This window comes from Streptomyces sp. NPDC021749 (assembly GCF_040640655.1).
Taxonomy (GTDB): Bacteria; Actinomycetota; Actinomycetes; order Streptomycetales; family Streptomycetaceae; genus Streptomyces.
Window position 1 is genome coordinate 1 of sequence record NZ_JBFACE010000036.1, and the last position, 55187, is coordinate 55187.

The window sequence follows — 55187 nt, forward strand, 5'->3', positions numbered from 1 at the left end:
AGCACGACGTCGCCGGGTGCAGGCGGCCGGGACCGCGGTGGTGGTCCTGTGCTACCTCGTCTCCCTCGCCGTCTTCGCCCTGATCACCCATTGACCTGCGCTGCCTGCCCGTTACCCACCGGCCGCGCGGCAAGGAGGCAACCATGTCCCCACGCACACCGGGACCGGCACTCGCGGCGGAGATCGAGGGCACGCTGATCCGGCCGGGCGACGCCGACTACGAGGCAGCCCGGACCGCCGCGGTGTGGAACGCGCGCAGACCCCGGCGATTCCCCGAGGTCATCGTGCGGGCCGCCGTGGAGGAGGACGTGGTGCGCGCCGTCGGCCACGCCCGGGCTCAGGGACTGCGCGTCTCGACGTACTCCGGCGGCCACAACTGGTCCGGCTCACCGCTTCGCGACGGCAGCCTGCTGCTCGGCCTCTCCGCGCTACGGCAGTGCACCGTCACCCCGGGAAGCGACGCCGTTCCGGCGACGGCCCTGGCGGGTCCGGGGGTCACCGGCCAGACCCTCGTCGCCGCCCTCACCCCGCAGCGACTGGCCTTCCCGGTCGGCCACTGCCCCTCCGTCGCGATAGGCGGATTCCTGCTCAGCGGCGGCCTCGGCTGGAACTCCCGGGCTTGGGGAGCCTCCTGCGCGAGCGTCCAGGAGATCCGGGCCGTCACCGCCGAGGGAAGGCCGGTCGTCTGCAGCGAGACGCAGCACCCCGACCTCTTCTGGGCAGCGCGGGGCGCCGGACCGGGGTTCTGCGCCGTCGTCACCGGCTTCCGCCTCGGCCTGCAGCCCCACCCGGGCTCGATCATGACGACGAGTCTGACGTTCCCGCTGGCGGACGTCGACCGGGTGACGGGCTGGGCGGAGGAGACCGCTCGCCGGCTCCCTCCGTACGTGGAAACCGCCTTCGTCCTGGCGCCCGCCGGCCCCGGGACGGACCCGGCGCCGCCCGGGCCCCGGATCACCGTCGCCGCCACTGCGTTCGCCACGACGCAGGAGGAGGCCCGGCAGGCGCTCCGGCCGTTCGCCGACTGCCCGTTCGGCGCCCTCGCCGTCGCCCGGCAGCCGGCCGCGCCGACGTCCTTCGCCGCGCTGCACGAGGGCGCCGCGGCCGTCTGGCCCCCGGCGCACCGTTACGCGGCCGACACCCTGTGGTCCCCGGACGGCTACCGGACCCAGCTGACGCGGATGGCCGATGCCATGGCCCACGCCCCCTCCGACAAGTCCCTGGTGCTCGCGCCCGTCGAACCGGTGTCGCGGGCCCCGGCACTGCTACGGAACATGGCCTTCGCCCCGCTCGGGGAGTCCTACCTCGTCTGCTACGCGATCTGGGACGACCCGGCCCACGACGAGGCCAACGCGCGCTGGCTACGGGAGGCGATGGCGGCCGTGACCCCGCCGGGCGACGCTCGGCACTACATCGCCGAGACGGACCTGGAGGCCGACGCCGCACGGGCCCGGCGCTCGTACGCCCCCGCCGCCTGGGACCGCCTGCAGGAGGTCAAGGCACTGTGGGACCCGGACGGCCTCTTCCCTTCCTACCTCGCGCCCTGACGCACGGAGCGGGCCGGGCCGGGTCAGAAGGCCGTGTGGGCGAACCAGCGGTCGAGTGCCGCGGTCTCGCCCGACACCTCGAAGACGGGGTCCTGGTACGACCGCCGCCTGTAGAGCAGCAGCAGGAGGTCCGCCGCCTGCCCCCGTACCGTCGCCTGCGCGCCGGATGACGCGGTGTCAGCCGTGCCGGCGTCGGCTCCGGCCCGCGGCAGCAGACGGAACCCGTCCGGCTCCAGCCGCACCCGCCAATCCTCGCCGGTGCCGTCGCCCGGATCCGCGCACCGGAAGGCGATGACCTCGCCGTCGCCCCGCAGCTTGTTCACCTCCGGGGCGAAGAGACCCGCGTAGGGCAGGTTGACGAGGAACTCGTCCACCCCGTCCGCCGCCAGCGCGGGGTCGATGTCCGGCTCGTGGCCGACGGCACGCTCGGCGTCCACCCGGTGCACCAGCGTTTCGCACAGCATCCGGCGGGCCCAGAACCGCGCGTGCTGGTCCTCTCCCCAGGCCCACATGGCCGCCTGGGGGTCCGTGCCCCGCAGCACGGCGGCCACGGTGGGCACGCCCCCGGCCACCCAGCCGGCGTACTCCTCCGCGCGTTCCGGCAGGCCCAGCTCCACGTCACGGCTGCGCGGAGGCTCCTGCACCAGCCGGCTCAGCAGCGCACAGAACCAGCGCTGCAGCGATCCCACGTGCCGGGTGAGCTCGGCCAGCGTCCAGTCGGGGCAGGAGGGCACGGGGGCGGCCGGGTCCGCGCCGTGGACCAGCTCGGCGAAGCGCAGGGTCTCCCGCTCGATCGCCTGCCGGTAGGTGTCGTAGGGCAGCGGGTGCCCCGTCCGGTTCGTCTCCATCAGCTGCCGCCTTTCGGTCCACGGCATGGGTGCCGTCGCGATCAGTGTGGATGCTGGAGTCCACTCCACGGCAAATCCCGGTCCCGGGGCGACGCATCCGGTCTGCACGGCCGGGAGGCGGCCGGGACGCTCAGCGGTGCGGCGGTACGGACGCTCCGGGTCCGGTGGGGCCGGTCCGTGCGCCCAGGGCACGCAGCAGGAACGGGAGGAGCTCGCCGATCGCCGCCTCACCGGAGGACGGGCCGTCCGTGGTGGCCCGGTGTGCCGCATCCTTCCGGTGGGGACCGGCCACCACGGGAGACCGCTACCGCATCACAGCACCCGGTCCGCGCGGGGCAGGCGGCGGACGGCGTGGGCGACGGCCCAGCACAGCGGCAGGGCCAGGACGGCGACGAGGGCGAACTTGACCGCCGCCAGGGTGTGCAGCCAGCGGAAGGCGTACCCGAGGCCGACGAGCACGGCCGCATGGGTGAGGTAGACCGCGAAGGCATGGCGGGAGAGGAAGGCGCCGAAGGGGCCCTGCCGGTTGAACCGTTCCCGGAACAGGACGGTCAGCCCGAGGACGACGCCGACGGCGAAGGCCGACTCCCACGCGGCCCCGGCCAGCGACTGCCAGCTGCCGTGCCCGTCGAGCGCACCGTCCTCGGCGGTGACGACCACCGGCAGGTACGCGAGCGTCGCGACGGTGGCGACGGCGAAACCCACCCGCCCCGCGCGCCGGGAGAGGGCCTGCGGCCAGCCGTGGCGGTGGGCCAGCACGCCGATGACGAAGAAGCTCGCGTACTGCGGCAGGAAGCTCGGGCTGGGCAGTCCCAGGAAGGGCAGGTAGCTGCCGCTCGGTACGACGAACCGCCACAGGTACGTGGCGAGAGCCAGGCCGAGGGTGAAGCCGACGATGGCGATCGGCCGCAGGGGGCGAGGAGCCCGCTCGGGCGCGCGGCCGGCCGGGGAGACCGCCCCGCCCGAGCCCGCCGGGCGGGCCGCCCGGCGGTGCCGGACGAGGGCGTAGAGCAGGGAGAACACCAGGAGCACCTCGACGAACCACATCGGCCCGGCGTCCCAACTCAGCACGTAGTAAAGCCAGTAGGGAAGCTCCTTGCCCTGCTCGGCGAAGTCCGCCCGCAGGGAGGCGTAGCCGCTGAAGCCCACCAGCGGACGTATCAGCAGGATGAAGGCGAGGAGGGGGATGCCCAGCCGCTTGAGACGGTCCCGGAGGAAGGGCCGGGTGCCCTTGCGTCCGTAGGAGGGCGGTGTGAAGTAACCGGCGATCATGAAGAAGAACCCCATGAAGAACGCCTGGTTGAACATCACGAACGCATCCAGGAGCAGCCCGGAGCCGTCCTTGGCGGGCTCGGTGTAGTACCAGGCGGGGATGTTGCCGTAGGTGACGGCGGTGTGGTGCAGCACCACCAGCGCCGTCAGCACGATGCGCAGATTGTCGACGTACAGCAGTCGAGCGGCGGGGTTCGGCCGCCGCCCGGTATCCGGCTCGGGCCCCACCCTCGCGGCAGGGTGGCGCAGATCTTCCGTCATGAGAATTCTCCCCGTGGAAAGCGCGGTTCAGCGCGGTTCAGTGCGGTTCATTGCCGTCGGTGCCGTCGGTGTCGGTGCTGTTCGCCTGTCGGTCCGGTTTGCGCGCCGGGTCCGCGCGGGTGGCGTGCTCGAAGAGGCCGGCGAGCTCGCGGGCGTGGGCCGCCAGGTCATGCTCGGGATGGGCGCTCCAGTACGCGAACATGTGGTCGATCGCGGCCTGGAGGCTGACGGCCATGACGCGCACGTCGAAGGCGCGGAACTCGCCGCTGCGCTGCCCCTCCAGAAAGACCCCCTCCAGCGCGACGTACAGCGGCTCGCTCGATGCGACGCCGTAGCGCGGGGCGCCGTCCGCGGTGCGGAAGTTGCTGAAGATCTCACCGAGCGCGGCGAGTTGGGACCGGTGGTCCTGCATGTACGCCGCCACCGACTCCACATAGACCCGCAGCCAGGCCGTCGCCCCGGCCTCCTTCTCCAGCCGGGCCTCGACGAAGGCGCCGATCCCCTCATAGATCTGCTCGACGAGCCGCTCGATCAACTCGCCCTTGCCGGCGAAGTGGTACGAGATCACGCCCTTGCTGACCCCCGCCCGCTCGGCGATCTGCGCCAGCGAGGCCTTCGCGAACCCCCGTACCGCGATGGTCTCGACGGCGGCCTCCATGATCTGGGCGCGACGCGCCTTCTCGATGAAGGACCGTTCGGGCTCCTGCGCCTTCGGGTCGCCCACCGAGCCTGCCGAGGCGAAGCCTCTCTGACCGTCCGGTTGATTTTCTGACCGCATGGCCAAAATCCTAGACGCCCGGCCAACCGCCGTCCAGTCGGGGCACGTTGAGCCCGGCGCCCACGGCCGTGCCGCCGCACCTCCTGCTGGGCCGGCTGCCGGACGAGCAGGGCAACCGCATCCGGCCCTCCACCCCGCACCCGCCCGTGACCGTGCGTCAGCGGACCGCGGACGGGGCCTGGGCCGCGGACATCAGGCGGTGCGGGTGGCCGGCGCCGTCGGCCGGGACGGACCAGGCGTCGGTCTCGAAGTCCCCGGGCAGGGCGTAGGCGACGGTGCGGTCGTCCAGCCAGACGGCCTGGTCGTCGGCGCTGCGGCGCTCGGCGAGCGGGTGCTCGCGCATGCTGCGCAGGTCCAGCACGTACAGGCGCCAGGGCGCGTCCGCCGGAAGGCCCGGCACCCGCTTCTTGAACGCCAGCCGGGTCCCGTCCGGGGAGAGGGAGGGGCATTCGACATTGCCGCGGACGACGGTCACGGTGCGCTCGGCGAGGTCGCCGCGCACCAGGTACGCGGTCCCGTGCGTGGCGAGCGTGGCGTAGAAGTGGCCGTCGTCGGCGAACGTCACGCCCCAGAAGTTGAGGTCGGGGCTGCGGTACGGGTGCCCGTCCTTGATGACGCGGTAGTTCTCCAGGTTGGGCTGGAGTTTTCCGGTGCGGGTGTCGAGGATCGAGGTGCGGGTGGAGAAGTTGAGCCCGGTGTACGACTCCCCGCTGACGAACACGGTCCACGCCACCATCCGCCCGCTGGGCGAGACCCGGGTCCGGGTGGGGCTTCCGGCCAGGGGGACGTGCCGGCGTGCCCGCAGCCGGGAGTCCAGCACGACCGCTTCGTAGTGGCCGGCCGTCGCGCCGGGCACCGCGCGCAGACAACTGCCGGTGCCGGCGGCGGTGGAGAAGCGCAGGCAGCGGAGACCGGACGCGGTGCGCGGGCCGGAGGGGTCCGAGGCCGGTACGGACACCAGCTCGTCGCGGTGCGGACCCCACAGCGTGCTGCGGAAGACCAGCCGGGGCTGCCGCACCGGTGCCGCTCCGGCCAGTGCCACGCGCCCCGCGGTCACCTGCGGGCCGGTGGTCTGCTGCTGGTCCATGCGGCCGGCCTGGTCGGCGGCCCGCAGCACGGAGCCCACGGCGACGCCGCCGAGGACGAGCACGGCGACGAGCAGGACGACGAAGCGGGTACGGGTGTTCATCCGGCGGCCTCCGTGGTGGGCGCAGAGTCGGCAGAGTCGGGGGTGGGTGCGGGGCCGGTGGGGTCAGCCGTCGGCGCGGAGTCCACGGAGTCGGGCGCGGGCGGCGCCGCCGCGGTGGAGGGGGCTGCGGGGCCTTCCCCGGCCGCGGCCCGCTCCGTCGTCGTACGCAACGGCCGCAGCAGCGCGCACACCCCCGCGCTCGCCGCCAGCGCCACCGCGGCGGCGGACAGCGCGGTCCGGTCCCCCCACGCCGTCCAGACCGCGCCGAAGAGGACCGAGCAGGCGAAGCGGGCGCCGGCCTGTCCGGTCTGGACGAGGGCCAGGCCGCTGGAGCGCAGCTCGGGCGGCGTCACGCCGGCGGCCGCCGCCATCAGCACCCCGTCCGTCGCGGCGTAGAACGCGCCGTGCAGGACGAGCACCACGGCCGCCACCGGCACCACCGGCGCGTGGAGCGGCGCCAGTACCAGCCCGTACGCGACCAGGAGGCCCAGATGTCCGGCCAGGAAGGTGCGCCACCGGCCCCAGCGGTCGGCGGCCTTGCCCAACGGGACGGCCAGCAGCAGGAAGGAGCCCGCCGTGACGGTCGGCAGCAGCGGGAACCACTCCTGAGCCAGGTCCAGGCGCCGCTGCAGCAGCAGGTAGAGGAAGGAGTCGGAGACCGTGGCCAGCCCCAGCAGCAGCGCGCACAGGGTCAGCCGTCGGAGCTCGGCCCGGCGCAGCAGGCCGGCCGCCGCGGACAGGGAGACCCGCACGGGGGAAGCCGGTGTCCCGACGGCGGTCGGGACCGGGCTTTGGCCCGGCACGAAGAGCAGCAGGACCAGCACACCCGTCACGGCGACGCAGAAGCTCACGGTGAACACCGCGTCGTAGCCCCCGGCCGCCACCCGCAGGAGGGCGAAGGCGGTGACCGGGCCCAGCAGCGCTCCGGCGGTGTCCATCGCCCGGTGCACGCCGAACGAACGCCCCTGTGTCCGCGGTGGGGAGGCCAACGAGATCATCGCGTCGCGCGGCGCCGTACGCAGCCCTTTGCCCGTGCGGTCGACGGCGAGCACCAGGCTGATCAGCGGCACGCTGTGGACCAGCAGCAGCAACGGTTTGCACAGCGCGGAGAGCCCGTAGCCCGCGGCGGCAGCGGCCTTGTGGCGCCCGCCGCGGTCGGCGAGGTGGCCGCCGGCCAGCCGTACCAGGGCGCTGACGCCGTTGTAGACGCCGTCCAACAGACCGAAGCCGAGCGGGGACAGGCCCAGTGCGGTGACCAGGTACAGCGGCAGGACGGCGGTGACCATCTCGGAGGAGATGTCGGTGATGAGGCTGACCGTGCCGAGCACGAGCACGGTCCGGGGCACGGCCCGCAGGGCGGTCGCGGCCTTGGCGTGCGGCAGGGCCCTGCCCCGGCCGCCCGGGTGGGTACCCGGGTCGGCCGGAGCAGGGGTGGTGCGGCTGTCCGCTACGTACACGGCGGTCAGTTCCAGATGCCGGTGATGTCGGAGGCGGAGGCGGCGTTGCCGGCGTGCGTGGTCAGGCCGGCCAGGTCCTCGACGGTCCGCAGGACGTTGTAGTGGTTGTACGTCGTGGAGGACGAGCTGCCCGGGGTGACGTGTGCTCCGTACAGCACCGTGGCGATGTGGTTGTTGTGGGCCCGGTCGTCCTCGTCGAAGGTGACGAGGAGCAGGCTGTTGTTGTTCTTGGCCCACTGGGCGTAGGCGTCGAGGTTGTTCTTCAGCCAGTTGTCACCGGTGGTGATCGAGCAGTCGTGCATGTCGTTGCACAGGTTCGGCACGACGTACGAGACCTTCGGCAGCGAGCTGAAGTTGCCGGGGAACTGGGAGAAGGTGTGCGCGGTGTTCGCCGGGACGTTGCTGAAGGCGAACCACGGGTTGTGCTTGCGCGCGTAGTTGGTGGCGCTGTTGGTGCAGACGGTGGAGCCCTCGGAGGGCAGGCCCTCGTTGTAGCTGCCCCAGGTCTTGCCGGCGGCGATCAGCTCGGAGCCGAGGTTGGCCGCGCTGCTGAATCCCGGGCTGTAGCAGCTGTCGTCGGTGACGCCCTGGGTGGCGCCCGAGAAGAGCTGCAGGTAGTTGGGCTGGCTGGGGTGGGTCAGGGCGAAGGAGTTGGTGAGGTTGGCGCCCCCTGCCTTGAGCGTGTTGTTCAGATACGGGGCGCTCGAACTGCCGATGACCTGCTCGTAGGCGTGGTTCTCGAACACCACGACCACGACGTGGTCGGGCGTCGGCAGCGCCGCGGCCTGGGCGACGCCGGGGGCGCTGCCCCACAGCCCGAGCGAGGCGGCCACGAGGCTGGTGGCACCGAAGATCGAGACGGACCGGCGCGGTCGTCGTATACGGGAGAGCATGGACACAGCGGACCTCCGAGAAAGAGCCGTGGACGGGGCGGGGAGTGGCGTTTCTCGTTGAAGCGAGGCAACCGTAGGAGGGCCGTCGTGAAGTTGTCAGAACTTCAAAAGTGAAGCGAAACCGAACAGTTGAGGGCCGGATTCCGCTGCCGGCGCGTACCCGGGGTCCCGCGAGGGGCTGCGGGGTGCGCGGGGGCGGACCGGGGGGCGCGCGGCCGCGCACCGGGCGGGGCGGGGCGGGTCAGCGGCGGGTGAGTGCGGCGTTGGCCTTCATCAGCAAGGGGATGAGTACGTAGGCGGCCAGAGGGACGACGATCGCGGTGAGTATCAGGGTCCGCAGCATCAGCGGCAGGTGGGCGGTGGCCGGGCCGAGCAGGCCGAGGACGACCGTGATCGTGGGATAGACGGCGAGCCAGGTGATCAGCGCCCGGCGGTGGACGGACGGGACGACGGCGGGCGTGCTCGGGGACATGGACTTCTCCTGGTGAGCGGGAAACCGGTCTCCAACCGTTGGGTTGGAATTGCAGCCGGAGTCTGGCACAGACCCGGCGACAAAGTCCAACCCTGTGGTTGGAGATGGGTTAGGGTGGCGGCATGGCCTGGGACACAGCACGCACGAAACAGCTCCTGCTCGATGCGGCGGTGGAGGAGTTCGCCGAGTTCGGCCCCGAAGGGGCCCGGGTGGCGCGGGTGGCGACCCGGGCGGGCGTCAACAAGGAGCGGATCTACCAGTACTTCGGCAGCAAGGAGAAGCTGTTCGTGGCGGTGCTGGAATCCGAACTCCAGAAGATCGCGGCTGCGGTGCCGCTCACCGCCGAACAGGCCCAGGACCTCGGCGACTATGCGGGCCGGGTCTTCGACTACCACCGCGAGCACCCGCATTTCGTGCGGCTGCTCGCCTGGGAAGGCCTGCAGTACCAGGACCGGGTGGTCGCCGAGTCCGAGCGCACCGACCACTACGACGAGAAGATCGCCGCGGTCGCCCGGGCCCAGGAGGCCGGGGCCCTCAGCGACGCGGTCACCGCCGGCCAGTTGATGCACGCGGTGATCGCACTGGCCGCGTCCTGGTTCACGCTGCCGCAGTTGGCCTGCATGCTCATGCCCGGCGTCGTGGCGGCCGGGCCGGAAGCACAGCGCGAGAGCCTGGTCAGCCTGGTGCGGCGGCTGACCGCCTGACCGGCGGCCGGCCGCCGACGCCTTGCTACGGGCCGGGAGGCGAGCACCACGCGGCCCTCACCGCTCGGGCCTCACCGCTCGGGCCGGCGCAGGACCGAGCGCACCGATTCCGGTGAGCGGGCCACCACCGCCGTACCGTCGTCGGCGGTGATGATCGGCCGTTGGATCAGGGTGGGACGGGTGGCCAGCGCCTCGATCCACCGGGCGCGGGCGGCGGGTTCCCGCGGCCAGGTGGCGAGATCCAGCTCGGCCGCGGCGGTTTCGCCGAGGCGGGCGACGTCCCACGGCTCCAGGCCCAGGCGCCGCAGGACGGCGTCGAGTTCGTCCGCGGTCGGCGGGTCTTCCAGGTAGTACCGCACCGTGTACTGCGCTTCTTCCGCATCGAGCAGTGACAGCGCGGACCGGCACTTGGAGCAGGCGGGATTGATCCAGATTTCCATGCGTGGGTCTTTCGGTTCTCTCCGTGACGAGGTGGGACGGGGCGAAGCGGGAGGTGAAGCGCGGTCCCCCGGAGCCTGCCGGGTGCGGCCTACCGCGCGGACAGGCCGCTCAGGGCGAGGAATTCGGCGCGGGAGCGGGCGTCGTTGCGCAGGGTGCCCAGAAGGGTGGAGGTGAGGGTGCTGGAGCCGGTGGCCTGGACGCCGCGGAGGGTCATGCAGGTGTGTTCGGCTTCGATGACGACGCCCACGCCCTTGGGCTCCAGATGCGTCTGCAGCCAGTCGGCGACCTGTTTGGTGAGGCGTTCTTGGACCTGCGGGCGACAGGCGAAGTGCTCGACGACCCGGGCCAGTTTGGACAGGCCCAGGATCCGCCGGCCGGGCAGATAGCCGACGTGGGCGGTGCCGACGAACGGCAGCAGATGGTGCTCGCACACCGAGCGCACCGGGATGCTGCGGGCCAGCACGAGTTCGTCGTAGCCCTCGTCGTTGGGGAAGGTCGTGAGGTCGAAGGGGCGGGGGCTGAACAGCTCCGCGTACGCTCGGGCCATGCGGCCGGGGGTCCCGCGCAGGCTCTCGTTCTCGGTGGAGATGCCGAGAGCCTGCAGGAACAGCCCCGCCGCGCGTTCGGCGGCGGCCAGGTCGATGCCGTCCGTTTCATGGACGACGCGCAACGCGGCCGGGGCGGGCATCGGTATCTCCGGATCCGCCTTGGGGGCGAGGTCCATGGCAGCCTGGGTGCGGTGGGTCATCTCAGCTGCCACCGATACCCAGTGCGGTGAGCAGGACCAGGACGACCGTGAGCACGGCGAAGAGGCCGTGGCCGGCGACCACCGGCACGGGGAAGTGCCGCTCGGCGGGCTCGGCCTGCGTCCCCGTGGGAGCGTCGGCGGCGGCGCGGGCCCGGTGGACGGGAATCCAGCGGGCCAGCATCGCGAAGCCGAGCAGGGCCACGGGCACGAGCAGGCCGAAGGCGGTCCAGGCCAGCGCGTCCTTGTCGGTGACGAGGTAGACGATCCAGACGACCAGACCGGCCGCGGCCAGCGCGAAGTGGCCGAAGACGACCGGGACGGGCAGCCGGCTGGTACCGCCGGACGCCCCTCCGCGGGCGAGCCAGGTACCGAGCATGAAGAAGCCGCCCAGAGCGGTGATCACCCAAGCGATCAGTGCGGCGATGTCCATCGGGACTCCTCTTGCTTCTCTGTGGTGGGAAGCTTCTGCGGGGGAAAGCTTCTCTGTTTGCTTCTCTGTGGGGGGAAGGGTCAGCCGGCGCTACCGCCCGTTCGGTGGGGGCCGGCGACGAAGCCCTCGGCCTGGGTGGTTTCGTCGGCGACGCGCACCCCGTAGCGGTAGGCGAGCTTCCCGCCCAGGTAGCCCGCGACGCCCAGGACCAGCAGGCTCACGGCGTTCAGCGCGAGCATCCCGGTCCCGACGCCGCCCGCGGGGCCGTGGCCGGCGTGCCGCCACAGGAAGTTCCCTGCGTAAGCGGCGGTGACCAGCAGGTTCAGCGTCATGTGCAGCAGACCGACGCGGAACGCCCGGGTCCCGGGCGGAATCGCGAACAGGTCCAGGAAGCCCACCGTCGCGGCGAGCAGCGCGCCGATCACACCCAGCGCGATCAGCCACATCGCGCCCTGGGCCAGGAAGGCCGGATCGTGCACGAGGCGCGAAGCGATGTCGAAGACCAGGCTGCCCACCCACGCACCGATGGGGACCGTGACCAGGATCGGATGGAACGGGTGCCCGTACGGACCGGCCAGTGCGGCACTCACCGGCCGCTTGGCACGCCCGGGCAGGGGCAACGGATCAGCCATGCCGACCACCTCCTATTTCACCAACAAATCTTGGTCTTATTCCGGAGGGGCGTCAAGACGGGCAGGTGAGCTCCGCACATGGTGGCGATTTACTGGTTGGACCTATCGATATGCGCGTTATCGTGGAGGGGTGGACCCCGACGCAACACCGCAGACGCGCCCGGACGACGCCGCGATCGAGTCCGTGAGCGTCCTCAGTGAGGACTCCCGGCGGCAGATGTTCGCGTTCATCCGGCGCCAGCGCCGCCCGGTCACCCGGGACGAGGCGGCCGCCAGCGTGGGCATCTCCCGTAAGCTCGCCGCCTTCCACCTCGACAAGCTGGTGGACGCCGGTCTGCTGCGCGCCCGGTACGCCTCGCCCGGCGGCATCCGGAAGGTCGGCCGTCAGCCCAAGGTCTACGAACCCACCGACAGCGAGATCCGCGTCAGCATCCCGGACCGCCGCCACGAGCTCCTGGCCGATCTCCTGCTGGAGGCCGTCCTGACCGAGGACGACGGTGAAACCGCCATCCACGCCGCGGTCCGCACGGCCGGCCGGCGCGGCCGCGAACTGGGCGAGGCCGAACGGGAGCAGACGCGTCCCGGACGGCTCGGCGCGGAACGCGGACTCAACGTCTGCGAGCGGATGCTCGACCGGCACGGCTTCGAGCCGTTCCGCGAAGCCCCCAGCCAACTCCGGCTGCGCAACTGCCCCTTCCACCCGCTGGCGGCCAAAGCCCCCGACCTGGTGTGCGGTATGAACCACGCGTTCATCGCCGGCTACCTGCAGGGCCTGAAGGTCAGCGGCGTCGAGGCCGTCCTGGCCCCCCGCCCGGGAGAGTGCTGCGTCCAACTCGGCCCCGCCCCGGAGTGACCGCTCCACCGCTGGACGCCCTCGACGGCTCCCGGTGGGCACACCACCCCAGCAGCCGTGGACTCATGGCCACGTAACCGCTGACCCGCGCGCTGCCCTTGGCGGCCCACCCTGGCTGCACGGACGCCCACGATGCTCGCTCGTGTGCGGCCGCCGGCGCCTACGCGGACGTCCGCACCCGCACGGCTCGGCTGGAAGGCGGCGTGCGGTCCGCCGGGATGCGCAGCCGTCCGGTCAGGGCGAGGAAGGCGACGAACGCGGCCATGACGATCCAGCCGGGCCAGCCGAAGAGTCCCATGTGCAGGGGGTCCGGTGTGAGGTTGCGGTCGGCGCATTCCTTGACCATGCTCACGCTGACCGTGCTGACGCAGGCATGGCCGAGGACCGCGGGGATCACCGACCCGGACCGCAGCCGCAGCCAGGTGAAGACCGGCAGCCCGAGGGTGCAACTCACCAGCATCGCGGGCACGGACACGTACCAGGGATGCCCCGGATACTGCCCGCCCACCAGCAGGGTGGGCAGATGCCACAGGGCGAACGCGATGCCGGTGACCACGTACGCCCACACCAGGCGCATGCCCCGCCCGTCCCCGGCCAGGCGGGGAAACAGGTACCCCTGCCAGCCCAGTTCCTCACCGAAGAACAGCGGCAGCGAGATCACCAGCTCCGGCAGCATCCGTGCTGCCCACGTACCGAGTTCGCCCCAGCGCAGCTCGCCCCAGGAGTAGACGCCGACCGCGCTGCCGATGCAGAGGGCACCGACGGTGAGGACGGCGGGGACGGCAACGGCCAGCAGGCAGGACCGCACCGCATGTCCCCGGGGTGCGGGCCACCGCAGGGCAAGGGCGTCACGCACCCGTCCCTTACCGGCCGGCTCGACGAACCGGATGACGAGGACCGCGGCGAGCGCGGGTGCCAGCATCGCCACCGAGATGCACACCTGCTCCAGCTCTCCGGTCTCCGCCCGGCCGTCGCTCCGGCGGAATCCGCTCGCCAACAGCGGCGACATGGCCAACCACATGCCCAGATATGCGAGGCCCAGGAAGACCGGCAGTCCCCGGCGAGGACGCGGTAACGGTGCCGGCACACGTACGGAAGGTGTCATGCGGCCGACGCTACGAGCCACCACCGGCGGGGAGAATGCGGCTGGCACCACCCCTGCTCCTGCGGATTTCCCCACCACCGGCCGACCGGCCCACCGGGCGTCGGCAGAGCTGCCCAGGCTCGCCGAGCGCGTCACCGCACCCGTTACAGCACCTCTGCCGCCGAGTCCGCCAGCCGGCGGTGTGCCGTGCGGGTGGCCGGGAGCGTGGCGGCCGCCGCGGAGATCGTCACGGCGAGGGCGACGACCAGGGCGAGGGTTCCGGCGTGCGGCAGTTGGGCGATGCCCGTTCCCCAGCCGCTCGTTTCGCCCTGGAGGTCGATGAGCCACTGGGAGGCGAGCAGGCCGCACGCGGTGCCGGTGAGCGCGGCGGCCAGGGTGATGAAGGCGGTGGCCGAGACGATGACCGCGGTGATCTGGCGGGGGGTGAGGCCGACGGCCCGCAGGGCGAGCAGGTCGCGGCTGCGGTCGCGTACGGCGGCGCCGACCGTGGTCGCCAGTTCCGCGAGTCCGATCAGCGTGAGGACCGCGATCAGGCCGGCGGCGACGCCGCGGATCGCGGAGAGCTGGTCGGCCGGGTTGGGGATCTGCCGTACTTCGAGGCGGCCCGCGGAGGCCTTGGTGAGGGCGTCGCGTACGGCGGCGGGGTCGGTGCCGTGCGGCAGGACCAGGTCGTAGAAGTCGGGGCGGGCCACCGGGGCGCCCGGGCCGTCGTCGCGCAGGGTGTCGAGGGTGGTGGAGACGACCCGGCCGGCGTCGGCGGTTTCGATGCTGCGGCCGACGAGGTGCAGGACGTGCGGGCGGCCGGCGACGGTCATCCGGACCCAGTCACCGACGTGTGCGTCGAGGAGTTCCAGCAGGCCGGCGCCGGCGACCGCCTCGTCCGGGCCGTGGGCGGCCCGGCCCTCCGCGAGGGCGAAGGGGTAGGGGTGGTCGTCGGTGCCGAGGCCGCGCAGGGTGATCGTGCCGGTCTGACCGGGGACCAGTGCCTGGACCTCGGCACCGGGGTAGGCCGTCAACCGGCCCTGTTCGCCGAGGAGTTGGCGTACCTGTTGGTCGCTGAGCGAGTCCGAGCGGACGGTGAGGGAAGCGGCCAGGCCGACGCTTTCCGGGCGGGAGGTGAAGCGGTCCAGGGTGGTCCAGGCGCCCAGGGCGATGGTGATGAGCAGCAGGGGCACGGCCAGGCGTGCCACGGCCGCCCAGGACCGCAGCGGGCGGTGGAAGGCGCCGCGCCAGCCGAGGACCAGGGCCGGGGGGATCTTGAGGCCGAGGGCGCGCCGGGTCAGGCCGGATCCGCCGCCGGCGGTGGGGGTGGCGGCCCGGGCGACCGGGACCGGCGGCACCCTGCCCGCCCGCCAGGCGGTCAGGCAGGTGGCCGCGCCGATGAAGGCCACCACCCCGCCGCACACGGCGAAGGGCAGCCAGGTGTGTTCGGGGAGTTGCGCCCACAGGGCCGTCGCCTCGCCGATCCGGCCGGGGATGAGGGGGCCGAGCAGCTGGGTGACCAGGGCTCCGAGGGTGACGCCCAGCAGCGCGAAGCCGAGGTGCAGGACGAGGAACATCCGGACCACCTGGCCCGGGGTGAAGCCGATGGCCTTGAGGACGGAGATGTCGCGGAGGTGGCCGCGGATCCTGGTGCTGATCGCGCCGCCCACGGCGAGCGCGGCGGCGAGCAGCGCACCGAGGCCGAAGAGGGCGAGCAGCCGCGCGAGCAGACCGTTGTCGCCGGCGGCTTCAGCCTTGGCCTGGCGCCAGGTGGAGACGTCGGTGATCTGGTCGGCGCCGAGCTGGGTGACCGCCCGCTGGACGACGTACTCGGTGTCCTCGGGGTGGGTGAGCCGGAGGCCGATGGTGCGGCCGCGCTGGTCGGCGCCCGCGTCGGAGGCGGCGAGGGTCTGCGGGAGGACCCAGGCCACGCCCGGGCTCTCGCCGGCCCGGAAGGGCGCTTCGGCGGTGTCGGCGATGCCCACCACGTGCAGCGGTGCCGGGAAGCCGCCCAACGCCAGGGAATCGCCCGGTTTGGCCCAGATCGCCCGGGCTACCGAGCTGTCCAGCACGATGCCCCGGGTGGCCCCCGCGTCGGTGCGCGGGTCGAGCCAGCGGCCGGCGACGGTCTGCGGGGCGGCGGTCGCGGGACGTCCGCGGACGCCGCGCAGTTCGAGTGCCGCCCTGGCGCCGCCGGGCTGGAGGCTCGCCGTCGTACGCACCGTGGGGTACGGGCCGGCGGCGGTCCGCACCTCGTCCAGTGCGGCGAGTGAGCCGGCCCGGGCCCCGGCCTGGGTATGGATCCAGACGTGGGCGCCGGAGGACTGGGTGAAGATCCGCTGCCAGGGGTCGGTGGCGTAGGAGAAGAGGGCGGTGGCCAGCAGCAGGGAGACGGTGATCCCGGCGGTGGCCAGCACGATGAGCACGGCCGCGGGGCGGTGTGCTCGCAGATGCGCCTGGGTCCAGCGTGCTGCCGCTCGCACGGATCAGCCCCGGAGCTTCAGTACGTCGGAGACGCCGGTCGCCGGACGGCCGGGCCCGCTGCCGAGATGTGCGTCGTCGACGACCTGGCCGTCGAAGAAACTGATCACCCGGTCCGCGGCGCTGGCGATCCTGGCGTCGTGGGTGACCAGCAGGATGGTCTGGCCGCGCCGGTGGAAGCGGGCGAGCAGCCGCAGCACCTCCCGGGTGCCCTTGCTGTCCAGGCTGCCGGCGGGTTCGTCGGCGAGCAGCAGGCTGGGGGCGTTGACCAGCGCGCGGGCGAGGGCGACCCGCTGCTGTTCGCCGCCGGAGAGCTCGCCGGGCGTGCAGTTCTCCTTGCCGGCCAGGCCGAGCTCGTCGAGCAGCTCGGTGCGGGCGGTGCGGGCCTGCCGGGGCGAGCGGCCGGCCAGCAGCGCGGGGAGCTCGACGTTGTCGGCGACGGAGAGGTTGGAGACCAGGTTGAAGAACTGGAAGACGATGCCGATGTGGTTGCGGCGCAGCTCCGCCCAGCGGGCCTCGCGGTAGCCGTCGACCTGGCGGCCGTCGAGCCACAGGGAGCCGCTGTCGGGGCGGTCGAGGCCGCCGAGAAGGTGCAGAAGGGTGGATTTGCCCGCCCCCGAGGGGCCGGTGACGGCGACGAATTCGCCGCGCTCGACGGTCAGGTCGACGCCCCGTACGGCGTGGACGGGGGCACCGCCTTCCGGCCGGTGGGTCTTGACCAGGCCGGCTGCCCTCACTATCGGGCCGGACGGCTCGTCCCGGTTCATTCCAACTCCTCTTGACAGCGCTCCAGCCAGTCCAGATCCGCCTGGAGATGCAGCATCGCGCCCTCGATCAGCAGCTGGGCGATCGGGTTGCCCCGGTCCTCCACCGCCGCGAGTTTCGACAGGTCCCGCATGGTGTTGAGGTACTGGCGGCGCTGCTTGTTGATCAGGGCGATCCGGTCCGCGGTCCCCGTTTGTGCGGCGACGGCGAGCTTCATGAAGAACTCGTCCCGTACCCGCGGTTCGGCGGTGGCCTCGTCGAACCATGCGTCCACCGTTTCCCGCCCCGCGGCGGTGATCCGGTAGATGCGCTTGTTGGGCCGGTCCGACTGCTCGACGTCCTCTCCCTCGATCAGGCCCGACTTCTCCAGCCTGCTCAGGGTGACGTAGATCTGGCCGACGTTCGGCTGAGGGTATGCCGCGCCGAGGAGGTTCTCAAGAGCCTGCTTGAGTTCGTAGCCGTGTGCGGGTCCGCTGACCAACAATGCCAGGAGTGGCAGCCGCACGCTCTTCCTCTCCCTCCCCGCCCTACATGCCGGTTATGTGAACTCATCCGGGTGTGAGCCGGTCGGTCGTCGTATCTCCCTGCGACATCTAGTATCCCGCATGGCTAACAGGTATACATGGGGCGGGCTGTCGGTCCAGTGTCCCGTCGACGCCTGGTTCAAGGAGGAGCCCATGCGGTGGAAGCGTGCCGCCACCAGGGCTCTGCTGGTCCTTTCACTGCTGCTGGCGGGGAGTGCGGGTGCCCGGGCCGGTGAGCCGCTCGGCGACCCGGACGGCCGCGGGCCGATCACGCTCGTGACGGGCGGCGACCTCACGGGCTATCTGCGCGGTGTGCTCGCCGGCTGGAACAAAAGGCACCCGCGCGAGAAGGTGACGCTGGTCGAGCTGCCGGACGCGGCCGACGAGGTCCGGGCCCAGATGGTGACCGAGCTGCGCTCGCACAGCGCCCGCTTCGACGTGCTGAACATCGATGTGGCCTGGACGTCGGAGTTCGCCGCCGCGGGCTGGATCAGGCCGGTGGACGGCGGACGGTTCCCGCTGAAGCGCTTCCTGCCCCCCGTGGTGGACACCGCCACCTTCCGGGGCCGGCTCTACGCGGTTCCGTACGTGACCAACGCGGGGCTGCTCTACTACCGCAAGGACGTGCTCGACCGGGAGGGCGCGCGACCGCCGCGCACCTGGGCCGAGTTGGCGCATCTGGCGAAGACGGTCGCGCCCAAGTACGGACTGGACGGCTATGCGGGCCAGTTCCTGCCGTACGAGGGGCTGACCGCGAACGTGGTCGAGGCGGTGCAGTCGGCGGGCGGTTCGGTGCTCGCCGGCGAGGGCACGCGGGTGACCGTGGACTCCCCCGCGGCCCGCCGCGGTCTGTCGTTCCTCCTCGACGGGGTACGCGAGGGGTGGATCCCCCGGCAGGCCCTGACGTACAAGGAGGAGGAGTCCCGCAGGTCCTTCCAGGACGGCCGTCTGCTGTTCCTGCGGAACTGGCCGTATGCGTACGCGCTGGCCGGCGACCGGGCCTCGAAGGTGGCGGGGAAGTTCGGCGCGGTGCCGCTGCCGGGCCCCGACGGGCCGGGTGCCAGCGCGCTGGGCGGCTCCAATCTGGCCGTCAACGCGCATTCGCGGCACCCGGAGACGGCCGCCGAGCTGATCTCCTATCTGACCTCCGAACCGGTGCAGCGCCGCGTGCTGACCGAGGGTGCGCTGCCGCCGGTGTGGGCGGATCTGTATGCGGATCCGCAGTTGGTACGGCGGTTCCCGTACCTGCCGACGCTCAAGCGGGCCGTGCTGACCGCCCGTCCGCGGCTGAAGAGCCCGCGCTACGACCAGGTGAGCCTGGCGGTGCAGGCCGTCATGCACGACGCACTGGTGCACCGGCTGAGCACGGACGCCACCGTCGCGCGCCTGGAGCGCGAACTGCGCGCCATCGTCGGCCGCGGCTGACCCTCGCCTGACCTCTCCCCCCTCTTTCCTAGTTACTTGTTAGGTAACGGACGCGCTTCGAAGCGCGCTAAAAGCCGGACAAATCGGGGCACGCGACAAGCAGTTCGTGCCTTTTCGTTGACACCGAAAAGACATGCCTACTTAACATGCATGCATAACAGCGACCCCGGCAGGCCGCACGGCATGCTCATGCAAGAACGGGATCACGGCAGATGCTCATCGCCACCGCAGACAACGGCTCCCCGGCCGACGACGCGCCCTCCCTCTCCCTCACCGGCCCGGCCGCCCCCGCGGTGCGGCCGGCCACCGGGACCACGTCCCCGGACACGGCTCAGCGCTGGTGGCGCGATGCGGTGATCTACCAGGTCTACGTCCGCAGCTTCCTCGACAGCACCGGTGACGGCATCGGCGATCTGGCCGGTGTCCGCACGGGGTTGCCGTACCTGAAGAAGCTCGGGGTGGACGGCATCTGGCTCAGCCCCTTCTACCCCTCCCCGCAGCACGACCACGGCTACGACGTCGCCGACTACCGCGACGTCGACCCGGTCTACGGCGACCTCGCCGAGTTCGACCTGCTGGTGGCCGACGCGCACCGGCTGGGGCTGAAGGTCCTGCTGGACATCGTCCCCAACCACTGCTCCAGCGAGCACCCGTGGTTCCGCGCCGCCCTGGAGGACGGGCCCGGCAGCGAGGCCCGGGCCCTGTTCCACTTCGCCGACGGACGCGGGGCGGACGGTGAACTGCCGCCCAACAACTGGCGGGCGATGTTCGGCGGCCCCGCCTGGTCCCGGATCACCGAGGAGGACGGGACGGCGGGCCAGTGGTACCTGCACATGTTCACGCCCGAGCAGCCCGATCTGAACTGGCGCAACCCGGCGGTGCCCGCCGACTTCGACAAGGTGCTGCGCTTCTGGCTGGACCGCGGCGTCGACGGCTTCCGGATCGACGTGGCCGCGGGGCTCTTCAAGCACCCGGAGCTCCCCGACTCCCCCGACCCGTCGGCCGACGAGCGGACCCGCGACTCGGTCAACCCGCTGGCCTGGAACCAGCCCGAGGTGCACCAGGTGTGGCGCGACTGGCGCGCACTGTGCGAGGAGTACACCGCCCGCGACGGCCGCGACCGGCTGCTGGTCGGCGAGGTCTCGGTGCGCACCCCGAGCGAGCAGGCCGCCTACGTCCGGCCCGACGAGCTGCACCAGGCGTTCTTCTTCCACCTGCTGACCGCGCGCTGGGACGTCGACACCTTCCGCACGGTGATATCCGAGGCGCTGACCGACATCGCGGGCACCGGCTCCACCGTCACCTGGGTCCTCAACAACCACGACCAGGTGCGGACCGTCACCCGGTACGCGACCGAACCCGGCGACCTGCCCGGGGACACCACCCTGGGGCCCGCCCGGGCCCGCGCCGCCGCGCTGCTGATGCTGGCGCTGCCCGGCGCGGCGTACATCTACCAGGGCGAGGAGCTGGGCCTGCCGGAGGTCGTCGACCTGCCGGACGAGGTCCTGACCGACCCGATCTTCCACCGTACGGGCAGCCGGCAGCACATCCGTGACGGCTGCCGGGTGCCGCTCCCCTGGTCCGGGCACGCCTCCCCGTTCGGCTTCACCTCCGGTACCGACGCGGCGCAGCCCTGGCTGCCGCAGCCGGAGTGGTTCGCCGAACACGCCACGGACCGGGCCCTGGCCGACACCCGCTCGTTCTGGCACCTGTACCGCGAGGGTCTCCAACTGCGCCGCAGCCTCCCCCAGCTCGGCGAGGGAACGCTGCGCTGGCTCCCCTCCCCGCCCCAGGTCCTGGCGTTCGAACGCGGCGACGGCCTGGTCTGTGCCGTCAACTTCGGCACCGAACCGGTGGCCGCCCCCGCCCCCGGCGTTCCGCTGCTGGCCAGCGGCGACTGCCCCGCGGGAACGCTGCCCGGCTCCACGGCCGCCTGGTGGATGCACCCCGCCGGGTCCGCGTCCGTACCCGCCCCCCGATAGCCCCACACCCCTCCCCCCGACGCCCCGCCAGTCCTCCCGAAGGGAAAACCACCATGAGACGACCCTCCGTACGACACACCCGAGCCGCCCTCTCCGGCGCCGCCGTGCTCGGCCTGGCGCTGTCCGCCACCGCCTGCGGCGGCGGAGCCTCGGCCGGGGGCGGCAAGCAGGAACTCAGCGGTCAGACGATCACCGTGGCCGGTGTCTGGACCGGCGTGGAACAGACGAACTTCAAGAAGGTGCTGGACGGGTTCTCCGAGAAGACCGGTGCCAAGGTGGTCTTCTCCTCCACCGGCGACAACGTCTCGACCGTCGTCGGCAGCCAGATCGAGGGCGGCAACGCGCCCGACGTCGTGATGGTCCCGCAGGTCGGCGTGCTCCAGCAGTTCGCCAAGAAGGGCTGGCTGGCGCCGCTCTCCCCGGAGATCGCCGCCGAGGCCAAGCAGAACTTCGCACAGGTCTGGAAGGACTACGGCACGGTCGACGACAAGTACTACGGCCTGTACTTCAAGGCCAGCCACAAGTCGACGGTCTGGTACAGCCCGGAGGCGTTCTCGCAGGCCGGGGTGAAGCCGGCGAAGACGTACCAGGAGATGCTGAAGTCGGGCCGGACCCTCTCCGACTCGGGTGTGCCGGCCTTCTCGGTCGCCGGTGAGGCCGGCTGGCCGCTCACCGACTGGTTCGAGAACATCTACCTCTCCCAGGCCGGACAGGAGAAGTACGACCAGCTGGCCGCCCACAAGATCCCGTGGACGGACGCCTCCGTGGTCAAGGCGCTCACCACGCTCGGCAAGCTCTTCGGCGACAAGAACCTGGTGGCCGGCGGCGGTTCGGGCGCGCTGCGCACCGACTTCCCCGAGTCCGTCCAGCAGGTCTTCGGCCCCGAGCAGAAGGCCGCCATGGTCTACGAGGGCGACTTCGTCAGCGCCCTGGTCACCGACGAGCTGCACAAGAAGGTCGGCGAGGACGCCAAGTTCTTCCCGTTCCCGTCGGTCGACGGCGGCAAGGCGCCGGTGGTCAGCGGTGGTGACGCCGCGGTGGTGCTCAAGGCCGGGAAGAACAAGAAGGCCGCGATGGACCTGGTCAAGTACCTGGCCACGCCCGAGGCCTCGGCGATCTGGGCCAAGGCGGGCGGCTACATCTCGCCCAACAAGAAGGTACCGGCGTCCGCCTACCACGACGAGGTCACCCGCAATGCGGCCAAGTCGCTGACCGGTGCCGGGAATTCCGTCCGCTTCGACATGTCCGACCAGGCGCCAGCGGCCTTCGGCGGCACCCAGGGTGCCGGCGAGTGGAAGCTGCTGCAGGACTTCCTGCGCGACCCGTCCGACCCCAAGGGCACGGCGCAGAAGCTCGAAGCGGCCGCGGCCAAGGCGTACGGAAAGTAAGGACCGAGGGCTCCAGCCATGCCTGCCACCACTTCTGCGGTGCCGCCCGCCACCACGCGCGGCGGCCCGCCCCTCCCCCCGGGCGGCACCGACCGCCGGACGGCCGCCGCCCCCGCGCGGCGCGCCGTCCGGCGCCGCCGCCGGATCGCCGCGGTGTTCCTCTTCCCCGCGCTGTTGCTGCTGGGGGCGCTCGTCGCGTACCCCATCGTGTTCTCCGTCATCCGCAGCCTGTACGACGCCTCGGGTGACACCTTCGTCGGGGTCGGCAACTACACCCAGATGTTCCAGGACCCGGCCACGCTGCGGGCCATCCGCAACAGCGCGATCTGGGTCGTCTTCGCCCCCGCACTGCTGACCGGACTCGGGCTGGTCCTGGCCGTGCTGACCGAGAAGATCCGCTGGAAGACGGCGTTCAAGCTGCTGATGTTCATGCCGATGGCGATCTCCTTCCTCGCCGCCGGCATCATCTTCCGGCTCGCGTACGAGCAGGACCCGCAGCGCGGTGTCCTCAACGCGGTCACCGTCGGCATCCACAACACCTTCCAGGGCGAGTCCACCTCGTTCCCGACGGCCAAGGCCCGGATCGGCGACAAGGAGCTGACCAAGCGCCCGGACGGGGGTTACCGCACGGCGCGGCGCACCGACCCCGGTCACGTCGTCAACCTCGGCCTGGTCGGTGTGGCGCCGAAGGACATGCCGCACGCGGCGCGCCCGGCGGCCGGGGCCGCCACGTCCCCGGCCGGACACGGTGAACTGCGCGGTGTGGTCTACCTCGACTTCACCCCCGGCGGTGGCGGCAAGCCCGGCACCGTGGACCGCACCGAACGCGGGCTGCCGAAGCTCACCGTCGAGGCCGTCGACTCCCGGGGGAAGGTGGCGGGCACGGCGACCACCGCGGCCGACGGCTCCTACCGGCTGACCGGGCTGGCCCCGGGGTCCTACGCCCTGCAACTGCCGGCGAAGGACTTCGCCCCGCCGTACGAGGGCATCGCCTGGCTCGGCCCGACCCTCATCACCCCCGCCATCATCGGCGCCTACATGTGGATCTGGACCGGCTTCGCCCTGGTCCTCATCGGCGCCGGGCTCTCCTCGATGCCGCGGGACGTGCTGGAGGCCGCGCGGATGGACGGCGCGAACGAGTGGCAGGTCTTCCGCCGGATCACCGTGCCGCTGCTCGGCCCCGTCCTGGGCGTGGTGTTCGTGACGATGGTGATCAACGTGATGAAGGTCTTCGACCTCGTCTACATCATCGCGCCCGGACCCGTACAGCAGGACGCCAACGTCCTGGCCCTGCAGATGTGGCTGGTCTCCTTCGGCGGCGGCAACAACCAGGGACTGGGCAGCGCCCTCGGCGTCCTGCTGCTGCTCCTGGTGGTGCCGGCCATGGCCCTCAACATCCGTCGTTTCCGCAGGAGCCAGTCATGACCACCGTCCAGCAAACCGTCACGCCGCGCAGGCGGCGGGCCCGCCCGGCGAAGCGGATCAGCCGTGTCGTGATCCAGCTGTTCCTGCTCGTCATCGGCCTGGTCTGGCTCACCCCGGCCGCCGGTCTGTTCGTCTCCTCGCTGCGTACGGAGGAGGCGAACGCCAGCAGCGGGTGGTGGACCGCGCTGACCGCGCCCGGGCGGCTGTCCCTCGACAACTACGCGGCGCTGCTGAAGGATTCGGGCATCGTCCAGGCCTTCTGGAACACCGTGCTGATCTCGGTGCCCACCACGATCGCGGTCGTGGTGATCGCCGCACTGGCCGGCTACGCCTTCGCCTGGATGGACTTCCCCGGCCGGGACTGGATCTTCCTGGTCGTGGTCGCCATGCTGGTGGTGCCGGTGCAGATCGGGCTGCTGCCGGTGGCCAAACTGTTCGGCGCGCTCGGCCTGTTCGGCTCCATCCCCGGCGTCATCCTCTTCCACACCGCGTACGGTCTGCCGTTCGCCATCTTCCTGCTGCGCAACTACTTCGCGGAGATCCCCAAGGAGATGCTGGAGGCCGCCCGGATGGACGGTGGCGGGGAGTGGCGGATCTTCTCCCAGCTGGTCCTGCCGCTGGGCCGCCCGGCCATCGCCAGTCTGGCGATCTTCCAGTTCCTGTGGGTCTGGAACGACATGCTGGTCGCCCTGCTCTTCGCGGACAACGAGTCGCAGCCGCTGACGGTCGCCCTGCAGTCGCAGATGCGCCAGTTCGGCAGCAACATCGGCGTGCTGGCGCCCGGCGCCTTCCTGTCCCTGATCGTGCCGCTGATCGTGTTCTTCGTGTTCCAACGGCACTTCGTCCAGGGGATCATGGCCGGTTCGGTCAAGTAGCTCCGGGGCGCCTCCCCGCCCGCGCGCCAGGGCCCGCTGTCCACCACAGCGGGCCCTGGCGCGTGTCCGTGCTGTTGAGAGGCATGCCCCGGGCGGGAGGGCGTGCGTCACGCCTGCGCGTGGTGGGGTTCCGCCGGCGCGCAGTGGGTCAGCAGTGCCGCGGTCGCGTCGTCGACCACGCGGTAGCGCACCACCCGGCCGTCCTTGTCGCCCTCGACCACTCCGGCGGCGCGTAGCAGGCGCAGTGCCTGGGAGACCGCGGTGTCCTTCATGCCGGTGGCGACCGCCAGGTCGGAGACGGCGACGGGGCCGGCCCGGTGGAGGGCGAGCAGCAGGGCCAGGCGCCCGGGATCGGCGAGCAGCGCGAAGCGGTCGGCCCAGGCCCGTACCTCGCCCGGCTCACCGATGGCGGCGATGGCGTCGCAGACGCGGTGGCCGTCGATGGTGCGGTGGTCGGCGCGCTCGGCCGGGACGAGATGCATGGGGACATCTTCGCAGGTCGCAGAGTGTGATCTTGGATACCTGCACAGTTGTGCAGGCTTGAAGGGATCGCCGGACGCCCCGTAGGGTTGGCGGGCCGTGGTGCTCGGGAAGACCGGTGACGGACCTCGTGGTCCCAGTCCGGAGCGGCCCTCGCCACTGTGATCGGGGAGTTTCCGGCCCTTTCCGTACGCGCACGGCGCGGGTACGGCGCCACTGACCGCAGCCTGCGGCCGGGAAGGCGGGGACGGACGCGTGCACCCTTCCCCAAGCTCCGAAGGAGCAGGGTGGTACCCCAAAGCCAGGAGACCGGCCACGGCATCTCACGAAGTGATCCACGAGGTGCTGGAGCGTGACCGCCGGATGGCCCTGTCCACCGATACCCCGACCACCCCTGCCCCCGTCGCCGCGTTCCGCTGGCGCCGGCAGGACACCGTCCGCACCGCGGGCCTGATGGCCGTCATAGCGGGGCTGCACGTCGTCGCCTTCGGCGTGCTGTTCCTGCTCGTGGTCCCCTACCACTACGCCGTCGGCAGCCAGGTCTTCGGCGTCGGACTCGGCATCACCGCCTACACCCTGGGCATGCGGCACGCCTTCGACGCCGACCACATCGCCGCGATCGACAACACCACCCGCAAGCTGATGGCCGACGGCAAGCGTCCGGTGTCGGTGGGCTTCTGGTTCGCCCTCGGGCACTCCAGCGTCGTCGTCGTGATGGCCGCCCTCGTCGCCGGCGGCGCCCAGCTCGCCGGCATCCTCCTCAACGACGAATCCCGCACCCACCAGATCCTGGGCACCATCGGCACCACGGTCTCGGGCACGTTCCTCTACCTCATCGCCGCCCTCAACCTGATCGCGCTGACCGGGATCTGGCGGGTGTTCCGCGGTATGCGCGAAGGCCGTTTCAACGAGACCGAGTTGGAGCAGCAGCTGGACTCCCGGGGCTTCATGAACCGCTTCCTGGGCCGGTTCACCCGCTCCATCTCCCGCCCCGGCCAGATGTTCCCGCTCGGTTTCGTCTTCGGCCTGGGCTTCGACACCGCGACCGAGGTGACGCTGATGGTGATGGCGGGCAGCGGCGCCGCGGCCGGCGTGCCCTGGTACGCGATCCTGTGCCTGCCGCTGCTCTTCGCCGCCGGGATGAGCCTGTTCGACACCCTCGACGGCACCTTCATGAACTTCGCCTACCAGTGGGCGTTCTCCAACCCGGTCCGGAAGGTCTACTACAACCTCACCATCACCGGCCTGTCCATCGCCGTCGCCCTCTTCATCGGCACCATCGAGCTGGTCACCGTGCTCCACGACAAGCTGGGCCTCAACGACCCGGTGACCGGCTGGATCTCCGGACTCGACCTCGACAACGTCGGCTTCATCATCGTCGGGCTGTTCGTGGTGGTGTGGGCCGCGGCGCTGGCGTACTGGCGGCTGGCCGGCGTCGAGAAGCGCTGGGCGGCGCGCTCGGCCGGCAACGGCTGAGGCGTCGTTCCGCCGCCGCACCGGAAGGGGGCACGCACCATAGGGGTCGGGAGCCCGTCGAGTTCCCCGGGGACGCAAAACCTTGGGGAGTTCACCGCTCGTCGCCGGTCGTCCCCTGGTGGGCGGTTCGCGCAGCAGACGGATCAGGTCGTCCGCCCCGCCCGGTAGAAGTGCCCGCCGGGCAGGGTGAGCGTGCGGACGGGGGGGTGGGTGTCGCGGCTCTGGGGGCCGGGCGGTAGCGGGCGGAGGGGACGAGCCGCCGGAGTACCGGGGCCCGCCCCCTCCTCGTGGGCGCGGCCGCGAGGGCCGGACGGCTCAGCGCACCTCCTGGATGCGGATCAGGTTGCCCGCCGGATCGCGGAAGGCGCAGTCGCGGACGCCGTACGGCTGCTCGGTCGGCTCCTGGACGACCTCGGCGTCGCCTGCCTGCAGCCGCTCGAAGGTGCCGTCGAGGTCCTTGGTGGCCAGCAGGATCCAGCCGTAGGTGCCCTTGGCCATCATCTCGACGATGGTGCGGCGCTCGTCGTCGGTGATCCCGGGGTCGGCGGCCGGCGGGGCCAGGAGGATCGACGTGTCGGGCTGGCCGGCGGGGCCGACCGTGATCCAGCGCATCGTGCCCTGCCCGACGTCGTTGCGGACCTCGAAGCCGAGGGTGTCGCGGTAGAAGGCCAGGGAGGCGTCCGGATCGACGTGCGGGAGGAAGCTCGTGTGAATCGTGATGTCCATGGCTCTCACGCTAGAGGCGCTCGGTGACCTGCGCTTCTCGATTCCTGATCGGTCTGGTCACCTGTTTCGCCACGCACGGCGGCAGCTCCGCCGGCGCGAGCGCCGCCTGGCGCCGGTAGACACTGGGCGCCATCCCCACCAGCTCGGTGAAGCGCGTGCTGAAGGTGCCCAGCGACGAGCAGCCGACCGTGAAGCAGACCTCGGTGACGCTGAGGTCGCCCCGGCGGAGCAGCGCCATCGCGCGCTCGATGCGCCGCGTCATCAGATAGGCGTACGGCGACTCGCCGTACGCCAGCCGGAACTGCCGGCTGAGATGCCCGGCCGACATGTTCACGCCACGCGCGAGCGCCTCGACGTTCAGCGGCTGCGCGTACTCCCGGTCGATCCGGTCGCGGACGCGGCGTAGCAGCGCGAGATCGCGCAGGGACTGCGCCGTGGTGGGTCTGCTGGTCACCTGCGCGATCGTGCCACGTTCCGGCGGCGTTGCCCAGCGCCGCCCGCGCCCCGCAGCCCTCGGGGCGCGCCGGTCACTTCCGCCAGCCGCGCAGCGTGGCCTGGATCGTCGACCGGAACGTGGACTCGGCGGTGGCCGTGTCGAGCGCCCCGGCCAGTTCGAGGGTCACGAGCCCGTGCAGGGTCACCCAGAGCGAGAGCGCGATCGGGGTCGCCTCACCGGCGAGGACGGATGCCGCCAGGGCCCGGTCGATCGCCGCGAGGAGCGGCCGGACGGGGTCGCTGGTCCCGACGGCGCCCGACGGATCGAAGGACTGCACTCCGCCGAACAACACCGTGTACAGATGGCTGTGTTCGCGCCCCCATCGCCGGTACGCGACGGCCAGCGCGTAGAGGTCGGCGAGCGGGTCCTCGGAGGTCGGTGCCGCGGACAGGTCCTGGAACAGGCCGGCGACCGCCCTGTCACGCACTTCCCCGATCAGCCCGTCCTTGCCGTCGAACAGCGAGTACACCGCCGTCGTCGACGTCCCGGCGGCCGTGGCCAGGGCGCGGACCGTCACCAGCTCCGGCGGCCGGGTGGCGAACATCTCGGTCGCGCACGCCACGAGCCGCTCTTTGACGGTCTCGTCGTTCGTTCTCGGCCTGCCCACGGAGACCAGCCTAGCCATCTCTGATAACGTCGTTTTAAAACATCGTTCTGAAACACCGTTCGGAAACGCTGCCCGGAAACGCTGCTCGGAAACGACGCCGGGAAACTCCTCTCTTCCACCGGATCCAGAAAGGGACGTCGCCATGCCGCCCTCCGCCCTACGTCTCGTCCGCTTCTCAGGTCGCCTGCTACGGGCCCTGGTCGCCGTCGCGGGGCTGGTCCTCGTCTTTCTCGCGCTCCTCGTCCTCACGGACGGCGCCGGCTCGGGGCTCGCCGCATGGCTGACGACCCTGGGGCTCGCACTGGTCCTCGCGCTGTGGCGGGGCCGGCGCCGTACCGGGCCGGCGCGGCTGGTGCCCTTCCTGCCGGTGGTCGTCGCGGCGGCACTGACGGCGTCGGTCTGCCTCCCGACCGTCCCCTCGCCGCGGCGCTACCCGCCCGCCCTGCCCTTCGTGGCCACCCAGCACTGGCGCCTGGCCACGGGCAGCCGGGTCGCGGTGTACCACTATCCGCCCGCGCACGCCGCCACCCGGCACCCCATACCGTTCGTCTACCTCAACGGCGGACCGGTCCGCGGCATCTCGGTGCTCGACCACCGGTTCCTTCAACTGCTGGCGCGCCGGGGCTACGACGTCTACACCTACGAGCAGGCCGGCGGCGGACGGAGCGACCTGCTCCCCATGGAGCAGTACACGATCTCCAGGTCGGTCCGCGATCTCTCCGCCTTCCTCGACCGCCTGGGTCACGGAAGGGCCGACGTCCTCGGATTCTCCTCGGGCGGCGCCGTGCTCACCCGCGCCCTGGCCGACCCGCGCGTCGCCGCCCGCGTCCACCGCGCGATCATCGCCGAACCCGGCCCGATGGACGGACCCACCGCGCGGATCACCGGCCACAAGGGCCGGAAGTCCGCCCGCGGCCTCGCACCGGCCATGACCGGCCCGCGCTCGACACGCCTCCCCCGTTACGCCGTCGCCTTCGGGCTCATGCGACTCGGGCTCCTCACCCCGGACACCGGGCTGCTCGCACAGGCCGAGGGCGCCAACGCGTTCACCGCCGCCGACCTCGGCGACGACACCGCATCCGCCTACTGCGCACGGGACGCGCACCGGATCCCGGTCGAGGACACACCACGGAACTTCTCCTTCAGTCCGGCCGCCAGCCTCCGCATCCAGCAGACCGTCAAGGACTCGGCCTCCCTCGCCCCGCAACTGCGGCGCTCCCGGACCCCCGCGATGCTCATGATCGCCGAGTGCTCCTCCCAGATCCGCCAGTGGGAGACCGCCGTCCTCGCCAACGACCCCGCCGTCCGGCGCACGCAGTACATGCCCGGCGTCGGACACCACATGTGGAACGGCCTCGACGCCAACAACGAGCGGGCCTACGCCACCATCACCGCGTTCCTCCGGAACGAACCGGCACCCCTCCCCGACTACCCGACGCGTAGCGGGATCCCGGCCTTCCTTCGTGAGCACAGGTGACGGCGGGACGCGGGCCGCGCGGACGCCGAAAGATCAGCCAACTCGCCTGACAAGACGGCGCGTTCGGGCTACGGAAACGCTCTGAGGGGGATACGGACCAGGATTTCCCGGACGCCCGCGCCCAGGCCGGAAACGACCTCGCCGCCCGCCCACGCCGCCGAAGGGGCCAGGAACACGGCCCCGGTTGCCAGGACGGCGACGGCCGCGCCCACGCTGGCGGCGTAGTCGTCCTGGTGGGTGATGACCTTCAACTGCACCCGGAGGTCCCCGGACACCTGTGCCTCGCCCTCGGTCACCGGCTGGGACTTGAAGACGCGCATGCTCCCGGTGTAGATCAGCGCCCGTTCCGCCGGGTCGAACTCGACCCGGAGGAAGGACGTTTCGTCGCCGATGGTTCCGCCGATCCGGGGCGTGCCGTCGAGGCCCACGCGCAGGCTGACCGCCTCGTACAGCGACCCGATCGCGGCCCTGGACTCCGACCGCAACCGGGAGCAGAGCAGGTCCAGGGCGACGCCCCCGACGGCGCGTGCGGTGCCGGAGGCGACCGCCGCATCCAGTGCCTTGAAGTCGGGGGAGACCTCACAGCCGAGATCGTAGGCCTGCTGGCTCCAGGAGACCTTCAGCGGCCCGTTGACCCACAGCTCCACGCGGATGCCGGGGCCGTCCCATTCCGCGACCTGCCCCTGGAGCGTGTAGACCAGGGACGGCCAGGGGGCGACGCTCTCCGGCAGTTCGGTGACCTCGTAGGTCGAGACGGAGAGCAGCAAGGGGACGCCTTCTCCGCCGGGAGTGTGGTCCGGATCGACCAGCTCCATCAGACGGGCCCAGGTGGCCGCTCCCACGTCCACCCGGGCGTCGGCGATCAGACCGTCCTGGACCGTCTGAAAGGTGCGGATCGCCTCGCAGAGCTCGTGCGAGGCGTTCCCCTCCCCGATCGGGGGGAGCTCGTCCAGTGATGTCCCGCCGGCGGGCAGGCCGACGGCATCCAGGAGTTCGGCGACCTCCTGCTGGTCAGAGGCGTGGTTGGGGCACTGGGTGCCCGCGTTCGTGAGGCCGACCGCCTCGCGCAGTCCCCATGACATGGCCGTTTCCCTCGTCCGGTGGCGCGCACGGCGTCGAGGAGCGATTCATGACCTCGCGCTCCTGGTGCCCCCACTCGGACCCGGGGCCCACCGGCGCACTTCCACCGTACGACGCCCAGGGGCCGCAGGCAGCTCGACCCGGTCGGCCCCGCTCGGCACTCCGTTCCGCCTCAGAACTCCGTCTCCGTGAGTTCGGTGGAGAGTTCCCAGAGGCGGGCGGCGGATTCGGGGTCCGTGGCCCAGGGTTTGACACCGCCGACGAGCATGTCGTCGGTTTCGGCCGGGTCCGCGATGTCGCAGTCCTGGCAGTAGGCACCGCCGTACGCATCGAGAAGCGGGGAGGTCGCGGCCCAGACCGCGGTGGCTGCGCCCTGTTGCGGTGTCTTGAAGCCGTCGGCCGGCTCGCCGTCGGGGGTGATCCAGCCGTGCGCGAGCCACTCGTCGCGCGGGACGTGGCGTTGCAGCGGAGTGAGGATGCTGCCCGGGTGCACGGCGAAGGCATGCAGGCCGTTCGCCGCGCCGAGGCGGTCGAGATGCCGCGCGAAGAGGGCGTTGGCGGTCTTGGACTGGGCGTAGGCGAGCCAGCGGTCGTAGCCGGTACGGAAGTGGAGGTCGTCCCAGCGGATGTCGGACAGGAAGTGCCCCGACGAGGCCACGGCCACCACCCGGGAGCCGGGGGCGAGACAGGGGCGGAGGCGGTTGACGAGCGCGAAGTGCCCGAGGTGGTTGACGGCGAAGTGGGCTTCCCAGCCGGGCCCGATGCGCGTTTCCGGGCAGGCCATGATTCCCGCGTTGTTGATGACGATGTCGAGGGTGCGGCCGGTCTGCAGGAAGCGGTCGGAGAAGGTCCGGACGCTGTCCAGGTCGGCCAGATCGAGTGCCAGGACTTCGGCCCCGGGGACGTCGCGCAGGGCGCCCTCGGCGGTGTCCGCGCGCCGGGCCGGAACGATGACCCGGGCTCCGGCGCGGGCCAGGGCGCCCGTCGCCTCCAGGCCGAGTCCGGAGTATCCGCCGGTGACCAGCGCGGTGGTGCCGGTCAGGTCGATGCCGGCGAGGACGTCGTCGGCCGTACTGTGCGCGCCGAATCCCGTGCCGATCTTCTGCTGCTTGGTGATCATGCGGACGACGCTAGAAGCTTGAGTGCACGCTAGGTCAAGGTACGGTTCGCTGCCCGAGAGAGGATGGAGGACGGACCGGATGGATGAGACCGCGAACGGCATGTCCATAGGCAGGGTCGCCGAGTTGACCGGCATGAGCGTCCATGCGCTGCGGTTCTTCGAACGCGAAGGGCTGTTCCTGCGGGAGATCCCGCGTTCCGCCGGTGGCCAGCGCGTCTATGCGCAGACGGATGTGGACTGGCTCGCGCTGTGCGACCGGCTGCGCGCCTCGGGCATGCCGATCGCCAGGATCAGGAAGTTCGCCGACCTCGTCCGCTCCGGTACGGGCAACGAACCCGACCGGCTGGCGTTGCTGCGCGAGCACGAGCGCAACGTGGAAGCGAAGATCGCGGATCTCCAGGCGTGCCTGGACGTCATCCACACCAAGGTCGTGACCTACGAGCAGCACCTTCGCGACGGCACCGCCGCGGGGGTGTGGGCCCCTGCGTCTCCGCCTCCGCCCTCGGACGCGGTGGCCGAGGAGCCGAAGGAGCGCTGAGGCAGCCCGGGCCGGTGCGCCCCGCCGGCCCGGTGCCCGGCCGGCGGGGTGGCCGGCCGGGCACCGCACTACGTATGTGTGCCGGGGGCGGTGCGCCCCGGCGGGGGCCTCAATCCCCTGCGCCCATGGGTCAGTTGGTGCAGGTGTCGAGCATGGAGGCGAGGGCGGTCTTCTCCTTGTCGGTGGTGGTGAGCTTCCAGACGGACTTGATGTGGGTGTAGTCCTTGGCGTAGGTGCACCAGAAGGCGTGGTTCGTCGGCTTCCAGTCGGCCGGTCCGCTGTCGCTCTTGGAGCTGTTGGAGGATTCCGAGGCAATCAGGAGCTGGGGGTCCTTGAGGTCATTGCCGAAGTCCTTGCGCTGGTCGGCGCTCCAGGTGTCGGCGCCGGAGCGCCAGGCCTCGGCGAGCGGGACCATGTGGTCGATGGTGGCCTGGGCGACGTCGGTGACGGTGGTGTCGTCGTAGGCGGAGTACCAACTGCCGCTGCTCGGCTGGCAGTCGGCCCCCTCGCCGACGACGTTCTTGCGGTCGCGGGCGAGGACGTCCTGACGGGTGGTGCAGCCGTCGGGCTGCTTGGCCCATATGTCGAACTTGTCGCGGGCGTAGCCGTCCATGGAGTGCGGGGGCGCGACGGTGAGGGCGGCGAGTTCGGCACGGGCGGTGGACGTCGAGGGCGGCGCGGGCGGTTCGGCCAGCGCGGGCGCGGCGGTCAGGCCGACGAGGGTGACGGAGGCGGCGGACAGACCGAGAACGGCACGGCGCATGGGGTCTCCAGAAGTGTGGGGGTTGGAGAGACACTTCAGGGAACCGCACAACGGGGGCCGGGCGCTACGCGCGTTGAATGAACATGACACGCTCATTTACCGTTCATTACCTACGCGTTGGAAACCGCCGCCCGGAGGTCAGCGGGTGGCGCCGCTCCAGTACGCGTCGTCCCAGCGCAGGACGTCGGGGCTGAACTCGACCTCGATACGGTCGGCGGCAGCGGGCGGCAGCGAGAAGGCGTACTTCCCGACGGCCTTCCTGCCGGGCAGGACGTAGCCGGTGAGGACCTTCTGCCGGCCGCTTCCGTCGATCACCAGCTCCGCCGAGGCGCCGTCGGCGTCGTTGACGTCGGGCAACCCGGTCTCGATCGAAACCCGTTGCTTTCCCGTGTTGACCACCGTGACCGTCACCTCAACGGCCTTGTTGCCCTTGGCGTGGCCGTTGGCGAATGCGTCCGGGACGAACGGCTTCGGCTTGGCGACGGTGACCTTCAGTCCGTCGCCGAAGGTGTACGGCTCGCCGAAGGACAGGTGCCGGGCCGCTTCGCCGGCTGCCGCCGCCTCCTTCTCCTTCTTGACCTCCTTGACCTTCGCACGGGCGTGGTCGACGACGTGCTCGACCGCCACGACGGTGAAGGCCGCGCCACCGGCCGCGATCAGCAGGCCGACGATGCCCATGACGAGACCGCTGAGGGCCATGGCCCGGTTGGTGGCCAGCCCCTTGCGCGCGTGGCCCAGTCCTATGGAGCCGAAGATCAGCGCCAGCAGGGCGGGCAACCAGGAGATCCAGAACAGGATGATGAACACGCCGAGACCGATGCCCACGAGACCGAGCACCAGCGCCGTGATGCCCATGCCGTTACGGGGCTGCGCGGTCTGCGCCGGGTACGGCAGGCGGGGCACCTCACCCGCTGCGGACGAGGGCGGGGCCCACGGATCGTGGTCCAGCGGCTGTCTCCCCGCGGACGAGGAGCCGTCGGAAGAGGTGGGCGTGGTCATGCGAATCCCTTCGGGCAACGAGGCACTCGGACCTGCCCGAGTAGTTTTCGATTTTATTGCCTCACTCCCGGACCAGCGAAGATGCCGATAGGCAGGACATTTACTGCCAATTGGGCAAATCTCGATGTGAGCTCCGCCGGAACTGCACCTGGATGCGACGTGACAGTGGGACATGTACCCATGTCGCCGTAGATTCTGGGCGACGGGGAGATCATCGGGCCTGTCCACGGCTCCCCCTTCGGCTTTCGCGGAACGCCCGCTCCAGCAGGCGTTCCCGTCTTCAGTTTTTTTGGGGGGCACCGTGCGGCACGGCCGCATATCCATCCGCGTATCCATCCGCAGATCCGTCTGCGCCGGTCCCGCCGTCCTTTCACTGGCGCTCGGGCTGTGGGGCATCACACGCGAGCACAGCATGTGGCGGGACGAGGCAGCGACCTGGCAGGCAGCGCATCGGTCGCTGACCGCGATAGCGCACATGGTCGGCCAGGTCGACGTCGTCCACGGCCTGTACTACGCGGTGATGCACACCGTCTTCGCGCTCTTCGGCGACAGTCTGGTGACCCTGCGGCTGCCCTCGGTGCTCGCCACCGCCCTCGCGTGCGCACTGACCGCGCTGGTCGGCGCCCGACTCTCAACTCCCGTGGCGGGAACGGCCGCCGGGCTCGCCCTGGCGATGGTACCGGCGGTGCAGGAGCACGCCCAGGAGGGGCGGTCGTACGCCCTCGTGCTCGCCTTCGTCGTACTCGCCACGTGGTTGCTGGTGAGCGCCCTCGAACGGCCGGACGGCCGGCGGTGGGCCGGCTATGCGGCGGCCGTGCTGATCGCCGCCTGGCTCAACTGGTTCTCGCTGTTCGCGCTGGTCGCGCACGGCGTCACGTTGGTGTGCGTGCGGCCCGACCGAACCCGCGCTTCAGGGTGGGCACTTGCCGCCTCGGCAGCCGTTGCCGCGGCCCTGCCGGTGATCCTGACCAGCCGTGCGCAAGCCTCGCAGATCTCCTGGATCAAGCCGCTCGGCTGGTCGACGGTCCTCGGTGTGCTGATCACCGGGGCGATCGCGGCCCTCTGCACGCGTCTGCCGCAGGCACGCGGTTCGGCGAGCACGCGCGAGGCCGGGCCCGGCCCGCGCCTGAACCTCGCGGTCGTCGCACTCCCCCTCTGCGCGGTACCCCAGGTCGGCCTGGCGTTGATCTCCCTGGTCAAACCCCTCTACGTGACCCGCTACGTACTGTTCGCCTACGCAGGTCTCGCGCTGCTGATCGGCGCCCTGCTCGCCGCGATCGTCGCACGTCTCAGAGCGGACGCCCGGGTGCTGCTCCCCGTCGCCGTCGCCCTCGCCCTCCTGGCGCTGCTGCCGTTCGAGCTCCGTCTGCGTACCGAACAGAGCCGTATCGACGACGTGTTCAGCGCGGCGGCCAGGGTCGGCCGGATGCGCGGCACCGCCGACGGCGTCCTCTACATTCCCGCCGCGCGCCGCGACACCGCTCTCGTATCGCCGCACGCATTCGCCGGCCTGCGGGATCTGGCCCTGGCCCAGGGGCCGGTGGAGTCAGGCACGCTGAAGGGCATAGAGGCCGGACCACGCGCCATAGAGCGCGCCATGCTGGGCGCACGGCGCATCGTGCTCGTCACCGATCCCGGACCGCGCCAGGCCGACTCCGCCCGCGACCTCACCAAGCAGCGGGTGCTGGACGAACGTTTCGTGCGCTGCTCGGCCAGCGTCGACCGGGGCCGCCAAGTGAGCCTCTACGAACGTGGGAAGTGTCACCGAACGGGACAATGAGCCGTATGGACACCTTCCTGGAGACCGCACGGATGGCACTGCGCCCGCTCACCGCAGGAGATCTCGACCGACTGGTCGAGCTGAACGCCGATCCCGAGGTGATGCGGTACCTCAACGGCGGGCGGCCGACGCCGCGCGAGACGGTCCGCACCCAGTCCCTGCCGCGCCTGCTGCGCGTCTTCCCGGCGACCGGGACCGTCGGCTACTGGGCCGCCGAGACCAAGGGCTCCCAGGAGTTCCTCGGCTGGTTCGAGTTCCGTCCCGTCGAGGAGGACAGCCCGGCCGTCGTCGAGCTCGGCTACCGCCTGCGCCGGGCGGCCTGGGGCCGGGGCTACGCCACCGAGGGCGCACGGGCGCTGATCCGCAGGGGATTCACCGAGCTCGGTGTCCACCGGGTGACCGCGCGCACGATGGCCGTCAACGCCGCCTCCCGACGTGTGATGGAGAAGGCGGGCCTGCACCACGTCCGCAGCTACTTCGCCGACCGGCCCGAAGTCATCGCCGGTTCCGAGCACGGCGAGGTGGAGTACGCCCTGACCAGGGCCGAGTGGGAACAGCAGACGGCGGGTCAGTGGTCCGCCACCAGGAGCCGGTAGCCGACGTCGAGGGCGTCACGCGCGAGCAGGTCGGCGTAACGGGGGCCTGCCACCGGCCGGTCGCCACGTCGTCGGCGAGCGCCGCCAGGCGGGGGAAGGGCCGGTGCCCTCTCGGACACCGGACCTCATGTGACGTACCGTGACCGGTCAGTTCGCTGTTACGGCGCCATCTCGTACGTCCCGGCCAGCGCCTCCACGCGCTCCCACACGCGGGCCGAGCGGGCTTCGTCGGTGACCGGGCGGCGGACCGCGCCCAGGGCCCAGGTCTGCTGTGCCTCGGTGGCGGAGTCCTTGCCGTGCAGTTCGACGGCGTGGGCGGAGAAGTCGCGTACGAGGACGGCGAAGAGTTCGTCCAGCACGTCCTCGTCGAGGGTGGTGAGCCGGGCCTGTTCCAGGATCAGCTGGCCGTGCACGACCAGGGCGAAGAGCTGGCCGACGGCGAGCAGGAGGTCCAGGTCGCGGCTCTGCTTCTCGTCGGGGGCGGCGGTGGTGACGAACTCGCAGAGGGCGTCGGCCTGTTCGCGGAAGCGGGCGACGTTGGGGAGGTGGGCGTGGGCGTCGTAGGCGGTGCGCCAGTCGTGGAAGCGGATGGCGCCCAGGCCGCGGGCCGGACCCTGACGGAAGAGGAAGGCGTCGTCGGCCGCGTCGAGGCGGGTGGGCACGGGCGGGTACTCGGCCGGGGCGAGCAGGTGGTTGCCCATGAACTTGAGGATCAGGGCGAGGTTGACGTGGACGGTGCCCTCCAGCTTCGGCAGGCCGCGGATCTCGGTGGCGGCCTGGGCGAAGTAGGTGTCCTTCTCGAAGCCCTTGGCGGCGATCACGTCCCACATCAGGTCGATGACCTTCTCGCCCTCGGTGGTCACCTTCATCTTCGTCATGGGGTTGAAGAGCAGGTAGCGGCGGTCGTCGGGGCCGGCGGAACGGAAGTAGTCGACGGCGCGGTCGCTGAACAGCTTCATGCCGATGAGGCGCACGTAGGCGTCGGTCAGTTCGCGGCGCACGTGCGGGAACGCGGTGACCGGGCGGCCGTAGAGGATGCGGTTCTGGGCGTGGGTGACGGCCTCGTACATCGCGTGCTCGCAGATGCCGATGGCGCCGGTGCAGAGGTTGAACTTGCCGACGTTGACGGTGTTCAGGGCGGCGTCGAAGGCGGCGCGGCCGGTGTGCAGGATGTCGTCGGGGCCGACCGGGTAGTTCTCCAGGCGGAACTCGCTGACGTACTTGGAGGAGTCGACGACGTTCTTCACCAGGTGGTACGCCTCGTGGCGGCTGTCGGCGGCGAAGAAGACGTAGCCGTCCGGGCCCTCGATGTCGGTGCGGCGGCCGAAGACGGAGACCAGGCCGGCGGCGTTGCCGTTGCCGATGTAGTACTTGGAGCCGGTGGCGCAAAAGCCGCCGGCGCCGTCGGGCTCCAGCAGCATGTCGGTGGAGTAGATGTCGGCGCCGTGCGCCTTCTCGGACAGGCCGAACGCGAACACCTCGCCCTGGTCGAGGAGTTCGGCCGCGCGGGCGCGGACGGTGGCGTTGTCGCTCTGCCAGACCGGGCCGAGGCCGAGGATGGTGACCTGCCAGGCGTACCAGTAGTCGAGCCCGTAGAAGCCGAAGATCTCGTTGAGGGCGGCGATGCGGGCGGTGTCCCAGCGCTTGTCCGGCTGCCCCTCGCCGGCGGCCGAGGCCGGGGTGAGGAAGGTCGCGAACAGCCCTTCCTCGGCGGAGAATTCGAGGAAGTCCGCCAGCCAGGCACGGGAGCGGTAGTCCTCGATCAGCTTGCGCTTGCCGCGGCTCTCGAACCAGTCGACGGTGGCGCGCAGCAGCCTGCGGGTCTCGGGGTCGAAGTGCGCCGGGTCGTAGGTGTGCGGGTTGAACAGCAGCTGGTCGGCCATGGAGGGTCGCCTTCCGGGGGTCGGTGGTTGAGGGGTCGGGTTACGGGCCGTTCAGACGGACGGTGGTGTCGCGCCGAGCCGGCGGAGGGTGTCGAGGACGTCGTCGAGCCAGGCGAGCGTCATCCGCTCGTAGGCGATGCCGCCGCGCAGCACCACGTGCTGGAGCTGCTGTCCGGCGTCGGGTGCGGTGGGGGCGTCGGGGCCGGTGAAGTCGCGCCGCTCGCCCGCGAGATAGTGCGCGAGGCGGTCGGTGTGGGCCCGGTGGTGCCGTTCGACCTCGCGGATCAGCGCGGAGGGATCGTCGAAGGCCGCACCGCGGATCTTCACCGCGAGGTCGTGCCGGACGCTTTCGGGTTCGATCGGTTCGTGCAGCCACTCGGAGAGGGCGGCCCGGCCGCGGGCGGCGACGGAGTACTCCTTCTTGTCCGGCCGGCCCTGCTGCGGCACCTCACGGACGTCGATCCAGCCGTCGCTCTCCATGCGCTTGAGCACGCGGTAGATCTGCTGGTGGGTGGCGGTCCAGAAGTAACCGATGGACCGCTCGAAGCGCCGGGACAGCTCATAGCCGGAGCCCGGCCGCTCCAGCAGCGAGACGAGGATCGCGTGTTCGAGCGCCATGCCCCGATCCTTCTATGCAACTCGTTGCATAAACAAGAGGCGCCGGCCGGGTGAGACCCGGCTCACCCTGACGACATCTCGGATCCGTTCCCGGCCGCGCCGTGAGCCAGACGGTCACCCTTGCGATCTGGGATGATCGCCACGTGCTGCGAAGTGTTCAGATCACCGCCGAACTCGCCCACCTCTCAGGGGGCGAGGGCTTCCACAACCTGCACTGGCAGAAGAAGCTGGCGTTGAGCCTGGATTGCTTCATCTGCGGGCGCACCGGGCGCACGACCAGCTTCCAGTACGGGCAGGAGCACGCTGCCTGCTCGGGGGACGACGCGCACCCGGTGCATCCCGCTGCCGCCCGGATCGCCGCCTTCGACGTCACCAACGAGCAGCACCGGACGACGCTGCGGGCCGTCGTCGACTACTGGTGGGCGCCGTTCCACGACGCGAAGCGGGATCGGCCGTCGACCGCGCTGACGCGCGCCGTGGGTCCGCCTGTTCCTCGGGTACTCCTGCCCGCAGGCCGGAGAGTCCGGAGCGTTCAGCATGCAGACCAACATGGCCAGGCCGGTGCAGGACGCCTGCGGCCACTGCGCCGAGCCGCTGGCCAGGAGCGAGCAGGCACCGGCTGTCCGGCTCCTCACATGAGCTGCCGCCCGGTCCAGATGATCTTGCCTTCGGGGGTGTAGCGGGCGCCCCAGCGGTCGGCGAGGGGTGGGCGACCAGGTACCGGCCGCGGCCGCCGTCGTCCGTGGTGGCGGCGTGGCGCAGATGCGGTGCAGTGCGGGGCCGGGCGCCGGCGGTCTGCTCGCTCTCACGTCGGGCCTGCAGTACCTGCACCACGCCCGCGGCCGCGACCAGCGCGCTCACGATGGCCGACATCAGGAGGGAGACCTGTCCGGCGACGCTGGACCGGCCTTCGTTCCGTGGCGTGGGCCTCGGCTCGTCGGGCGAGCGCGGCGCGCACGCGGCGGAGCCGGATTTGAGCGCTTTTCAGCCACGTATGGATACATGTCCCACGGAGTGCGTTGCGCGCCGGGCGCCGTCGCGCGCACCACGGCAGACGAAAGCCTCGCCGGCGTGACGTTCACCATAGAAAAATCTCGAAAATCCAGGGCAACTGCCCGGTTTCACGGAATCGTCCCCTCCGGTTGCCCGGTCAACCGATTGCCGGGCAGCGGCGGATCGCTGGGCGTCATGGCTGCTCAGCCTTACGATCAGCGCCTGCCGCACCGCGTACCCCCATACCGCGACGGCTCGTATTGCTTTCCTCACTTCCTTTCTTGATCCAGAAGAAGGCTTCATGAAGCTTCGTCGTGCCTTGACGGCGGTCGCCGCGACCGCAGTGCTGCCGCTCGCCCTCACCGCCTGCGACTCCGGCGGCTCCGACCACCCGTCGTCCGACGCCTCCGCAGGTCACAAGGGGGCCTCGGACGCCGCCGGGCCGAACGCCGGCCTGCTCAACGGCACCCGGCTGAAGGCTCTGCTGCTCCCGGTCGGCGAACTGCCCAAGGGGTACAAGGCCGATCCGCACGCCACCCGCGACTCGGGGACCGCCATGGCGCCCGCCTCGTCGAAGGCGCCCCTCGACCTGGCCGGCGCCTGCCCGAAGCTGGAGGCCAGCGCCTGGATCCAGACCGCCGGTATCGAAGGAGCCGCTTTCGCCCAGGGCGACTTCGCGAACGCCGCCCAGGAGGAGTTCAACCAGGAAGTCGACAGTTTCCGGGGCAAAGACGCGCAAACGGTCATGCTGCGGCTGGGCCAGGTGCTCCGGCACTGTGCGCACTTCACGGACAAGTCCAGCGGCACCAGCGCCGCGGTGACGATCAAGACCACCACCGTCCCGAAGACGGGTGACGAGACCCTCAAGGCCGTCCTCACCGCCCCTGAGTGGGAAGGCGGCACCACACTGGTGGCGTCCCGGGTCGGCAACGTCGTGATCACCACCTTCTACAACGTCCAGTCCGACGACAAGGGCGCCGCCGGCCTCGATCTGACCAAGAAGATCGTGGCGAAGGTGCAGAAGGCGAAGTAGTCGGCCCGGCGGCCTACGCGACGTGGTCGAGCAGCGCCCGGGCCTCCGCCCGGTGCCGCTGCACGGTCCTTTCCTCCCCGCCCTCGTCCGCCGTCCCGTCCGCGCCCTCGTCCGCCGTGCCGTCCGTGTCGCCGTCGCCGTAGTCGTCCAGGACGGCACGGGCACGGGCGCCGGCGGCGGAGCGGCGGCCGAAGTGGGCCTCCAGCCAACCGGCCGTCAGCCGGGCGGCGTTGTGGTCGTGCCGAGCCGCCTCACCGAGGGCGGCATAGCCCGCGATGGCCAGCTCCGCATGGCCGAGAGCCTCTTCGTAGGCGCGCTGTGCGGTGTCCTCGTCCTCGTCCTGGTCGTCGGGCTCGGACGCGCGGGCGCGGAGCAGCAGCTCGGCGGTCTGGCGGTGGGTGTCGGCGAGTTCGGACCGCAGCCGGGTGCGCCGGTCGTCGTCCGCCGCCTCGTCGAGGGCCTCGGTGAGCAGCTGCTCGGCCGTGGCCATCAGGGCCCGGGCGACCGGCGGGCCGCTCTCCGCGTCGAGGAGCGCCAGCCAGCCGCGGGCCCGCACCGCGCGGGCGGCGCTGTGCGGCTGGCCGAGGGCGCGCCAGAGTTCCTCGGCCCGGACGTAGGCGGCACCGGCCTGATCGTGCAGCCCGGCGCGGTGCAGGGCGTCACCGGCGAGATGGGCGAGGACGGCGTGTTCGCGCTGGCCGTCCCAGCCCTTGGCGATGTCGGCGGCGAGCAGGAACTGTTCGCTCGCCTCCCGCGGCTCGCCCATCCCGTCCAGGCATGCGCCCAGCCACCGGCGGGCCTGGACGACCGCGCCTTCGGCGTGGTGCTCCCGGAGGTCAGGCAGGGCGCTCTCCAGAACGGACGCCGCCTCGTCGAAGCGCCGGAGGCGGAGGAGGGCACCGCCGAGCACCAGCCGCGCCGATGCGCCGAGCCCAAAGCCGTCGCCGGCCTCGTCCGCCCAGTGGGTGGCGTCGAGCGCATGGGCGGCCACCTCGGAGTCGTCGCCGCCGAGGGCGGCCAGGGCCTCCGCGAGGAGGAGATGGAGGCGGGCGCAGCCGACGGGGTTGAGCAGCTCGCCGCCGTGGTCGAGGGCGGCCCGCGCGGCCTTCTCGACGGTCCGCAGGTCCCCCTCCTGGAAGGCCAGCTCGGCCAGTTGGGCCTCGGCCTCGGTGGCGTACCAGGGCACGGCGGCCTCGTGGAACAGCTCCGCCGCGCGGCGGAACAGCTCGCCGGCCCGAGGAGCGTCGCCGCGTCCCTCGACCACGCTGCCCAGCAGACAGGTGGCGTCGGCCAGGCCGGACAGCACCCGGTCCTCGCCGCGGTGCTGCTCGGCAAAGGCGAGCACCGCGCGCAGCTCCTCCTCCAGGGCCGCCGCGGACGCTGCCGGGTCCGGCGCCGCGTGGAGCACACCCAGCCGGGTACGGGCGGCGGTGTTCCACGCCACGGTCAACTGGCGTGCGGTGGCCCGCCCTTCGGCGTGCAGCGTGCGCACCTCCACGCAGGCCGCGTCGAGTTCGGCGAGGCCCTCCTGCGGGCGGCCGGAGACCGCGGCGCACGAAGCGGCGCGCACCCGGCAGAGGGCGGCCTCGCCCGGGTCGCCGGCGGCCTCGAACTGCTCGGCGGCCCCGCGGAACAGGGGTATCGATGTGTCCGGGTCGTCGAAGGCGTCCCTGGCCAGGTGGTCCGTCACCTCGGCGCGGGCGCGCGCGTCCAGTTCGGTGCCGGTGCGTTCCGCGGCACCGGCGACGGCACTCCAGGCGGCGCGGGCGTCCGGGTGCTGCGCCTGGGTGCGGCGGCGGGCCTCGGCCAGCAGCGCGGCGACGTCGTCGGGCTCCGCCTCCGCCACCGGAGCGGGCGTCGGCCCGGGCTGCGGACGGGCGGCGGAGCCCGTACCGAGCGGTCCGCCGCGGACGCCGAGCGGAAGCCGGCCGGGGAACGGCGTGCCGGCCATCCGCCGGGCCACCCCGCTGCTGACCGCATCGGTGCCGTTCCGCTCGTCGAAGCGCCTGGCCAGCTCGGTGGCCGCCGCCTCGGTACGCGCCAGGAGTCGGGCGGCGGTGCGGGTGGTGCCGGCCGGTGCGGCCACGGGCCGGTCGCCGTGGCCCAGTGCCACCAGCCTCCGCAGCAGCAGGGCCGTCGGGGCGAGCAGGTCCAGCCGGTCGAGCATGTCCCCGTCCCGGTCGAGGTGCGCGGTGTGCTCCGCCAGGATCTCCAGGCCGCGCGCCTCGTTGCCGGTCAGCGCGCAGAATTCGATGTGCCGGCCGATGGTCGGCAGGAGGCTCTCGTTGCCACGGGCCATGCGGTAGCCGCGCAGATGGTGGTGGCGCGCCTCGTCGTACCGTCCGAGCCGCATCAGGGGCAGCAGGGAACGGGAGAGGATGCGGTGCGGTTCCTCCCGGCAGCCGAGTTCGCCGTCCAGCACGGGCGCCCAGAGGGCGAGGGCGCGTTCGTCGTCACCGTGGTCGGCGTACCAGGAGCCTTGCGCATTGCGTTCGCAGGCGTGGCAGTTGCTCATGTCGTCGCGGTCGGCGGCGATCCAGTCCGCCAGCAGCCGGCCGGCGAGGGCCTCGTCACCCAGGTGGTCGGCGAGGCGGAATTCGGCGGCGCGGACCGCACGCATCGAGTACCCGGCCGTGCGGTAGCGGTGTGCCATCTCCGTGAGCCAGCGGCGGATGGAGTCCAGCGGAATGCCGGGGTAGTCGATCATGCCGCTGCTGACCCACTTGAAGCGCCAGTGGAGCCGGTAGACGGCGGAACCGTCGAAGGCCCCGGGATCCTCGTCCCACAGGCGCAGCAGCCGGGAGAACGGCACGAACATCTTGCCGCTCTCCGCGCTGAACTGGTAGCCGCTGATCAGCCCGAAGAGCGCGTCGAGGAGCAGTCGCCGGTCTCCGGTCTCCTCGGCCCTGGCCACGAGTTCCTCGGCGCGGCCGTTGCGGGCCGGGCCGTTGGGCGCGTCGAGGTTGTCCGCCAGCCCCCGGCGGATGTCCGCGATGTCGCGGAGCCTGCGGACGTCATCGTTCATCGGGCCTCCCCCTGGTCGTCCTGGTGCGTGGCCCAGCGCAGCAGGTCCAGGAACGCCCGGTTGAGCAGCGCCGAATCGGCGGGCCGGAGCGGGCGTTGGGCCATCAGCAGGGCCTGGCCGTACAGCGCCTCGGCGGCGGTGCCGGCGAGTTCCGGGTCCTCGATCCGGGCGATGCCGCGGACCAGCGGATTGTGGTGGTTGAGGACGAGCCGGGCGCGGGGTGCGCTGCCGCGCAGGCTGCCGAGGATGCCGGCCCACAACTCGTCCGCCTGCGCCTCCTCCTCGGCCCGGGCCCGTTCCTGGCGGGCCGAGCGGTCGTCGAGGTGGAGCGCGGGGACGGACACCGGGTGGAAGGTGCGCAGCACCACGTCACAGCCCAGCGCGTCGAGCTTGCTGCGGGCGGCTGCGAGGAACCCGGACACCGCCAGTTCCTCGGCGGGGTCGACCGGGTCGAGGTGGGCGGCCACGGTGTCGGCGTCGAGCTCGGCGACGTTCGTGCCGGGCCGGACCTCCGGCAGCAGCTCGATGAGCTCGGTGTCGTACGTGTAGCCGCCGTTGACGACGCCGATGCCCTGCGCGGCGGCGATGGCGGCGACCTGCCGGTACTCCTCGACGGTCCGGGTGAAGTGCACCACGGGGTGCCGGCGGGCGAACTCCTCCAGCGGCAGCTGCCCGTCCGAGGTCTCGAACGGCAGCCACGGCAGCATGGCGGTCAGCACGTCCCGGTCGTGCCGGGCCAGCGACTTCACGCCCAGGTGGTGCACGGAGAGGAACTGTGCCAGCCGCTCGGGGTCCCCGGCGGCGAGACCGGTGAACCAGTCCTTGATGCGTGCGCCGAGGGCGTCGCGGACCGCCGCGAGGGTCTCGTCGGCGTACAGGCTCTCGCGGGAGGCGGTGGGGCGCAGGCTGTCGGTGTCGATCACGCAGCGGACGAAGAACGCCCAGTCGGGCAGCAGTTCGTCGGCCCGTTCGCTCAGCAGCATGCCCTTGAGGTGGACCCGGTGCCCGGCGCGCTGCGCGGGGCTGACCGCGGAGGGCAGGACGTAGGCGACCCCGCGTACCCCCGCCACCGGCAGGTCGAGGTCGATGGAGTCGAGCGGTGTGAAGCCGAACTGCTCGTGACAGTGGCGGGCGAGGGCGACGCGCCGCGCGGCCGGGCTCGGGTGGCGGCGCTCCCAGACGGCCGGGCGAGCGGTGACCGGTTCGTCCCCGACCCGAATGTCATGGGGCAGCAGCGAGCCGAAGTCCTTTGCCAGCGCGGTCACCCGGTCCTCGGTGAGCCATTCGGCGGTGCCGGGCCGGGCGGTGAGGTGCACGGTGGTGCCGGGCTCCGGGCGCGCGTCCTCCGGCAGCGTCCGCACGGTGTACGAGCCGTCGTCGCGGGCCGTCCACTCCACGGGCGGGGCGGTGGCGTCCCGCGCCGACCGGCTGACGACGCGGATCTCCTCCGCGACGACGAAACACGCCAGCAGACCGATGCCGAACTGGCCGAGGAATCCGGCCCGGGCCGACTCCAGGCCGTCGCGTTTGGAGCTGCGCCCGATGGTGGCCAGCAGATCGTGCACCTCGGCCTCGGTCAGGCCGACCCCGGAGTCCGTCACCCGCAGCACGCCCGGTGCGTCCGCGTGGAGGCGCACGCGGGCGGGGGCGTCGGGCTGTTCGGCGTGGCGGGCGGTGATGGCGTCCACGGCGTTCTGCAGCAGTTCGCGCAGATAGACCCTGGGGCTGGAGTAGAGGTGGTGGGAGAGCAGGTCCACCAGGCCGCGCAGATCGACCTGGAAGGTGTGCGGTATGTGATCGGAAGTCATTCATCCGTGCGTCCGCGGGACGTGCGGTGCGTTGGTCCGGCGGCGCGGATCGGACGGCAGGTGGCCGTCAGCGGTCAGGTCCGGCCATCATAGGAGCCGCGGTGCGGAGCCGACCATGGATTTCCGCTGCGGGCGCCCGGTCGGCCGGCCCGCCCGCCCGGAGGGGGCAGCCGGTGCCGACGCGGGCGTGGAGTTCGGCACGCAGAGCGGCGAGTTCGGCCATCCGGGCATCGAGGAGGGCGATTTTCTCCTCGAACAGCGCGGACAGTGCCGTGGCGGAGTCCGGTGCGTCGCGCAGTTCCTCGCCGAGCCGGGCGATCTCGGCGAGGGGGAAGCCGAGCGTCTGCGCGGTGCGGACGTAGAGCAGCCAGGCCACGGTCTCGGGCGGGAAGTCGCGGTAGCCGTTGGGCAACCGCCGGGCGGTGACGAGTCCCAGCTTCTCGTAGAAGCGGATGGTGTCCTTGGTCATGCCCGCCTGCGCGGCCAGTTCCCCGATGCGCATGACTCCCCGTCAGTTCGTGGGCTTGACCTTGGAGCCTACTCCACCCTTTAGCGTGCGGCGACGCCGTCCCGAGACCGCGTGATGAGCCCAGGTCGTCAGAACTCCAGGAGTCGCCCCGTGATACGCCTTGTCGCCCCTTCCCGCCCGTCCTATCTGCGCGTGGTGCGCGCGAGTGCCTGGTACGACCTCGCCGTCACGGCGGGGTTCGCGACGCCGTGGACGTACGCGCTGGTGCACGGTGCGCTGTCGTCGTGGGGTGGTGCGCTCGGGCTGGGCGCCATGCCGCCCCGCGAACCCCTGCAGACCCTGCTCGCGAATCTGATGGGTTCGGTCGTGGTCGTCTGGGCCCTGCTGCGCGTCGTGCGGACCCTGCCGGTGCACGGACTGTTCGACGCCGCCGCGCGTACGCTGTTCGCTTCCTGGCAGGCGTACGCGCTGGCCCACGGGGCCCCGCGGGTGCTGTGGCCGTTCTTCGTCGTCGAGGTGGCGTTCGGCGTGGTCCAGCTCGTGCCGTGGTGGCGGGAGCGCCGGGCCGTGACCGCGCCGGGCCGGCGCCCCTGGTCCGCTCACCGCCGGGAGGTCTCCGGGCCCACCGACGGCAGGTAGCGCGGCGCCCGCCAGGCATGCAGGCGGTGTTCCACCGCGGCCCCGAGCGACAGCAGCTCGGCGTCCCGGTGGCCGCCGGCCATCAGGAGCAGGCCGACCGGCAGTTCGCCGACGGACCCGGCAGGTACCGACAAGGACGGGTAACCGGCCACCGCCGCCGGGGTGGAGGACGGGATCACGTCGTTGTCGCCCCGCGCACAATCGGTCCTCCAGGCGGGCGGGTTCGTCGGCGCGGCGAGGGCGTCCAGACGGTGGGTGGCCACGGTCTCGTCGAGGGAGCGCCGGGACAGGTCCGCCAACTCGGCACGCCTGGCGCGGTATCCGGGGTCGGTGGTGGGCGGCGCGGCGAGCGCCCGCTCGAACAGTTCCTGGCCGGCGAAGCAGGTCCGCTCCGCCGGGTGGGTGCGGTTGAACTCGATGAGCCGGGCGAGGTTCCGCGGCCCGTGGCGGGTGGCGAGGTAGGCGTCGATGTCCCGGTGGAACTCGCTCAACAGCGCCGGGAATTCGAGTGCGGCGATCCGGTCCTGGTACGGGGGCGTCACCTCGACGACCTCGGCGCCCGCGGTGCGCAGTTTCCCGGCCGTACGGGTCATCAGGGCGTCGACCTGCGGCCCGAGCGAGGGCAGCCGCCACAGGCCGATCCGTTTCCCACGCAGTCCGGCGGAGCTTCCCGGGCCGCCCGGCCGGCCCGGCCCCTCGCGGCGCACGCTGTCGTCACCGCTGAGCACCGCGAGGGTGAGCGCGACATCGGTCACGTTGCGCGCCATGGGCCCGGCGGTGTCCTGCTCGGCCGAGATCGGCACCACGCCGGTCTGACTGACCAGTCCGAGGGTGGGCTTGTGGCCGGCCACCCCGGTCATCCCGGCGGGGCAGACGATCGAGCCGTCCGTTTCGGTACCGATCGCCACCTGCGACAACGACGCGGCGAGCGCGGCGGCCGAACCGGCGGACGAGCCGCACGGATTCCGGTCCAGGACGTACGGGTTGTGGGTCTGCCCGCCCACCGCCGACCACCCCGATGTCGGCTTCTCCGCACGGAAGTTGGCCCATTCGGAGAGGTTGGTCTTGCCGAGGAGCACCGCGCCCGCCTGCCGCAGCCGGGTCACCAGGACGGCGTCGCGGTCCGGCGGGCTCCCGGCGAGCGCCAGCGAGCCGGCCGTTGTCGGCATGCCGCGGGTGTCCACGTTGTCCTTGAGCAGGACGGGTATCCCGTCCAGGGGGCCGCGGGTCGTGCCGTGCCGGTGCCTTGCATCACTGGCGGCCGCCTGGCGCAGGGCCGTCGGATCGGTCCGCAGCACCGCATGGATCACGGGATCGACCGTCGCGATCCGCCGCAGGTAGGCCCGGGTCAGCGCGGACGAGGTCAGCGAGCCGTCCGCCATGCGCGCCTGTAATTCCGGGATCGTCACGGTGTCGAGGTCGAGGCCTGGTGGCGCGGACGAAACCGCCTGCGTATGCACCGGGCCGGCGGTGTGTGCGGCGGCCGCGGCACGCGGGGCCGGCGCCGCTGGTACGACGAGGGCCGCCGCGCCCAGGGCGGCGATCAGCACGGCAATGCGTCGGTTTCCCATGAGGGGGAGCTTTCCCCCCTGCCGTCGCGGTGAAAGGAACGGGGGCCGGGTTGCTCCGGAGCGGCCCGGCCCACGTCAACGCAAGTGCACCGTGGGGCAGTTGTTACGGGCGCACGAGGAGGATCGAGTTGATCGGCGTCAGGTCCTTGTCGATGTAGTAGCCGGCCCAGAGGTAGCCCTGGCAGTCACCGGTCCCGTTGTAGCCGGTGCAGGTGCGGGCCGTCGCGCCGCCGGTCTGGTTGTTCAGGACGTAGTGCTGCCCGACCTGGTTGCTGAGGTTGTGGGGCCCGTAGCTGTAGAAGGCCAGGGACGGGCGGTCGCCGTTCCACCCGGCGTTCTGCGGGTAGACGCAGACGGCCCCGGACGGACAGCCGTGCAGGCTGCCCGCGGCCTGGGCGGCGTTGGCGCCGGTCGCGCCGGCCGTGGTCAGCGCACCGACGGCGAAGGCCAGCGCGGCGGCCTTGGTGATCTTTCGCATGGTTCTCCCCCTGATGGTCCGGTCCGCGTGCCCGCTGCACAGGAACCCGGCACGTGCGGGGCGCGGGGTGCTGCAGGGCGGTCGTAACGGGGATTTTTCACCCGATGCCGCGGTCGCACCATCTCTTCGATCTGGGGCGAAATCGGGGGCGGGGAGGGGGCGGCCTGTGGTAGTCGCGACAGGCCGGTCGGGACCGCCGTCGCGGGTGCGCGCCGCCCACGACGACAGCCCTCCCCGGCTCAGTCCTCCCGGGCGGCGGCGTACGCCTCGATGGCGTCACGCTGGTACGCGGCCAGCCCCGGCGCGATCGCCTCGTAGGCCGCGCGCCACTGCTCGTTCTCCACACAGGCACGTCCGATCGCCCGGTGCTCCTCGGGCGACACCTCCCGCAGCTCGGCCAGGGTCCGGTACTGGGCGTCGATGTGCGCCCGGACCGCGTCGGAGTCGACGGACTCACCGGCGGCCCTCAGCTCGGCCAGCCGGATCATCTGCGCCGTACGCGCGCGGTGCCCGGCCTCGATCTCGGCCTCGGTCATCGTCGAGGTGCGCCGCTCGACCGCCGCGGCCAGCTCCGGGAACTCCCGCAGGTTCGCTCCGTACTGATCGGGCCGGACGCCCTCGAAGAGGTTCTCCGGTCGGTTGATGCCGGTCAGGGGGCTGCCGTCCCTTGTGGACCGCTCCAGTTCGGTGATCGTGCGGGCGACGGTGCCGGCCAGGGCGTCGAGCCGGTCGCGCTCGGCGAGCAGCCTGCGGTGGTGACCGCGCAGCGCCTGGAGCTCGTCGACCTGCTCGGCCAGGATCCGGCCGATCTCGGTCAGCCCCAGGCCCAGCGCCCGCAGCACGAGGATCTGCTGCAACCGCAGCAACTGCCGCTCCTCGTAGTAGCGGTGGCCGTTCGCGCCGGTCCGGGCCGGCGGCAGCAGGCCGATCTCGTCGTAGTGCCGGAGCGTCCGGGCCGTCACGCCCGACATCCGGGCAACCTCCGCGGCCGGCCAGGCCATCGCCGCCTCCTCACGAGTGCTTCACCGGCCGGTCCTTCCGGCCCTGGTCAGAACGGTAGAAGCCGCCGTTGCGGCAGCTTCAAGCCCCGCGGGTGGACTCGTTTCCGCAAGGCTCGGGGTAGCCCTGGGCGCGGGCCCAGCCGGTGGTCAGGCGGGCGAAGGCACGGGCGGCCGCGCTCTGGTACGCCGTCTCACGGCGGAGCAGGGTGACGGTGCGGGCGGGCAGCGCCGGGTCGAGCGGGACGGTCGTCAGGTGCGGGTGGTCGCGGGTGAGGGCATCGGGCAGAACGGTGGCGAGCGGGCCGCGCCGGACGATTTCGGTGAGGGCGAGCAGTGAATTGGCCTCAACGGCGATCCGGGGGTGCACTCCGTGCCGGGCGAGGTAGTCGTCGATGTGCCGCCGGGTGGCGAAGTCTTCGCTGAGCAGGGCGAGTTGACGTTCATCGAGGGCGCTGACCGGCTGGCGGCCGGGGGCGTCGTGGTCCGGGTGCAACGGCCCGACGACGAGGCTGAGGGTCTCGGTGAACAGCGCGGTGGCCCGGATGCCGGGCAGATGCGGGCCGGCGAAGGCGATGCCGAGGTCGAGGCGGTCGCCCAGGAGTTCGGCCTCGATGCGGTCCTGGGTCATCTCCCGCACCTCCAGGCTGATGCCGGGGTGCCGGGCGTGGAAGTCGGTCACCAGCGGGCCGGTGAGATAGGCGGTGAAGGTCGGGGTCACCGCGAGCCGGAGGTGACCGCGGGAGAGGTCCTGCACGTCCAGGACGGCCCGTTCGCCCGCCGCCAGGTCCTGCAGTGCCCGCCGGGCGTGGTGGACGTAGGTCTCTCCGGCATCGGTCAGTCGCACCGTGCGGCCGGTGCGGTCCAGCAACTGGACACCGAGGGCCTTCTCCAGCTGCTTGATCTGCTGGGAGAGCGTGGGCTGGGAGATGTGCAGCTCTTCGGCGGCGCGGGTGAAGTGGGCGTGCTCGGCGACGGCGAGCAGGTACCGCAGATGACGCAGTTCCGGCTTCATGGGGCAAGTATAGGTGGCATCGATAGGAGTCATCGGTAGCTGGTATTGGACGCTATAGGCGCAGGTCGGGGACGGTGAATGTCGTCGGGCCCACCGACGGGTCCGAGAGAAAGAGCACCCCGATCGAAGGGAGGCAGGAAGTGTCACCTTCCGACCATGCGCACCACCTGAGCCACCACCCGCGTCATCTCGCCGAGGGCGTCGCACGCTTTCAGCGGGAGGTGCTGCCCACCAAGGCCGGCCTCTTCGCCCAGCTGGCCACCAGCCATCGACCGGGCACGCTGTTCATCGGCTGCTCCGACGCCCGCGTCGTCCCCGAGCTGCTCACGCAGACGGATCCCGGTGAGCTGTTCGTCATCCGCACCGCGGGCAATCTGGTCCCGGCCTACGCGCCGGGCGCCGACGGGATCGCGGCAAGCATCGAGTACGCGGTCGCCGTGCTGGGCGTGACGGACATCGTCGTCTGCGGGCACTCCGCCTGCGGGGCGATGACCGCCCTCGTCGAAGGCCACGATCTGAGCGGCGCACCAGCGGTCGCCGACTGGCTACGGCATGCGGATGCCGCTCGGGCCCGCACCACGGCCGCCGAGGGCCCCGCCGGTCAGGACCGGGTGGCCGCGCTGGTTCGGGCGAACGTCGCCGCGCAGCTGGCGAACCTCGCCACCCATCCCTCGGTGGCCCGCGCCCTGGCCGGTGACGCGGTCCGGCTGCACGGCTGGGTCTTCGACATCGCCACCGGAGCGATCGAAGAGCTCGGCACCACCCGAGCGGCCGAAGAGCTCGGCACCACCCGGGCGGTCGAAGAGCCCGGCGCCGTCCGGGCGGTCGAAGAGCGCGGCGCCGTCCGGGCGGTCGAAGAGCGCGGCGACCGCCCGCGCCCCGGGGCACGGCCGGCGCCGCATCCCGGCTGAACCCGCCGGGCGGCATCCCCACCGACCCGACGATCTACCGCTTCTACGAGATGCTCCAGGTCTACGGAACCACCCTCAAGGCCCTCGTCCACGAGCAGTTCGGCGACGGCATCATCTCCGCGATCAACTTCAAGCTGGACGTGAAGAAGGTGGCGGACCCCGAGGGCGGCGAGCGTGCCGTCATCACCCTCGACGGCAAGTACCTGCCCACCAAGCCCTTCTGAGGGCGAACCCGGGCGCGGCCCCGGGGCGGGGTGCCTCACTGCGGGTTCCGCTACGAACCCGGTCAGTCATCCTTCCCCGGGCCGCAACCGGTCTTTACGCTTCCTTGACAGGTCTCTAGCGCGCCGCTGACGTATCGTTGACGCCAGGTGCGCCGGGAAGTCTGGTCGGCAAGCAGTGAGTTGATCCGCTTCGCCAGCCAGAAAGGCACTTCCGGGCATGCCCCTTCCCCCGGTCCCCACCCCCGCCCCGGCCCCGGCCCCGGCCCCCGCAGCGCAGACCGAGGCCGTTCCACCGGTACGCTCCCGCCGCGGACCGCGTACCTCGGTGCTGTTCATCGCCTTCGCCTTCGCGGTGATCGCGGATCCGGTCTCCTCCGTCGCCTACGCCATCGAGGCCGCCCTGCGGGCCCTGCACGGTGACCTGGCACTACTGCTGCCCACCATGTCCCTGGTGATCGGTCTGGTCGTCGTGGTGACCGCCAACTACTGGCAGCTCGTACGCCGCTTCCCCAAGGGCGGCGGGGCCGCCGCCGCGGCCGGGAAGGCGTTCGGACCGCGCTGGACCTTCCTGCCGATCGGTGCGCTGGTGGTCGACTTCGTCCTGACCATCGGTATTTCCATTTCCGCGGCTGCCAGCGCGGCCATCGCCCTCTTCCCGGCACTCGCCGGCGCCCGCATCCCTCTGGCGCTGGGACTGCTGGTGCTGGTGGCCGCACTGACCTGGTTCGGCCACGGCGGCCGTCTGCTGTTCGCGGGGATGACCGTCCTGTTCGTGGTGGTGGCCGTCGCCGTGGTGGTGCTGGGCTTCGCCGGCCCGCACTCGGTGGGCCACTCCCCGGCCGACGCCGATGCGGGCCGCCCCGCCGTGCTCGCCGTCGTCCTCGCCTTCCCCGTCGCGATGGCGCTGGCCACCGGCGTCGAAGCGCCCTCCACCGCGATCGCCCAGCTCGGCCAGCTCGACGACGCCCGCCGGCGCCGCTTCGGCCGCGGCACCCTCGCCCTGCTGCTGGTCATCGTCGGCGGACTGACCCTCGCGCTCACCGCACTCGCGCTGCGCCTGCACATCGGCATCCCCGGTGCCGACTCCACCCAGATCGCCGACATCGCACATGCCGCAGCCGGACCCCACTGGCTGTACGGAGCGTTCCAGCTGACCAGCTCCCTCCTGCTGCTCGCCGCCGCCAGCTCCTCCTTCCAGGCGGGACCCGGCCTGCTCAAGGCGCTGGCCGGCACGGCGGGCGCACCCGGGGTGCTGCCGCCGGTCCTCGGCCGTACGAACCGGCACCACACGCCGTACTGGTCGGTCGTGGTCTATCTGCTCGCCTCCGCCGTGATCATCGTGGCCGCGGCCGGCCGGGAGCAGGAACTGGTCCTCTTCTACGCGGTCGCCGTCTTCGTCAGCTTCCTGGTGGGCCTGGTCGCCATGGCCCGCTTCGCCCGCACCGAGAAGAAGCCCGCCATGGCCTGGCTCAACGCCCTCGCCGCGGCGGGTGTCGCCTTCACGCTCGTGGTCAACCTGCTCCGCGGCTGGCCGGTGCTCTCCCTCGCCGCCACCGTGCTGATCGCCGGTGTCCTGTACGTCCGCTGGGCGCGCGCCGGACGCCCGAGCGGCATCGAGGACGTCGAGACCAAGGCCGAGGCCGACACCACCGCGTGAGGCGTGCCGCCGGCGCCGGAAGGGCAGCTCGTCGGTAACCCGTCAGGCGCTGCCGGGGGCGTGGCACGGCGCCACGCCCCCGCCCGTACGCGCCGGAGACGAACCGGCGCACCGACGCGTACGGCGGTGCCCCGGTGTCCCGTACGAAGTTCGCGGCGGAGATCGTGGCCGCGGTGCGCGCGGCGGTCTCGCCGGCCGGACGAAGAAGCTCACCGGCGGCGCTGCGGACGCTCAACTGACCGACGCGGTACGGCCGGCCGGCACGATACGGCCGTCGGGCCCGCGGCGTGCCGACGCCGCGGGCCCGAGGGCGGGAGGAGGACGGTCCGGCCCCGATGTGGGGGGCCGGGCGGAGCCTAGTGAGCGGGTTCCGCCGCGCCCTCCGTCTTGTGGAGCACCATCGCGGACCCGCCACCCCGGCGCTTCGGTTCGGCGACCGCCTGCGTCCGGCCGTCGCGGAGGAACTCCAGAGCGGCGACGGCACCGATCTCCGGAGACGGGGTGAACGTCTTCGGGGCCTCGACGAAGTGCTGGCCGATCCCTTCCAGGGCCGCGCGCTCGGGGGACTTGAGGAATGCCGGTTCCGCCTCGGTGTCCGGGCGGTTGCGCTGCGAGATCCGCGGTGCGGCGACCGCTTCCGGCAGGGTCATCCCCAGGTCGATGCGGTTGACCAGGGTCTGCAGCACGGTCGTGATGATCGTGGCGCCTCCGGGCGAGCCGACCGCGTAGCGCGGCTTGCCGTCCTTCAGGACGATCACCGGGGACATGCTGCTGCGCGGACGCTTGCCGGGGCCGGGCAGGTTGGGGTCGGGCACGTCCTTGGCGAGCGGGGTGAAGTCGAAGTCGGTCAGCTCGTTGTTGAGCAGGAAGCCGCGTCCGGGCACGGTGATCGCGGAGCCGCCGGTCTGCTCGATGGTGAGGGTGTACGACACCACGTTGCCCCAGCGGTCGGACGCCACCAGGTGCGTGGTCGAGGGGCCCTCGTACGGCTCGTGGTTGCCGGACCCCTTGGTGCAGCCGTTGCCCGGATGCCGCGGGTCCGCGGGCGCGACCGGGCTGGTCAGGGTGCTGGTCGGCTTGATCAGGCAGGCGCGTTCCTTGGCGAACTTCTTCGCCAGCAGCTCCTTGGTGGGCACGTCGGAGAAGGCCGGGTCACCCACCCACCGGTTGCGGTCGGCGAACGCGATCCGGCTGGCCTCCAGGTAGTGGTGGAGCGCCTGGACCCGGTCGGCCGCGGAGAGGTGGAAGTT

51 protein-coding genes, 3 pseudogenes and 1 riboswitch (1 of these 55 running past the window's edge) are annotated in these 55187 nt (G+C 71.8%); of the genes and pseudogenes, 20 read left to right on the top strand and 34 right to left on the bottom strand.

From position 1 onward, the window contains the following. The first annotated feature begins 143 nt into the window (after positions 1-143). Positions 144-1547 carry an FAD-binding oxidoreductase gene (locus AB0G35_RS28520; RefSeq protein ID WP_360955466.1) on the top strand — a complete coding sequence of 468 codons (1404 nt, stop codon included), beginning with the start codon at positions 144-146 and terminating at the stop codon, positions 1545-1547. A gap of 23 nt (positions 1548-1570) precedes the next feature. Here AB0G35_RS28520 and AB0G35_RS28525 read toward each other — a convergent pair whose 3' ends face one another. The 8 genes from AB0G35_RS28525 to AB0G35_RS28560 all read right to left on the bottom strand — a co-directional run bounded on the left by AB0G35_RS28525 (position 1571) and on the right by AB0G35_RS28560 (position 8717). Next, complete coding sequence (locus AB0G35_RS28525; RefSeq protein ID WP_360955468.1) at positions 1571-2395, bottom strand: maleylpyruvate isomerase family mycothiol-dependent enzyme; 825 nt, start codon at positions 2393-2395, stop codon at positions 1571-1573. 130 nt (positions 2396-2525) lie between these two features. Beyond that, entirely contained in the window at positions 2526-2690 is a 165-nt protein-coding gene (locus AB0G35_RS28530; protein ID WP_360955470.1) for a hypothetical protein, read from the bottom strand. Between the two features lie 17 nt (positions 2691-2707). Beyond that, positions 2708-3928 carry an acyltransferase family protein gene (locus AB0G35_RS28535; protein WP_360955472.1) on the bottom strand — a complete coding sequence of 407 codons (1221 nt, stop codon included), beginning with the start codon at positions 3926-3928 and terminating at the stop codon, positions 2708-2710. Between the two features lie 37 nt (positions 3929-3965). Beyond that, positions 3966-4706, bottom strand: coding sequence for a TetR/AcrR family transcriptional regulator (locus tag AB0G35_RS28540; RefSeq protein WP_360955474.1), 741 nt, complete (start codon positions 4704-4706; stop codon positions 3966-3968). Between the two features lie 157 nt (positions 4707-4863). Beyond that, positions 4864-5895 (bottom strand): TolB-like translocation protein, encoded by a 1032-nt coding sequence (locus tag AB0G35_RS28545; RefSeq protein ID WP_360955476.1) that lies wholly within the window; start codon positions 5893-5895, stop codon positions 4864-4866. Then, the gene (locus tag AB0G35_RS28550; protein WP_360955478.1) at positions 5892-7352 is read right to left on the bottom strand and encodes an MFS transporter; all 1461 of its coding nucleotides are present in this window, start codon (positions 7350-7352) and stop codon (positions 5892-5894) included. Before AB0G35_RS28550 ends, AB0G35_RS28545 begins: the two co-directional genes overlap by 4 nt. A gap of 5 nt (positions 7353-7357) precedes the next feature. Next, on the bottom strand, positions 7358-8245 hold the full coding sequence (locus tag AB0G35_RS28555; RefSeq protein WP_360955480.1) for an alkaline phosphatase family protein: 888 nt from the start codon (positions 8243-8245) through the stop codon (positions 7358-7360). Positions 8246-8486: 241 nt separating this feature from the next. After that, entirely contained in the window at positions 8487-8717 is a 231-nt protein-coding gene (locus AB0G35_RS28560) for a hypothetical protein (protein ID WP_360955482.1), read from the bottom strand. 122 nt (positions 8718-8839) lie between these two features. Between AB0G35_RS28560 and AB0G35_RS28565 the strand changes: the two genes are divergently transcribed. Next, positions 8840-9421: a TetR family transcriptional regulator gene (locus tag AB0G35_RS28565; protein WP_360955484.1), complete on the top strand. Its 582-nt coding sequence runs from the start codon at positions 8840-8842 to the stop codon at positions 9419-9421. Positions 9422-9492: 71 nt separating this feature from the next. Here the strand turns inward: AB0G35_RS28565 and AB0G35_RS28570 are convergent, their stop codons facing one another. The 4 genes from AB0G35_RS28570 to AB0G35_RS28585 all read right to left on the bottom strand — a co-directional run bounded on the left by AB0G35_RS28570 (position 9493) and on the right by AB0G35_RS28585 (position 11672). Continuing rightward, a complete protein-coding gene (locus AB0G35_RS28570) occupies positions 9493-9861 on the bottom strand; it encodes an ArsC/Spx/MgsR family protein (RefSeq protein ID WP_360955486.1) in 369 nt (122 codons plus the stop codon). An 89-nt stretch (positions 9862-9950) separates the two neighbouring features. After that, positions 9951-10550, bottom strand: coding sequence for a GTP cyclohydrolase I FolE (gene folE / locus AB0G35_RS28575; RefSeq protein ID WP_360955592.1), 600 nt, complete (start codon positions 10548-10550; stop codon positions 9951-9953). A 61-nt stretch (positions 10551-10611) separates the two neighbouring features. Beyond that, positions 10612-11040, bottom strand: coding sequence for a hypothetical protein (locus tag AB0G35_RS28580; RefSeq protein ID WP_360955488.1), 429 nt, complete (start codon positions 11038-11040; stop codon positions 10612-10614). Positions 11041-11120: 80 nt separating this feature from the next. Continuing rightward, positions 11121-11672 (bottom strand): DUF2231 domain-containing protein, encoded by a 552-nt coding sequence (locus AB0G35_RS28585; RefSeq protein ID WP_360955490.1) that lies wholly within the window; start codon positions 11670-11672, stop codon positions 11121-11123. 130 nt (positions 11673-11802) lie between these two features. On the opposite strand from AB0G35_RS28585, the gene AB0G35_RS28590 reads away from it, so the two are divergent. Then, entirely contained in the window at positions 11803-12525 is a 723-nt protein-coding gene (locus tag AB0G35_RS28590; RefSeq protein ID WP_360955492.1) for a helix-turn-helix domain-containing protein, read from the top strand. Between the two features lie 160 nt (positions 12526-12685). Here the strand turns inward: AB0G35_RS28590 and AB0G35_RS28595 are convergent, their stop codons facing one another. From AB0G35_RS28595 to AB0G35_RS28610, 4 genes are all read right to left on the bottom strand, one after another. Then, a complete protein-coding gene (locus AB0G35_RS28595) occupies positions 12686-13534 on the bottom strand; it encodes a CPBP family intramembrane glutamic endopeptidase (RefSeq protein WP_360955494.1) in 849 nt (282 codons plus the stop codon). A gap of 239 nt (positions 13535-13773) precedes the next feature. Further along, positions 13774-16095, bottom strand: coding sequence for an FtsX-like permease family protein (locus tag AB0G35_RS28600; RefSeq protein WP_360955496.1), 2322 nt, complete (start codon positions 16093-16095; stop codon positions 13774-13776). 3 nt (positions 16096-16098) lie between these two features. Continuing rightward, entirely contained in the window at positions 16099-16860 is a 762-nt protein-coding gene (locus AB0G35_RS28605; protein ID WP_360955498.1) for an ABC transporter ATP-binding protein, read from the bottom strand. Further along, entirely contained in the window at positions 16857-17363 is a 507-nt protein-coding gene (locus AB0G35_RS28610; RefSeq protein ID WP_360955500.1) for a PadR family transcriptional regulator, read from the bottom strand. The genes AB0G35_RS28605 and AB0G35_RS28610 overlap by 4 nt, the downstream gene beginning before the upstream one ends. Before the next feature lie 172 nt (positions 17364-17535). Between AB0G35_RS28610 and AB0G35_RS28615 the strand changes: the two genes are divergently transcribed. The 5 genes from AB0G35_RS28615 to AB0G35_RS28635 all read left to right on the top strand — a co-directional run bounded on the left by AB0G35_RS28615 (position 17536) and on the right by AB0G35_RS28635 (position 24477). After that, positions 17536-18807, top strand: coding sequence for an ABC transporter substrate-binding protein (locus tag AB0G35_RS28615; RefSeq protein ID WP_360955502.1), 1272 nt, complete (start codon positions 17536-17538; stop codon positions 18805-18807). Between the two features lie 212 nt (positions 18808-19019). Further along, positions 19020-20789: a glycoside hydrolase family 13 protein gene (locus AB0G35_RS28620; RefSeq protein WP_360955504.1), complete on the top strand. Its 1770-nt coding sequence runs from the start codon at positions 19020-19022 to the stop codon at positions 20787-20789. A gap of 53 nt (positions 20790-20842) precedes the next feature. Next, positions 20843-22177, top strand: a complete 1335-nt coding sequence (locus AB0G35_RS28625) for an ABC transporter substrate-binding protein (RefSeq protein WP_360955506.1) — start codon at positions 20843-20845, stop codon at positions 22175-22177. An 18-nt stretch (positions 22178-22195) separates the two neighbouring features. Next, positions 22196-23602 (top strand): ABC transporter permease subunit, encoded by a 1407-nt coding sequence (locus AB0G35_RS28630; protein ID WP_360955508.1) that lies wholly within the window; start codon positions 22196-22198, stop codon positions 23600-23602. Then, the gene (locus AB0G35_RS28635) at positions 23599-24477 is read left to right on the top strand and encodes a carbohydrate ABC transporter permease (RefSeq protein WP_360955510.1); all 879 of its coding nucleotides are present in this window, start codon (positions 23599-23601) and stop codon (positions 24475-24477) included. The genes AB0G35_RS28630 and AB0G35_RS28635 overlap by 4 nt, the downstream gene beginning before the upstream one ends. A 107-nt stretch (positions 24478-24584) precedes the next feature. On the opposite strand, the gene AB0G35_RS28640 is transcribed toward AB0G35_RS28635, so the two are convergent. Next, on the bottom strand, positions 24585-24959 hold the full coding sequence (locus AB0G35_RS28640; RefSeq protein ID WP_360955512.1) for a metalloregulator ArsR/SmtB family transcription factor: 375 nt from the start codon (positions 24957-24959) through the stop codon (positions 24585-24587). An 81-nt stretch (positions 24960-25040) separates the two neighbouring features. After that, a riboswitch (cobalamin riboswitch) is annotated at positions 25041-25290 on the top strand. 30 nt (positions 25291-25320) lie between these two features. Between AB0G35_RS28640 and AB0G35_RS28645 the strand changes: the two genes are divergently transcribed. Then, positions 25321-26433 (top strand): HoxN/HupN/NixA family nickel/cobalt transporter, encoded by a 1113-nt coding sequence (locus AB0G35_RS28645; RefSeq protein ID WP_360955594.1) that lies wholly within the window; start codon positions 25321-25323, stop codon positions 26431-26433. A 315-nt stretch (positions 26434-26748) separates the two neighbouring features. Here AB0G35_RS28645 and AB0G35_RS28650 read toward each other — a convergent pair whose 3' ends face one another. The 3 genes from AB0G35_RS28650 to AB0G35_RS28660 form a co-directional block, all read right to left on the bottom strand. Continuing rightward, positions 26749-27159, bottom strand: coding sequence for a VOC family protein (locus AB0G35_RS28650; RefSeq protein ID WP_360955514.1), 411 nt, complete (start codon positions 27157-27159; stop codon positions 26749-26751). A 10-nt stretch (positions 27160-27169) separates the two neighbouring features. Continuing rightward, entirely contained in the window at positions 27170-27613 is a 444-nt protein-coding gene (locus tag AB0G35_RS28655) for a helix-turn-helix transcriptional regulator (protein WP_360955516.1), read from the bottom strand. Positions 27614-27686: 73 nt separating this feature from the next. Continuing rightward, positions 27687-28262, bottom strand: coding sequence for a TetR-like C-terminal domain-containing protein (locus tag AB0G35_RS28660; RefSeq protein WP_360955518.1), 576 nt, complete (start codon positions 28260-28262; stop codon positions 27687-27689). 142 nt (positions 28263-28404) lie between these two features. Between AB0G35_RS28660 and AB0G35_RS28665 the strand changes: the two genes are divergently transcribed. After that, positions 28405-29739, top strand: a complete 1335-nt coding sequence (locus tag AB0G35_RS28665; protein ID WP_360955520.1) for an alpha/beta hydrolase — start codon at positions 28405-28407, stop codon at positions 29737-29739. A 68-nt stretch (positions 29740-29807) separates the two neighbouring features. On the opposite strand, the gene AB0G35_RS28670 is transcribed toward AB0G35_RS28665, so the two are convergent. Together AB0G35_RS28670 and AB0G35_RS28675 are read right to left on the bottom strand one after the other, a co-directional pair. Beyond that, complete coding sequence (locus AB0G35_RS28670) at positions 29808-30821, bottom strand: hypothetical protein (protein WP_360955522.1); 1014 nt, start codon at positions 30819-30821, stop codon at positions 29808-29810. A gap of 170 nt (positions 30822-30991) precedes the next feature. Beyond that, on the bottom strand, positions 30992-31939 hold the full coding sequence (locus AB0G35_RS28675) for an SDR family NAD(P)-dependent oxidoreductase (RefSeq protein WP_360955523.1): 948 nt from the start codon (positions 31937-31939) through the stop codon (positions 30992-30994). A gap of 79 nt (positions 31940-32018) precedes the next feature. On the opposite strand from AB0G35_RS28675, the gene AB0G35_RS28680 reads away from it, so the two are divergent. Continuing rightward, positions 32019-32477: a MerR family transcriptional regulator gene (locus tag AB0G35_RS28680; protein WP_360955524.1), complete on the top strand. Its 459-nt coding sequence runs from the start codon at positions 32019-32021 to the stop codon at positions 32475-32477. Between the two features lie 130 nt (positions 32478-32607). Here the strand turns inward: AB0G35_RS28680 and AB0G35_RS28685 are convergent, their stop codons facing one another. Both AB0G35_RS28685 and AB0G35_RS28690 read right to left on the bottom strand, forming a co-directional pair. Next, positions 32608-33240, bottom strand: a complete 633-nt coding sequence (locus tag AB0G35_RS28685) for a DUF1524 domain-containing protein (protein WP_360955525.1) — start codon at positions 33238-33240, stop codon at positions 32608-32610. 138 nt (positions 33241-33378) lie between these two features. After that, positions 33379-34239: a DUF4190 domain-containing protein gene (locus AB0G35_RS28690; RefSeq protein ID WP_360955527.1), complete on the bottom strand. Its 861-nt coding sequence runs from the start codon at positions 34237-34239 to the stop codon at positions 33379-33381. A gap of 412 nt (positions 34240-34651) precedes the next feature. On the opposite strand from AB0G35_RS28690, the gene AB0G35_RS28695 reads away from it, so the two are divergent. Continuing rightward, a complete protein-coding gene (locus AB0G35_RS28695; RefSeq protein ID WP_360955529.1) occupies positions 34652-36019 on the top strand; it encodes a glycosyltransferase family 39 protein in 1368 nt (455 codons plus the stop codon). A 5-nt stretch (positions 36020-36024) separates the two neighbouring features. Continuing rightward, complete coding sequence (locus AB0G35_RS28700; RefSeq protein ID WP_360955531.1) at positions 36025-36615, top strand: GNAT family N-acetyltransferase; 591 nt, start codon at positions 36025-36027, stop codon at positions 36613-36615. A gap of 158 nt (positions 36616-36773) precedes the next feature. Here AB0G35_RS28700 and AB0G35_RS28705 read toward each other — a convergent pair whose 3' ends face one another. Together AB0G35_RS28705 and AB0G35_RS28710 are read right to left on the bottom strand one after the other, a co-directional pair. Next, a complete protein-coding gene (locus AB0G35_RS28705; protein WP_360955533.1) occupies positions 36774-38498 on the bottom strand; it encodes an acyl-CoA dehydrogenase family protein in 1725 nt (574 codons plus the stop codon). A gap of 51 nt (positions 38499-38549) precedes the next feature. Beyond that, positions 38550-39116 carry a PadR family transcriptional regulator gene (locus tag AB0G35_RS28710; protein WP_360955535.1) on the bottom strand — a complete coding sequence of 189 codons (567 nt, stop codon included), beginning with the start codon at positions 39114-39116 and terminating at the stop codon, positions 38550-38552. Between the two features lie 101 nt (positions 39117-39217). On the opposite strand from AB0G35_RS28710, the gene AB0G35_RS28715 reads away from it, so the two are divergent. Further along, the gene (locus AB0G35_RS28715; protein ID WP_360955537.1) at positions 39218-39796 is read left to right on the top strand and encodes a hypothetical protein; all 579 of its coding nucleotides are present in this window, start codon (positions 39218-39220) and stop codon (positions 39794-39796) included. Between the two features lie 614 nt (positions 39797-40410). Beyond that, on the top strand, positions 40411-41142 hold the full coding sequence (locus AB0G35_RS28720; protein ID WP_360955539.1) for a hypothetical protein: 732 nt from the start codon (positions 40411-40413) through the stop codon (positions 41140-41142). 13 nt (positions 41143-41155) lie between these two features. On the opposite strand, the gene AB0G35_RS28725 is transcribed toward AB0G35_RS28720, so the two are convergent. The 3 genes from AB0G35_RS28725 to AB0G35_RS28735 form a co-directional block, all read right to left on the bottom strand. After that, positions 41156-44167, bottom strand: coding sequence for a tetratricopeptide repeat protein (locus tag AB0G35_RS28725; protein ID WP_360955541.1), 3012 nt, complete (start codon positions 44165-44167; stop codon positions 41156-41158). Further along, positions 44164-45975: an HSP90 family protein gene (locus tag AB0G35_RS28730; RefSeq protein WP_360955543.1), complete on the bottom strand. Its 1812-nt coding sequence runs from the start codon at positions 45973-45975 to the stop codon at positions 44164-44166. Before AB0G35_RS28730 ends, AB0G35_RS28725 begins: the two co-directional genes overlap by 4 nt. A gap of 67 nt (positions 45976-46042) precedes the next feature. Beyond that, positions 46043-46477: a MerR family transcriptional regulator gene (locus AB0G35_RS28735; protein WP_360955545.1), complete on the bottom strand. Its 435-nt coding sequence runs from the start codon at positions 46475-46477 to the stop codon at positions 46043-46045. A 117-nt stretch (positions 46478-46594) separates the two neighbouring features. On the opposite strand from AB0G35_RS28735, the gene AB0G35_RS28740 reads away from it, so the two are divergent. Next, positions 46595-47083 (top strand): hypothetical protein, encoded by a 489-nt coding sequence (locus tag AB0G35_RS28740; RefSeq protein ID WP_360955547.1) that lies wholly within the window; start codon positions 46595-46597, stop codon positions 47081-47083. On the opposite strand, the gene AB0G35_RS28745 is transcribed toward AB0G35_RS28740, so the two are convergent. From AB0G35_RS28745 to cynR, 4 genes are all read right to left on the bottom strand, one after another. Then, on the bottom strand, positions 47044-48654 hold the full coding sequence (locus tag AB0G35_RS28745; protein ID WP_360955549.1) for an amidase family protein: 1611 nt from the start codon (positions 48652-48654) through the stop codon (positions 47044-47046). The genes AB0G35_RS28740 and AB0G35_RS28745 overlap by 40 nt on opposite strands. Positions 48655-48757: 103 nt before the next feature. Beyond that, positions 48758-49132 carry a hypothetical protein gene (locus AB0G35_RS28750; RefSeq protein ID WP_360955551.1) on the bottom strand — a complete coding sequence of 125 codons (375 nt, stop codon included), beginning with the start codon at positions 49130-49132 and terminating at the stop codon, positions 48758-48760. A 239-nt stretch (positions 49133-49371) separates the two neighbouring features. Continuing rightward, positions 49372-50133 carry a MerR family transcriptional regulator gene (locus tag AB0G35_RS28755; protein WP_360955553.1) on the bottom strand — a complete coding sequence of 254 codons (762 nt, stop codon included), beginning with the start codon at positions 50131-50133 and terminating at the stop codon, positions 49372-49374. A 79-nt stretch (positions 50134-50212) separates the two neighbouring features. Next, positions 50213-51145, bottom strand: a complete 933-nt coding sequence (gene cynR, locus AB0G35_RS28760) for a transcriptional regulator CynR (protein WP_360955555.1) — start codon at positions 51143-51145, stop codon at positions 50213-50215. A 167-nt stretch (positions 51146-51312) separates the two neighbouring features. On the opposite strand from cynR, the pseudogene AB0G35_RS28765 reads away from it, so the two are divergent. From AB0G35_RS28765 to AB0G35_RS28780, 4 genes and pseudogenes are all read left to right on the top strand, one after another. Continuing rightward, positions 51313-51900 (top strand): annotated as a pseudogene (locus AB0G35_RS28765) (carbonic anhydrase); the annotation flags it as partial. A 161-nt stretch (positions 51901-52061) separates the two neighbouring features. Next, positions 52062-52280, top strand: a pseudogene (gene cynS / locus AB0G35_RS28770) (cyanase); the annotation flags it as partial. A gap of 217 nt (positions 52281-52497) precedes the next feature. Next, the gene (locus tag AB0G35_RS28775) at positions 52498-53937 is read left to right on the top strand and encodes an amino acid permease (protein WP_360955557.1); all 1440 of its coding nucleotides are present in this window, start codon (positions 52498-52500) and stop codon (positions 53935-53937) included. Positions 53938-54023: 86 nt separating this feature from the next. After that, positions 54024-54131, top strand: a pseudogene (locus AB0G35_RS28780) (hypothetical protein); the annotation flags it as partial. Positions 54132-54293: 162 nt separating this feature from the next. On the opposite strand, the gene ggt reads toward AB0G35_RS28780, so the two are convergent. After that, a protein-coding gene (gene ggt, locus AB0G35_RS28785; RefSeq protein ID WP_360955559.1) for a gamma-glutamyltransferase crosses the window boundary here: on the bottom strand, positions 54294-55187 show its end. 1002 nt of this gene lie beyond the right edge of the window; only the last 894 of its 1896 coding nucleotides appear in the window; its start codon lies beyond the right edge, outside the window; it ends in the stop codon at positions 54294-54296.

Excerpts from the sequence above, each read along its gene's own strand:
- AB0G35_RS28605 (WP_360955498.1), bottom strand. The coding sequence starts at position 16,860 with ATGAACCGGGACGAGCCGTCCGGCCCGATAGTGAGGGCAGCCGGCCTG.
- AB0G35_RS28560 (WP_360955482.1), bottom strand. The coding sequence starts at position 8,717 with ATGTCCCCGAGCACGCCCGCCGTCGTCCCGTCCGTCCACCGCCGGGCG.
- AB0G35_RS28620 (WP_360955504.1), top strand. The coding sequence starts at position 19,020 with ATGCTCATCGCCACCGCAGACAACGGCTCCCCGGCCGACGACGCGCCC.
- AB0G35_RS28750 (WP_360955551.1), bottom strand. The coding sequence starts at position 49,132 with ATGCGAAAGATCACCAAGGCCGCCGCGCTGGCCTTCGCCGTCGGTGCG.
- AB0G35_RS28680 (WP_360955524.1), top strand. The coding sequence starts at position 32,019 with ATGGATGAGACCGCGAACGGCATGTCCATAGGCAGGGTCGCCGAGTTG.
- AB0G35_RS28690 (WP_360955527.1), bottom strand. The coding sequence starts at position 34,239 with ATGACCACGCCCACCTCTTCCGACGGCTCCTCGTCCGCGGGGAGACAG.
- AB0G35_RS28535 (WP_360955472.1), bottom strand. The coding sequence starts at position 3,928 with ATGACGGAAGATCTGCGCCACCCTGCCGCGAGGGTGGGGCCCGAGCCG.
- AB0G35_RS28580 (WP_360955488.1), bottom strand. The coding sequence starts at position 11,040 with ATGGACATCGCCGCACTGATCGCTTGGGTGATCACCGCTCTGGGCGGC.
- AB0G35_RS28755 (WP_360955553.1), bottom strand. The coding sequence starts at position 50,133 with ATGGCCTGGCCGGCCGCGGAGGTTGCCCGGATGTCGGGCGTGACGGCC.
- cynR (WP_360955555.1), bottom strand. The coding sequence starts at position 51,145 with ATGAAGCCGGAACTGCGTCATCTGCGGTACCTGCTCGCCGTCGCCGAG.
- AB0G35_RS28670 (WP_360955522.1), bottom strand. The coding sequence starts at position 30,821 with ATGTCATGGGGACTGCGCGAGGCGGTCGGCCTCACGAACGCGGGCACC.
- AB0G35_RS28675 (WP_360955523.1), bottom strand. The coding sequence starts at position 31,939 with ATGATCACCAAGCAGCAGAAGATCGGCACGGGATTCGGCGCGCACAGT.
- AB0G35_RS28725 (WP_360955541.1), bottom strand. The coding sequence starts at position 44,167 with ATGAACGATGACGTCCGCAGGCTCCGCGACATCGCGGACATCCGCCGG.
- AB0G35_RS28700 (WP_360955531.1), top strand. The coding sequence starts at position 36,025 with ATGGACACCTTCCTGGAGACCGCACGGATGGCACTGCGCCCGCTCACC.
- AB0G35_RS28685 (WP_360955525.1), bottom strand. The coding sequence starts at position 33,240 with ATGCGCCGTGCCGTTCTCGGTCTGTCCGCCGCCTCCGTCACCCTCGTC.
- AB0G35_RS28735 (WP_360955545.1), bottom strand. The coding sequence starts at position 46,477 with ATGCGCATCGGGGAACTGGCCGCGCAGGCGGGCATGACCAAGGACACC.
- AB0G35_RS28730 (WP_360955543.1), bottom strand. The coding sequence starts at position 45,975 with ATGACTTCCGATCACATACCGCACACCTTCCAGGTCGATCTGCGCGGC.
- AB0G35_RS28635 (WP_360955510.1), top strand. The coding sequence starts at position 23,599 with ATGACCACCGTCCAGCAAACCGTCACGCCGCGCAGGCGGCGGGCCCGC.
- AB0G35_RS28645 (WP_360955594.1), top strand. The coding sequence starts at position 25,321 with ATGGCCCTGTCCACCGATACCCCGACCACCCCTGCCCCCGTCGCCGCG.
- AB0G35_RS28525 (WP_360955468.1), bottom strand. The coding sequence starts at position 2,395 with ATGGAGACGAACCGGACGGGGCACCCGCTGCCCTACGACACCTACCGG.
- AB0G35_RS28665 (WP_360955520.1), top strand. The coding sequence starts at position 28,405 with ATGCCGCCCTCCGCCCTACGTCTCGTCCGCTTCTCAGGTCGCCTGCTA.
- AB0G35_RS28520 (WP_360955466.1), top strand. The coding sequence starts at position 144 with ATGTCCCCACGCACACCGGGACCGGCACTCGCGGCGGAGATCGAGGGC.
- AB0G35_RS28545 (WP_360955476.1), bottom strand. The coding sequence starts at position 5,895 with ATGAACACCCGTACCCGCTTCGTCGTCCTGCTCGTCGCCGTGCTCGTC.
- AB0G35_RS28650 (WP_360955514.1), bottom strand. The coding sequence starts at position 27,159 with ATGGACATCACGATTCACACGAGCTTCCTCCCGCACGTCGATCCGGAC.
- AB0G35_RS28625 (WP_360955506.1), top strand. The coding sequence starts at position 20,843 with ATGAGACGACCCTCCGTACGACACACCCGAGCCGCCCTCTCCGGCGCC.
- AB0G35_RS28615 (WP_360955502.1), top strand. The coding sequence starts at position 17,536 with ATGCGGTGGAAGCGTGCCGCCACCAGGGCTCTGCTGGTCCTTTCACTG.
- AB0G35_RS28720 (WP_360955539.1), top strand. The coding sequence starts at position 40,411 with ATGAAGCTTCGTCGTGCCTTGACGGCGGTCGCCGCGACCGCAGTGCTG.
- AB0G35_RS28695 (WP_360955529.1), top strand. The coding sequence starts at position 34,652 with ATGTGGCGGGACGAGGCAGCGACCTGGCAGGCAGCGCATCGGTCGCTG.
- AB0G35_RS28565 (WP_360955484.1), top strand. The coding sequence starts at position 8,840 with ATGGCCTGGGACACAGCACGCACGAAACAGCTCCTGCTCGATGCGGCG.
- AB0G35_RS28585 (WP_360955490.1), bottom strand. The coding sequence starts at position 11,672 with ATGGCTGATCCGTTGCCCCTGCCCGGGCGTGCCAAGCGGCCGGTGAGT.
- AB0G35_RS28710 (WP_360955535.1), bottom strand. The coding sequence starts at position 39,116 with ATGGCGCTCGAACACGCGATCCTCGTCTCGCTGCTGGAGCGGCCGGGC.
- AB0G35_RS28595 (WP_360955494.1), bottom strand. The coding sequence starts at position 13,534 with ATGTCGCCGCTGTTGGCGAGCGGATTCCGCCGGAGCGACGGCCGGGCG.
- AB0G35_RS28630 (WP_360955508.1), top strand. The coding sequence starts at position 22,196 with ATGCCTGCCACCACTTCTGCGGTGCCGCCCGCCACCACGCGCGGCGGC.
- AB0G35_RS28540 (WP_360955474.1), bottom strand. The coding sequence starts at position 4,706 with ATGCGGTCAGAAAATCAACCGGACGGTCAGAGAGGCTTCGCCTCGGCA.
- AB0G35_RS28705 (WP_360955533.1), bottom strand. The coding sequence starts at position 38,498 with ATGGCCGACCAGCTGCTGTTCAACCCGCACACCTACGACCCGGCGCAC.
- AB0G35_RS28745 (WP_360955549.1), bottom strand. The coding sequence starts at position 48,654 with ATGGGAAACCGACGCATTGCCGTGCTGATCGCCGCCCTGGGCGCGGCG.
- AB0G35_RS28640 (WP_360955512.1), bottom strand. The coding sequence starts at position 24,959 with ATGCATCTCGTCCCGGCCGAGCGCGCCGACCACCGCACCATCGACGGC.
- AB0G35_RS28775 (WP_360955557.1), top strand. The coding sequence starts at position 52,498 with ATGCCCCTTCCCCCGGTCCCCACCCCCGCCCCGGCCCCGGCCCCGGCC.
- folE (WP_360955592.1), bottom strand. The coding sequence starts at position 10,550 with ATGCCCGCCCCGGCCGCGTTGCGCGTCGTCCATGAAACGGACGGCATC.
- AB0G35_RS28570 (WP_360955486.1), bottom strand. The coding sequence starts at position 9,861 with ATGGAAATCTGGATCAATCCCGCCTGCTCCAAGTGCCGGTCCGCGCTG.
- AB0G35_RS28555 (WP_360955480.1), bottom strand. The coding sequence starts at position 8,245 with ATGCTCTCCCGTATACGACGACCGCGCCGGTCCGTCTCGATCTTCGGT.